At 49.2% G+C, this 57671-nt stretch carries 53 protein-coding genes and 1 tRNA gene (2 of these 54 cut by a window edge); 16 read left to right on the plus strand and 38 right to left on the minus strand.

Translation table 11 applies throughout. The annotated features are described in order from the left end of the window. A protein-coding gene (locus GEV47_RS06380; RefSeq protein WP_153233912.1) for a S41 family peptidase crosses the window boundary here: on the plus strand, positions 1–1238 show its 3' portion. The gene continues 265 nt to the left of window position 1, outside the view; 1238 of the gene's 1503 nt are visible here — the last part of the coding sequence; its start codon lies beyond the left edge, outside the window; the stop codon is at positions 1236–1238. A gap of 141 nt (positions 1239–1379) precedes the next feature. Next, positions 1380–2132, plus strand: a complete 753-nt coding sequence (locus tag GEV47_RS06385) for a HesA/MoeB/ThiF family protein (protein WP_153233913.1) — start codon at positions 1380–1382, stop codon at positions 2130–2132. Positions 2133–2165: 33 nt separating this feature from the next. Here GEV47_RS06385 and GEV47_RS06390 read toward each other — a convergent pair whose 3' ends face one another. Next, positions 2166–3068: a LysR family transcriptional regulator gene (locus tag GEV47_RS06390; protein WP_153233914.1), complete on the minus strand. Its 903-nt coding sequence runs from the start codon at positions 3066–3068 to the stop codon at positions 2166–2168. 162 nt (positions 3069–3230) lie between these two features. On the opposite strand from GEV47_RS06390, the gene GEV47_RS06395 reads away from it, so the two are divergent. After that, the gene (locus GEV47_RS06395; RefSeq protein WP_153233915.1) at positions 3231–4229 is read left to right on the plus strand and encodes an aldo/keto reductase; all 999 of its coding nucleotides are present in this window, start codon (positions 3231–3233) and stop codon (positions 4227–4229) included. 121 nt (positions 4230–4350) lie between these two features. Here the strand turns inward: GEV47_RS06395 and GEV47_RS06400 are convergent, their stop codons facing one another. Genes GEV47_RS06400 through GEV47_RS06410 form a run of 3 tightly spaced genes read right to left on the minus strand, consistent with a single transcriptional unit; the run spans position 4351 to position 6561 of the window. Further along, positions 4351–4767, minus strand: a complete 417-nt coding sequence (locus GEV47_RS06400; protein ID WP_153233916.1) for a (R)-mandelonitrile lyase — start codon at positions 4765–4767, stop codon at positions 4351–4353. A 34-nt stretch (positions 4768–4801) separates the two neighbouring features. After that, positions 4802–5548, minus strand: a complete 747-nt coding sequence (locus GEV47_RS06405; RefSeq protein ID WP_153233917.1) for an SDR family oxidoreductase — start codon at positions 5546–5548, stop codon at positions 4802–4804. A 29-nt stretch (positions 5549–5577) separates the two neighbouring features. Further along, positions 5578–6561, minus strand: a complete 984-nt coding sequence (locus GEV47_RS06410; RefSeq protein ID WP_153233918.1) for an aldo/keto reductase — start codon at positions 6559–6561, stop codon at positions 5578–5580. A 144-nt stretch (positions 6562–6705) separates the two neighbouring features. On the opposite strand from GEV47_RS06410, the gene GEV47_RS06415 reads away from it, so the two are divergent. After that, positions 6706–7599, plus strand: coding sequence for a LysR family transcriptional regulator (locus GEV47_RS06415; protein ID WP_153233919.1), 894 nt, complete (start codon positions 6706–6708; stop codon positions 7597–7599). A 69-nt stretch (positions 7600–7668) separates the two neighbouring features. Here the strand turns inward: GEV47_RS06415 and GEV47_RS06420 are convergent, their stop codons facing one another. Continuing rightward, positions 7669–9192, minus strand: coding sequence for a B12-binding domain-containing radical SAM protein (locus tag GEV47_RS06420; protein ID WP_153233920.1), 1524 nt, complete (start codon positions 9190–9192; stop codon positions 7669–7671). Between the two features lie 80 nt (positions 9193–9272). Next, positions 9273–10901, minus strand: coding sequence for an ABC transporter permease (locus GEV47_RS06425; protein ID WP_153233921.1), 1629 nt, complete (start codon positions 10899–10901; stop codon positions 9273–9275). A gap of 123 nt (positions 10902–11024) precedes the next feature. On the opposite strand from GEV47_RS06425, the gene GEV47_RS06430 reads away from it, so the two are divergent. Further along, complete coding sequence (locus tag GEV47_RS06430) at positions 11025–12086, plus strand: ABC transporter ATP-binding protein (RefSeq protein ID WP_153233922.1); 1062 nt, start codon at positions 11025–11027, stop codon at positions 12084–12086. Positions 12087–12252: 166 nt separating this feature from the next. Here GEV47_RS06430 and GEV47_RS06435 read toward each other — a convergent pair whose 3' ends face one another. After that, the gene (locus GEV47_RS06435) at positions 12253–13284 is read right to left on the minus strand and encodes an extracellular solute-binding protein (RefSeq protein WP_153233923.1); all 1032 of its coding nucleotides are present in this window, start codon (positions 13282–13284) and stop codon (positions 12253–12255) included. Positions 13285–13511: 227 nt separating this feature from the next. Here GEV47_RS06435 and GEV47_RS06440 point away from each other — a divergent pair, with 227 nt between their 5' ends. The 9 genes from GEV47_RS06440 to GEV47_RS06480 all read left to right on the plus strand — a co-directional run bounded on the left by GEV47_RS06440 (position 13512) and on the right by GEV47_RS06480 (position 24741). Continuing rightward, positions 13512–15182 (plus strand): acid phosphatase, encoded by a 1671-nt coding sequence (locus GEV47_RS06440; RefSeq protein ID WP_322741574.1) that lies wholly within the window; start codon positions 13512–13514, stop codon positions 15180–15182. Between the two features lie 94 nt (positions 15183–15276). Then, the gene (locus GEV47_RS06445; RefSeq protein WP_153233924.1) at positions 15277–16086 is read left to right on the plus strand and encodes a M15 family metallopeptidase; all 810 of its coding nucleotides are present in this window, start codon (positions 15277–15279) and stop codon (positions 16084–16086) included. A gap of 262 nt (positions 16087–16348) precedes the next feature. Next, on the plus strand, positions 16349–16912 hold the full coding sequence (gene phaP / locus GEV47_RS06450) for a TIGR01841 family phasin (RefSeq protein ID WP_153233925.1): 564 nt from the start codon (positions 16349–16351) through the stop codon (positions 16910–16912). A 264-nt stretch (positions 16913–17176) separates the two neighbouring features. Then, a complete protein-coding gene (locus GEV47_RS06455; protein ID WP_153233926.1) occupies positions 17177–17503 on the plus strand; it encodes a hypothetical protein in 327 nt (108 codons plus the stop codon). Positions 17504–17601: 98 nt separating this feature from the next. Next, positions 17602–18555, plus strand: a complete 954-nt coding sequence (locus tag GEV47_RS06460; protein ID WP_153233927.1) for a LysR substrate-binding domain-containing protein — start codon at positions 17602–17604, stop codon at positions 18553–18555. Between the two features lie 338 nt (positions 18556–18893). Further along, positions 18894–20318: an aldehyde dehydrogenase gene (gene aldA, locus GEV47_RS06465; protein WP_153233928.1), complete on the plus strand. Its 1425-nt coding sequence runs from the start codon at positions 18894–18896 to the stop codon at positions 20316–20318. A 236-nt stretch (positions 20319–20554) separates the two neighbouring features. Beyond that, positions 20555–21868: an MFS transporter gene (locus GEV47_RS06470; RefSeq protein ID WP_153233929.1), complete on the plus strand. Its 1314-nt coding sequence runs from the start codon at positions 20555–20557 to the stop codon at positions 21866–21868. A 9-nt stretch (positions 21869–21877) separates the two neighbouring features. Beyond that, the gene (locus tag GEV47_RS06475; protein ID WP_153233930.1) at positions 21878–23122 is read left to right on the plus strand and encodes a mandelate racemase/muconate lactonizing enzyme family protein; all 1245 of its coding nucleotides are present in this window, start codon (positions 21878–21880) and stop codon (positions 23120–23122) included. Then, positions 23119–24741: a GMC family oxidoreductase gene (locus tag GEV47_RS06480; RefSeq protein ID WP_153233931.1), complete on the plus strand. Its 1623-nt coding sequence runs from the start codon at positions 23119–23121 to the stop codon at positions 24739–24741. The genes GEV47_RS06475 and GEV47_RS06480 overlap by 4 nt, the downstream gene beginning before the upstream one ends. A gap of 99 nt (positions 24742–24840) precedes the next feature. Here GEV47_RS06480 and GEV47_RS06485 read toward each other — a convergent pair whose 3' ends face one another. The 8 genes from GEV47_RS06485 to petA form a co-directional block, all read right to left on the minus strand. Beyond that, on the minus strand, positions 24841–25320 hold the full coding sequence (locus GEV47_RS06485) for a helix-turn-helix domain-containing protein (RefSeq protein WP_153233932.1): 480 nt from the start codon (positions 25318–25320) through the stop codon (positions 24841–24843). Positions 25321–25449: 129 nt separating this feature from the next. Beyond that, the gene (locus GEV47_RS06490) at positions 25450–26001 is read right to left on the minus strand and encodes a DUF6622 family protein (protein WP_153233933.1); all 552 of its coding nucleotides are present in this window, start codon (positions 25999–26001) and stop codon (positions 25450–25452) included. Positions 26002–26483: 482 nt separating this feature from the next. Continuing rightward, positions 26484–26559 (minus strand) — tRNA-Thr (locus tag GEV47_RS06495). Positions 26560–26585: 26 nt separating this feature from the next. Continuing rightward, positions 26586–27125 carry a ClpXP protease specificity-enhancing factor gene (locus GEV47_RS06500; RefSeq protein WP_153233934.1) on the minus strand — a complete coding sequence of 180 codons (540 nt, stop codon included), beginning with the start codon at positions 27123–27125 and terminating at the stop codon, positions 26586–26588. Between the two features lie 184 nt (positions 27126–27309). Beyond that, positions 27310–27921: a glutathione S-transferase N-terminal domain-containing protein gene (locus tag GEV47_RS06505; RefSeq protein WP_153233935.1), complete on the minus strand. Its 612-nt coding sequence runs from the start codon at positions 27919–27921 to the stop codon at positions 27310–27312. A 159-nt stretch (positions 27922–28080) separates the two neighbouring features. After that, positions 28081–28845: a cytochrome c1 gene (locus GEV47_RS06510; RefSeq protein ID WP_153233936.1), complete on the minus strand. Its 765-nt coding sequence runs from the start codon at positions 28843–28845 to the stop codon at positions 28081–28083. A 16-nt stretch (positions 28846–28861) separates the two neighbouring features. Beyond that, positions 28862–30328: a cytochrome b gene (locus GEV47_RS06515; RefSeq protein WP_322741591.1), complete on the minus strand. Its 1467-nt coding sequence runs from the start codon at positions 30326–30328 to the stop codon at positions 28862–28864. Next, positions 30328–30954: a ubiquinol-cytochrome c reductase iron-sulfur subunit gene (gene petA, locus GEV47_RS06520; RefSeq protein WP_153233938.1), complete on the minus strand. Its 627-nt coding sequence runs from the start codon at positions 30952–30954 to the stop codon at positions 30328–30330. The genes GEV47_RS06515 and petA overlap by 1 nt, the downstream gene beginning before the upstream one ends. Before the next feature lie 427 nt (positions 30955–31381). On the opposite strand from petA, the gene mscL reads away from it, so the two are divergent. After that, positions 31382–31798 (plus strand): large conductance mechanosensitive channel protein MscL, encoded by a 417-nt coding sequence (mscL, locus tag GEV47_RS06525; RefSeq protein ID WP_153233939.1) that lies wholly within the window; start codon positions 31382–31384, stop codon positions 31796–31798. A 70-nt stretch (positions 31799–31868) separates the two neighbouring features. Here mscL and GEV47_RS06530 read toward each other — a convergent pair whose 3' ends face one another. From GEV47_RS06530 to GEV47_RS06625, 20 genes are all read right to left on the minus strand, one after another. Further along, positions 31869–33044, minus strand: coding sequence for a phospholipase D-like domain-containing protein (locus GEV47_RS06530; RefSeq protein WP_322741592.1), 1176 nt, complete (start codon positions 33042–33044; stop codon positions 31869–31871). Positions 33045–33132: 88 nt separating this feature from the next. Then, the gene (locus GEV47_RS06535; RefSeq protein WP_153233941.1) at positions 33133–33990 is read right to left on the minus strand and encodes an endonuclease/exonuclease/phosphatase family protein; all 858 of its coding nucleotides are present in this window, start codon (positions 33988–33990) and stop codon (positions 33133–33135) included. Between the two features lie 19 nt (positions 33991–34009). Further along, entirely contained in the window at positions 34010–34495 is a 486-nt protein-coding gene (nudB, locus tag GEV47_RS06540) for a dihydroneopterin triphosphate diphosphatase (RefSeq protein WP_153233942.1), read from the minus strand. Between the two features lie 119 nt (positions 34496–34614). Next, the gene (gene aspS, locus GEV47_RS06545; protein WP_153233943.1) at positions 34615–36420 is read right to left on the minus strand and encodes an aspartate--tRNA ligase; all 1806 of its coding nucleotides are present in this window, start codon (positions 36418–36420) and stop codon (positions 34615–34617) included. A 72-nt stretch (positions 36421–36492) separates the two neighbouring features. After that, complete coding sequence (locus tag GEV47_RS06550; protein ID WP_153233944.1) at positions 36493–37134, minus strand: DUF502 domain-containing protein; 642 nt, start codon at positions 37132–37134, stop codon at positions 36493–36495. A gap of 76 nt (positions 37135–37210) precedes the next feature. After that, positions 37211–37564, minus strand: a complete 354-nt coding sequence (locus tag GEV47_RS06555) for an FmdB family zinc ribbon protein (protein ID WP_153233945.1) — start codon at positions 37562–37564, stop codon at positions 37211–37213. A 94-nt stretch (positions 37565–37658) separates the two neighbouring features. Next, the gene (locus tag GEV47_RS06560) at positions 37659–38735 is read right to left on the minus strand and encodes an ABC transporter substrate-binding protein (protein ID WP_228124604.1); all 1077 of its coding nucleotides are present in this window, start codon (positions 38733–38735) and stop codon (positions 37659–37661) included. Positions 38736–38838: 103 nt separating this feature from the next. After that, positions 38839–39624: an ABC transporter permease gene (locus GEV47_RS06565; protein WP_153233946.1), complete on the minus strand. Its 786-nt coding sequence runs from the start codon at positions 39622–39624 to the stop codon at positions 38839–38841. Beyond that, entirely contained in the window at positions 39617–40528 is a 912-nt protein-coding gene (locus tag GEV47_RS06570; protein WP_153233947.1) for an ABC transporter permease, read from the minus strand. The genes GEV47_RS06565 and GEV47_RS06570 overlap by 8 nt, the downstream gene beginning before the upstream one ends. Continuing rightward, positions 40521–41654 carry an ABC transporter ATP-binding protein gene (locus tag GEV47_RS06575; RefSeq protein WP_153233948.1) on the minus strand — a complete coding sequence of 378 codons (1134 nt, stop codon included), beginning with the start codon at positions 41652–41654 and terminating at the stop codon, positions 40521–40523. The genes GEV47_RS06570 and GEV47_RS06575 overlap by 8 nt, the downstream gene beginning before the upstream one ends. Positions 41655–41769: 115 nt before the next feature. Continuing rightward, positions 41770–42372, minus strand: coding sequence for a methyltransferase domain-containing protein (locus GEV47_RS06580; RefSeq protein ID WP_322741575.1), 603 nt, complete (start codon positions 42370–42372; stop codon positions 41770–41772). Positions 42373–42417: 45 nt separating this feature from the next. Further along, positions 42418–43998 carry a ubiquinone biosynthesis regulatory protein kinase UbiB gene (ubiB, locus tag GEV47_RS06585; RefSeq protein ID WP_153233949.1) on the minus strand — a complete coding sequence of 527 codons (1581 nt, stop codon included), beginning with the start codon at positions 43996–43998 and terminating at the stop codon, positions 42418–42420. After that, positions 43995–44702 carry a ubiquinone biosynthesis accessory factor UbiJ gene (locus tag GEV47_RS06590; RefSeq protein WP_153233950.1) on the minus strand — a complete coding sequence of 236 codons (708 nt, stop codon included), beginning with the start codon at positions 44700–44702 and terminating at the stop codon, positions 43995–43997. Before GEV47_RS06590 ends, ubiB begins: the two co-directional genes overlap by 4 nt. Positions 44703–44797: 95 nt before the next feature. Beyond that, positions 44798–45739 carry a Tim44 domain-containing protein gene (locus GEV47_RS06595; protein ID WP_153233951.1) on the minus strand — a complete coding sequence of 314 codons (942 nt, stop codon included), beginning with the start codon at positions 45737–45739 and terminating at the stop codon, positions 44798–44800. Positions 45740–45785: 46 nt separating this feature from the next. Beyond that, complete coding sequence (ubiE, locus tag GEV47_RS06600; RefSeq protein WP_153234261.1) at positions 45786–46520, minus strand: bifunctional demethylmenaquinone methyltransferase/2-methoxy-6-polyprenyl-1,4-benzoquinol methylase UbiE; 735 nt, start codon at positions 46518–46520, stop codon at positions 45786–45788. A 133-nt stretch (positions 46521–46653) separates the two neighbouring features. Then, positions 46654–48042: an FAD-dependent oxidoreductase gene (locus GEV47_RS06605; protein WP_153233952.1), complete on the minus strand. Its 1389-nt coding sequence runs from the start codon at positions 48040–48042 to the stop codon at positions 46654–46656. Positions 48043–48098: 56 nt separating this feature from the next. Next, complete coding sequence (locus tag GEV47_RS06610) at positions 48099–48656, minus strand: phosphonate degradation HD-domain oxygenase (RefSeq protein WP_153233953.1); 558 nt, start codon at positions 48654–48656, stop codon at positions 48099–48101. After that, positions 48653–50119: a phosphonoacetaldehyde dehydrogenase gene (gene phnY / locus GEV47_RS06615; RefSeq protein ID WP_153233954.1), complete on the minus strand. Its 1467-nt coding sequence runs from the start codon at positions 50117–50119 to the stop codon at positions 48653–48655. Before phnY ends, GEV47_RS06610 begins: the two co-directional genes overlap by 4 nt. Before the next feature lie 76 nt (positions 50120–50195). Further along, complete coding sequence (phnA, locus tag GEV47_RS06620; RefSeq protein ID WP_153233955.1) at positions 50196–51419, minus strand: phosphonoacetate hydrolase; 1224 nt, start codon at positions 51417–51419, stop codon at positions 50196–50198. A 43-nt stretch (positions 51420–51462) separates the two neighbouring features. Continuing rightward, positions 51463–52209 carry a phosphonate utilization associated transcriptional regulator gene (locus GEV47_RS06625; RefSeq protein WP_153233956.1) on the minus strand — a complete coding sequence of 249 codons (747 nt, stop codon included), beginning with the start codon at positions 52207–52209 and terminating at the stop codon, positions 51463–51465. A 383-nt stretch (positions 52210–52592) separates the two neighbouring features. On the opposite strand from GEV47_RS06625, the gene GEV47_RS06630 reads away from it, so the two are divergent. Continuing rightward, positions 52593–53717 carry a 2-aminoethylphosphonate--pyruvate transaminase gene (locus GEV47_RS06630; protein ID WP_153233957.1) on the plus strand — a complete coding sequence of 375 codons (1125 nt, stop codon included), beginning with the start codon at positions 52593–52595 and terminating at the stop codon, positions 53715–53717. Between the two features lie 54 nt (positions 53718–53771). On the opposite strand, the gene GEV47_RS06635 is transcribed toward GEV47_RS06630, so the two are convergent. The 3 genes in view from GEV47_RS06635 to GEV47_RS06645 are tightly spaced (at most 13 nt apart) and all read right to left on the minus strand, a layout consistent with a single transcriptional unit that may run on beyond the window. Next, positions 53772–54203: a gamma-butyrobetaine hydroxylase-like domain-containing protein gene (locus tag GEV47_RS06635; protein ID WP_153233958.1), complete on the minus strand. Its 432-nt coding sequence runs from the start codon at positions 54201–54203 to the stop codon at positions 53772–53774. A gap of 13 nt (positions 54204–54216) precedes the next feature. Continuing rightward, a complete protein-coding gene (locus tag GEV47_RS06640; protein ID WP_153233959.1) occupies positions 54217–54648 on the minus strand; it encodes an HIT family protein in 432 nt (143 codons plus the stop codon). 4 nt (positions 54649–54652) lie between these two features. After that, positions 54653–57671, minus strand: partial view of a DUF3683 domain-containing protein gene (locus tag GEV47_RS06645; RefSeq protein WP_153233960.1) — the 3' portion only. It continues 1001 nt past the right edge of the window; the window shows 3019 of its 4020 coding nt (coding positions 1002–4020); its start codon lies beyond the right edge, outside the window — the gene reads right to left on this strand; it ends in the stop codon at positions 54653–54655.

The raw sequence follows: 57671 nt of genomic DNA on the forward strand, positions 1-57671 counted from the left end.
ACAAAGACTTGCAAGAAATGACGCAAGGTAAATTTGTCGGCGTCGGCATCGAAATCGGCATGGAAGATGGCTACGTCAAAGTCATTTCGCCAATCGAAGATTCGCCAGCTTACCGCGCTGGCATCAAAGCCGGCGATTTGATTACCCGCATTGACGCGACACCAGTCAAAGGCTTGACGTTGGATCAGGCCATGAAGCGTATGCGTGGTGAAGCCAATACCAAAATCAAATTAACTGTCGCCCGCAAGGATGAAGATAAGCCACTCATTTTCAACATCGTGCGCCAGGAAATTCGCGTGCAAAGTGTTAAAGCGAAAATGGTAGAGCCGGGTTATGGCTGGATTCGCATTACCCAGTTCCAAGAGCCAACCGTAGCCGACATGGCCAAGAAAATCGCCGCCATGTACGCTGAGAACCCTAACATGAAGGGATTGGTACTGGATTTACGCAACGATCCGGGTGGTGTATTGCCGGGTGCAATTGGTGTTTCTGCCGCGTTCTTGCCTAAAGACTCTGTCGTCGTTACGACCAATGGCCAAATCCCTAGCTCGAAAATGAGCTTCACCGCTAAACCGGAATTTTATGCCGTAGCGCCCGGCCAAGACCCACTGGCAAAATTGCCAGAAGCCTTGAAGAAAATCCCTATGGTGGTGCTGATCAATACCGGTTCGGCTTCGGCTTCTGAAATCGTCGCTGGTGCGTTACAGGATTACAAACGCGCCACGATCATGGGCACGCAATCTTTCGGCAAGGGCTCCGTACAATCCGTGATTGCACTGCCACCAGATCGCAAGACCGCAGTGAAGTTGACCACGGCACGTTATTACACGCCTAGTGGCCGTTCAATTCAAGCCAAAGGCATTACGCCAGACTTGGCAGTGGATGAATATGCAGATGGCGACATCCTCAAAAACTTGCGCATCCGCGAAGCTGACTTGACCAAGCATTTGACCAATGACAAGGACAAAGATGCCGAGCCTGCAGCGGCATCAAAAGTCGATGAGGAAGAAGAAGAGAAAAAAGCTGTTGCTCTGTCCAAAAAGCACAAGCCATACGAATACGGCTCCAAAGAAGACTTCCAGCTGACTCAAGCGTTGAATCATTTGAAAGGCTTGCCAGTGCAATTGGCGAAAGCCAAAGCGAAGGGCGATGTCGAAGCGGATAACGACGACAAAGACAGTAACAAGAAGGACGATGCGGATGATAAAAAAGACGACAAAACTGACGATAAAAAATAATCGTCGCTGATGTCTCGAATCGCGCTTCAAGCTACACTAAAGCCGCATCAAGTTTGATGCGGCTTTTTATTGCGTAAAGCAGGTCAAAAGGCGCTGTGTTTTTCCGACCTCCGTGCGGCTCTGCATTTGGATGTATAACTCATGAACGACCAACAACTACTCCGCTACTCTCGCCACATCTTGCTCGATGAAATCGACATTGCTGGTCAGGAAAAATTATTAGCTGCGCACGCCTTAATTATTGGTGCTGGCGGACTCGGTTCACCAGCGGCTTTATACATGGCATCGGCTGGTGTCGGCACTATCACGCTGGTCGATAACGACACGGTAGATCTCACCAATTTGCAGCGCCAGATACTGCACACGACCGAGCGCGTTGGACAGGCCAAAGTGGATTCGGCAAAAATCGCTCTCACACACATCAATCCGACGATCAACGTCATCGCCTTGGCTGAACGCGCAGATGATGGGCGATTAAGTGAACTGATTGGCGGTGCCGATGTGGTGCTCGATTGCAGCGATAATTTCAGCACGCGACACGCCGTCAATCACGCTTGCGTCACGCACCGTGTACCTTTGGTTTCCGGAGCGGCGATCAAATTCGATGGTCAGATCAGCGTCTTCGATCCGCGCAGCGCGACCTCACCGTGCTACGCCTGTTTATTCCCGCCAGATCGCGAATTCGAAGAAGTGCAATGCGCCACCATGGGTGTCTTCGCACCACTGGTTGGCATCATCGGTAGCATGCAAGCAGCGGAAGCGTTGAAGTTGATTATGGGAATTGGCACTTCGCTGGCGGGACAATTGTTAATGCTCGATGCACGTAACATGGAGTGGAATAGCATTCGTGTTGCTCGAGATGCCTGTTGCCTGGTCTGTAGTACTTCAAAATAAATCATTTCTACTTTTTCAAATACAGGCCGCAACTCAATTTTCTTCTTTAAGAAAATCGACAAAGGCCCGCAACGGCGCGGGCATATGAGTACGACTAGGATAGTAAAGAAATGGTCCGGAAAAACTCTGCCACCAGTCGGCAAGAACAGGGACCAATGCGCCGCTTTTAATCAGCGGTTGCAAATATTCCTCAAACATATAAATCAAGCCAAGACCAGCAACCGCAGCTTCAACTTCAAGTTCAACCACAGAAGCAATCAATGGCCCCTCCGGACTAATACGCACAGTTTTATTGCCGCACTCAAACTCCCAAGGAGCAACCACACCGCTCTGGAAGCGGTGGCGAATACCCGCATGTGTGAGCAAATCTTTAGGATGAGTCGGTACGCCATACCGGTCAAAATAAGTCGGCGCTCCAGCCAACACAAAGCGCTGCCTACGCGGCCCGATGGGCACTGCAATCATGTCGCGCTCTATCCTTTCCTCGTAACGAATACCCGCATCAAAACCCGCTGCGAGTACATCGATGAAAGTGTCACTCATCGTCACATCCAGCGTAATTTCAGGATATGCCGCCATAAAACGCATTGCAATCGACGGCAATATCTGACGAGCGACTACCGACGGTACATTAAGCCGCAACGTTCCTTTAGGGCTGGTACGAAAACTGTTGACGACATCTAATGCGCCTGCAATCTCGCCCAGTGCTGGCAATAGCCGCTCCAGCAAGCGCTGCCCAGCTTCAGTCGGTGTGACGCTGCGTGTAGTCCGATTAAGCAAACGCACGCCGAGCTGCGCTTCGAGCCGACGTAAAGCTTCACTCAGCGCGGATGCAGAAACGCCACGCAAGGCGGCGGCTCCGCGAAAGCTATGCGCTTGCGCGACGGCGACAAAAGCATCGAGATCGGCTAAATTAGACAAGTTAATATCATTCATTGTGCGTTATTCCGTACGATATGTGCATCATTATCAGGATTATCGCACGGCGTATCTTGCCGCATAATGCGTACAGCTTCTCTGCATTACCGCAGAGTTTGCATCACTTTTGATCAACCACGCCAGCACACTCGCCGTGCGGCGATGATAAGGAGTTTACACATGCAACAACGTCAACTAGGTACAAACGGCCCACAAGTCTCCGCTCTCGGCCTTGGCTGCATGGGCATGTCTGGCATGTATGGACCTGCCGACCGTGTGGAAAGTATCGCCACCATACATGCTGCACTGGACGCGGGTATCACGCTACTGGATACCGGTGACTTTTACGGCATGGGGCACAACGAAATGCTGATTGGAGAAGCGCTAAAAGGCAGCAAGCGTGACGGTGCATTGGTTAGCGTCAAATTCGGTGCATTGCGCGATCCGGCCAATGGCTGGTCGGGGTATGACGCAAGACCAGGGGCGGTTAAAAATTTCCTGGCCTATTCTCTACAGCGACTGGGATTAGACCACATCGACATCTATCGCCCTGCTCGCCTGGATCCTAACGTACCGATCGAAGAAACCATAGGCGCAATTGCCGACATGGTGAAAGCGGGCTATGTGCGCCACATCGGACTGTCCGAAGTCGGCTCGGAAACCATCAAACGCGCCGCCGCCGTGCATCCGATTTGCGATCTGCAAATTGAATACTCGCTGATATCACGTGGCATAGAGGATGGGATACTCGCCACCTGTCGCGAACTTGGTATCGGTATCACGGCTTACGGCGTGCTGTCACGCGGCCTGATCAGCGGACACTGGAAAAAGGAAAATGCCGGGGCCAAAGATTTCCGCACCTTCAGCCCGCGCTTTCAAGCTGAAAATATCGACAAAAATCTCGCACTGGTCGAAGCACTGCGCAAAATTGCCGACGCCAAAGGCGTCAGTGTCGCCCAGATCGCTATCGCCTGGGTGGCCGCGCAGGGAAAAGACATCGTCCCACTGATAGGCGCAAGGCAACGTGCCCGGTTAAGCGAAGCATTGGGAGCGCTGGATGTCGCCCTGACCGCAGCGGATTTGAGTGCGATTGCGAATGCCGTGCCTAAAGGTGCTGCGGCTGGCGAGCGTTATGCGGCCGTTGCGATGGCGCATTTGGATAGTGAAGGTAAACATTAAATATGTGGGGTGGGCTGAAAGGCCCAACCCACATACAGCTAAGCAGCCACATGTTTTTCGAATTGCTGTATCTTGCTCTCTCACATTTAGGTCATCTGGCTTAAATGTTTGAGAGTGTCGCTCAACTGGATTCAGCATCCATCCCAGCCATATATTGTTCGTCGCTGACATGTTCCAGCCAATCAACACCCTTGCCGTTGAGTTGCTCAACAATGGCGATATGCGTCATGGCTGTATCCTTGGTAGCACCGTGCCAATGCTTATGACCGGGTGGACACCAGATCACGTCGCCCTGCCGTATCACCTTGACCGGACCATCCCAGCATTGCGTCCAGCCGCATCCGGCAGTGACGATCAAGACTTGGCCCAGAGGATGGGTATGCCAGGCGGTTCTGGCACCGGGCTCGAAGGTAACATTGGCCCCCAGCATGCGTGCCGGCTCTGGCAAGTTAAAGAGAGGATCGATGCGGACATTACCAGTGAAATACTCTGCTGGCCCCTTGACCGAGGGCTGTGAGCCGCTGCGCTTGATTTCCATTGTCAGACTCCTTTATTTGTCGTGTCATTACGCATTAATAAACCTGCCGTGTGGGCCTGAACAAGATTTCGTTCACATCTATGTCCTCAGGTTGACTGATGGCGAAAGCAACTGCACGCGCGAACGAGTCCGCTGGAATAGCGACCTCTTCGTAAAGCTGGTGGACGCGTTCGGCGATTGCCGGATCGGTCACTGAATTGGGAAGTTCGGTGGCAACCGCGCCTGGAGAAATGACCGTCGTGCGAATGTTGTAGGGCTTTACCTCCTGACGCAGTCCTTCTGATAGAGCCAGCACCGCATGCTTGGTCGCCGAATAGACTGCGCCGCCTGGACCAACCTTGTGACCAGCCACGGAAGAAACATTGATGATGTGTCCGGACTTTCGATCTTTCATATAGGGCAGCGCCGCGGCAATACCATAGAGCACTCCTTTGATATTAACGTCGATCATGCGATCCCAATCATCAACCCTCAAGCTTTCGAGCAATGATTGTGGCATTAATCCGGCATTGTTGATCATGACGTCGACCCGTCCAAAAGTTTGCACAGCCGCATTAACCAATCGCTGTACCTGTTCACGATCCGTGACATCCGTTTCCACAGCAATCGCCGTACCACTGTTACCGGCCAGCTTTTGTGCCAGCGCATGAATACGATCTGCGCGCCGCGCACCAAGCACGAGATTTGCACCTTGCGAGGCAAGATAAAGAGCGGTCGCTTCACCCAGACCACTGCTTGCACCGGTAATTACGACGACTTTTCCTTCGATGTTATTGCGCATTTCTTACTCCAGATTGAATATTGTTTCGATCAGCGGCCAACTAGTTTTTGCCGGTCAGGTGAATAACGGTCCCCTTGCACCGTGATGTCGGACAGCGCACTGTTGATATGGGCAAGATCGCTCGGCGTCAGTTCAATTTCAGCGGCTTTGATGTTCTCTTCAAGACGATGCAGTTTCGTGGTTCCGGGAATAGGGACTATCCATGGCTTCTGGGCGAGTAGCCAGGCAAGCGCGATTTGTGCCGGTGTGGCCGTTTTTTCCGAAGCGATTTGACCAAGCATATCTACCAATGTCTGGTTTGCCTTGCGGGCTTCCGACGTAAAACGCGGAACGGTATTTCGAAAATCGCTGCTATCAAACCTGGTGTTCTCGTTGATTGCGCCCGTGAGAAAACCTTTACCCAGTGGGCTGAATGGAACGAAGCCAATCTGAAGTTCTTCAAGCATGGGCAAGATCTCCTTCTCCGGCTCGCGCCACCATAAGGAATACTCACTTTGAAGAGCAGTTACCGGCTGAACTGCATGAGCGCGACGTATCGTCTCTACGCCCGCTTCCGATAAACCGAAGTGCTTTACTTTACCCTCCTGTATCAAATCCTTGACGGTTCCCGCTACATCCTCGATCGGCACATCGGGATCGACACGATGCTGATAAAACAGATCTATGCTGTCGAATTTTAACCGTTTGAGCGACTGCTCGGCGACTTCTCTGATCCGTTCAGGCCGACTATCCAATCCGTCATTCACATTGCCATTTCGAAAACCGAATTTGGTCGCGACGGCGACTCTGCCGTGAAACGGCGCCAATGCTTCACCAACAACTTCTTCATTGGTGAACGGACCGTACGCTTCCGCCGTATCAAAGAAGGTTACGCCGCGTTCGACTGCCATCTGGATTAACTTAATTGCATCATGCTTATCTGTTGCAGGGCCGTAGCCATAGCTCAATCCCATGCAACCCAATCCAATGGCGGACACTTCCAAATTGCTGTTCCCAAGTTTACGTTTGTGCATTTCAATCTCCTGACATCAAAGTAGTGAACATCCGTAGACCACTAAGCGGTCTTTGCATGGCTGGTACTTTACGCGTAACGTCGGCATTTGATTAGACGCTATAATCAGCATGTACTTATTAATTTTTCTAATAAATACAAAAATATGCCAAAAGAAAACTTTAACGACCTGATTGCTTTTGTTGCCGTTGCCCGCGCAGGAAGCTTCACTCGTGCGGCGGCGCAACTTGGCGTCTCTCAGTCGGCATTGAGTCAGACCATACGTTCGCTAGAGGAAAGACTGGGCATAAGGTTGTTAACGCGCACCACGCGAAGCGTGTCACCGACCGAGACTGGCGAGCGGCTGTTACAGACGGTGGCTCCCCGGTTTGAAGAAATCGAAACGGAGCTCGCTGCCTTAAGCGAACTACGGGAGAAGCCCGCCGGCACTATACGGATCACCAGCTCTGATCATGCCGCCAACACGATCTTGATGCCAAAGCTGGCGAAACTGTTGCCGCTTTATCCTGATATCAAAGTTGAGATTAACTCGGACAATCGTCTGATCGACATTGTGGAACAACGGTATGACGCCGGTGTGCGGCTGGGCGAGCAGGTGGCAAAAGATATGATAGCGGTGCGCATCAGTCCGGATGTGCGAATGATAGTCGTCGGTGCTCCGTCCTACTTCGCGCGACGATCACCACCCAAAACGCCACAAGATCTGACCGACCATCTTTGTATCAATCTTCGCTTGCCAACGTTAGGGGGCTTGTATGCGTGGGAACTTAAGAAAGGTAAGCGTGAAATCAATGTGCGCGTGGACGGCCAGCTTATTGTCAACGGCATGCCTCAAATGCTCAATGCCGTTCTGGCGGGACTAGGCTTGGGTTTCATGCTGGAGGATGTAGTACAGGAGTATATCGACAAGGGCCTTCTGTTGCCCGTCCTCGAAGACTGGAGTCATACCTTTTCCGGATATCACCTGTATTACCCAAGCCGGCGTCAGGCCTCGCCAGCATTTGTATTGCTGGTCGAAGCACTGCGTTACCGAACATGATACTTATATCTGCAAAGATAGCTTATGTAGGTTGTCGGCCAGACTAAAAAGCCCACGCTGCTTGATGGATCAAGCCACCAAATGCCGAGCCTGCCGTTGCGGCGCAACCGATGGTGCATGTTCGTGTTTTTCAACCTTCTTAGGCGCACTCGGCAACTTCGGTGGCTGACCGGCATAATCGGTACTCAACACCGCATTCACCGTCGCATCGCTCAATCCTTGCAAGCGCAACCACTGACCGACTAATCCAGCCAGGCGATCCAAGGCGATGCGATGCGTGGCGTCGGTTTTGCTGTAGAGCCAATCCGAAAATGCCATGAAATTATTGAATGGTGTTGCTCCCAACAAGATCGGCAAGGTATGCGCAAAGCGTCCTGAATTAGCGACCAAATCCCAGTAACGGGAAAAGCGCACCAGGCGTTGCATGGTGGCGAAGTCGATGCGGTCTGTGGCAAGGATGGTGTAAGGCGGGTGCGGGTCGAAGACTAATCCGTAAGCTTCAGTATGGCGAATAATCGGCGTGCCCCGTAAGCGCTTTAAGATACCGAATTGGATTTCGTGCGGTTGCAAAGCGACCAGTTGATCGAAACCGCGAGCAAAGCTTTCCACATCTTCACCGGGTAATCCGGCGATTAAATCAACGTGTAAATGCGCGTGTGATTCTGTCATCAGCCAACGAATATTCTCCGCTGCTTTTTGATTGTTTTGTTTGCGACTGACCAAGGTTTGCACTTCGGGGTTGAAGCTTTGTATGCCAATTTCAAATTGCAACGTACCTGCCGGGAATTTGCTGATTCCTTCTTTCAATGCATCGGGCAAATGATCAGGGACTAATTCAAAATGCGCGAAGACGGGATCGTCGGGATTGGCGTCCAGTTTATCGAGGAAGAACTGCATAATCTTCAAGCTGGTTTTGATATTCAGATTGAATGTACGATCGACGAATTTAAACAGCCGTGCGCCACGCGCATGGAGCGATTCCAACTCTGCCAGAAAATTATCTAGTGCAAATGGCCACGCGGTTTTATCCAGCGCAGATAAACAAAATTCGCATTTGAACGGGCAACCACGCGAGGCTTCAACATACAGCGTGCGATGTTTGATGTCGTGGTCGCTATAGAGTGCGTAAGGCAGCGTAATGTCTTCCATCGGCGGCTGCTTGCCGATGTGGGTTTTCATCAGCGGTTTAGGGCCGTTCAAAATCTGCTGACATAATTCCGGGAAGGCAATGTCGCCCCACCCTGTCACCAGATAATCTGCCTGTTTGACGATCTGTTGTTGTTCAGATTCATACGACACTTCCGGTCCACCCAACACGATCACGATCTCTGGCGCGACGCATTTCAACATCGCGACGACTTTGGTGGTTTCTTCGATATTCCAGATATAAACGCCGAAACCGACGATGGTGGTGCCGCCGTCAGCGGCTTTGTTGGCTAATAGTTTTTCGACAATATCGGTGGTTTTGCTGCCAATGACGAATTCGTGCAAGTGCGTGTCGCCCTGCAAGTCGCCCATATTGGCTTGTAAATAACGCAAGCCTAGCGAAGCGTGAGAATAGCGGGCATTAAGAGTGGCGAGCAAAATAGTCATGGGAAGGCAATGTGCCGCAAAGTTCGAATAGCCGCCATTTTACGCGTCTATCGCTGCGTTATCGTTTCATTGTCATCTGATTACCGTCTATCCAACGCGCGTGTCACCAATAACACCGGAATCAAGCCTACCGCAACGATGGTCAAAGCCGGCAATGCCGCTTCACCCAAACGCTCATCGCGCGCCAGATTGTGGGCGATGACAGCCAACGTATCGGTGTTGAATGGACGCAGCAATAAGGTGGCCGGCAGTTCTTTCACCACGTCGACAAACACCATCAAGAAAGCGGTTGCCATCGAACGCCACAACAAAGGTGCATGCAACTGTTGGGCGATGTGCCAGCGACTAGTGCCGAGTGTACGTGCAGCTTCGTCGTAGCTGTAGGGTATCCGCGCATAACCTGCATCAATGGTCTGCACCGCTACCGCGCTAAAGCGCACCAGATAAGCGTACACAATGCCGAGTGAGGTTGCGGTGAACCACACGCCGACTGAACTATCGGGAAAGACAACTTGCAACCATGAGGCCGGTAACAAGATGCCAACCGCGATCACTGAACCAGGCACGGCGTAACCCATAGACGCAATGCGAGTGACGATGCGCAACAGCGCAGTGTTAAAGCGCGGTAAATCACGGGCGCGTTGTGCAAAACTGAGCGCCAGTGCCAGCAACACCGCCAATACTGCAGCAATCGCAGCAAAGCGGAAACTGTTCCATGCCCAGCCGAGGTAGCGAGAAAAATCGATGCTGGTTGTGTATTCGTCAGCTGAAGGTTGATGCCCCATCTCCCCCCACATTAGTTGCAGCAAGATCAGCACCGGCAAGACGAAGCCGAGAACGATAGGCAGCCCGCACACCAACCACGCGCACAGACGCTGGCCGCCGCGCAATGGCTGCAATCGTGTTTCAGATGCATCACTACGATTGCCGCGAGCGCTGGAAAAACGTATTTTCTGTTGCGCCTTGCGCTCCACCCACAACAGCAATGCCACCATGACCAGCAACACCGACGCCAATTGTGCCGCGGCGATACGATCGTCCATCACCATCCAGGCTTTATAAATTCCAGTGGTAAAAGTGGTCAATCCAAAATAAGCGCTGACACCATAATCGGCCAATGTTTCCATCAACGCCAATGCCGCGCCCGCCATCAATGCCGGCCGTGCCAATGGTAACGCGACGCGACGAATACGCTCGGCCAACGGTGTGCCAAGCAATCGTGCCGCTTCCATCAAATGCACTCCGCGCTCACTGAGCGCGCTGCGCGCGAGTAAATAGGTGTACGGATAAAGGGTAAAAACAAACAGGAAAATCGCGCCGGACAAACTACGAATTTCGGGCAATCGCAAAGCGGGAATCACGTGACGAAAACTGGTTTGCAAAATGCCGCTGTATTGCAGAAAATCGGTATACGCATATGCCGAAACATAGGCAGGCATCGCCATCGGCAGTAGCAGCGCCCATTTAAAAAAACGACGCCCACGGAATTCAAACAAACTCACCGTCACCGCCGTCGCTGCGCCAACCACGACGACACCGATGGTAACGGCGACGGCTAACCAGATTGAGGTTGCCAGATAACTTGGCAGAACGGTGTGCCATTGTTGCGTCAATACTTCGACCGCATGCGCGTCAATATTTAGCCATGCGGCGGCGATGCCGAGTATGGGTAATGCAATGAGCAAAGCGATTAAAGCGATTAGCGGCATGTGACTTGGTTGTAGTGGGTGAATGATGCGTTAAACTAGTGGTTGTTGCGAATAGCAATTGTTCTTAAAGCAAACTTTTGAGCGGAATTGTAACTTCTTCACGCATACTTTCTAAATTCCCACATGTTTCTTGACCTTCAAAACATCACTGTTCGCTATCCACAAACTTCATCACCGGCCGTCAACGCAGTCTCGTTGCAATTGGCGGCTGGCGAAATCGGCGTATTGATCGGCCCATCCGGCAGCGGAAAAACCACGCTGTTACGCTCTATTGCAGGTCTGGAACAGCCGCAAGTTGGCAACATTTTGCTGGATCAGACTTTGCTGGATGGCCCCAACGTTCGCATCGCAGCAGAACAACGACGCATCGGCATGGTGTTTCAAGACTTTGCGCTGTTCCCGCATTTGACGATAGAAGACAACATCGGCTTTGGCTTACGAGATCTTGCGCGGCCACAGAAAAAATTGCGCGTGGCAGAGATGCTTGAGCTGGTCGGACTGATAGGCTCACACGATAAATATCCGCATCAGCTATCCGGCGGCCAGCAACAGCGCGTTGCGCTGGCGCGTGCTTTGGCTCCGCAGCCACGCTTGCTGTTGCTGGACGAACCATTTTCGAGTCTGGACATTGAACTGCGCGAACGGCTGGCGTATGACGTGCGACAAATTCTGAAACAAGCCAACATTACCGCGCTGATGGTCACGCACGATCAATTGGAAGCATTTGCGATCGGCGATGTGGTCGGCGTGATGCACGCTGGACAACTGGAACAATGGGCAGCGCCCTATGCGCTTTATCATCGCCCGACTAGCCGCTTCGTTGCTGATTTTATCGGTCATGGTGTATTTGTACCGGGTAGATTGGTTAAAACTGCAAATGGCTTGATGGTGTCGACGGCACTGGGCGAATTGCATGACGTCAATGACACTCTGCCGGACTACAGCACACAATATTTTGATGTACTGCTACGCAGCGATGATATCGTGCATGATGACGAATCTCGCTTCAAAGCCACCGTCGTTCGCAAGACTTTCCGTGGTGCGGATTTTCTCTATACACTGCGATTAGAAGATGGCCCAGAAGTGTTGGCGCTGGTACCATCACATCACGATCACGCAATCGGTGAGGCCATCGGCATACGGCTTGATGTGAGTCACGTGGTGACTTTTCCTGCAACATCCTGATTTTTTGGAAAGATAAAAATGTTAGCTAATTACGTCGTAGTCGGAATCGAATTCAGTGTGGTGGCGATCATAGGATTGGCGATTTATTTGGTTGCCAAAAAATAAAATTGCTAAGCCTCGGTAGATCCCCGCTCCCGCAAGCGCGAGCGGGGATAAAACCTGGCTGTTATTTATACCCAACCTTATCCAACATCTGCAACACCTTCTGCTGATTGCGGCCAACCGCCGAGACATCAATCACTTCCGCTTTAAATGTTCCCAATGAATCCAGTGCGGCGTTATCAGTTTTGACGCTCTTTACTGCTGGCCATTCGTTATTACCTTCGGCAAAATAACGTTGCGCCTGATCGCTGGATAAATATTCCAGAAACTGAATTGCTTCGGCTTTGTGTGGCGCGTATTTGGCAACGCCGGCACCGGCGATGTTGACGTGCGCACCGAACGTTTTTTGATCTGGCCAGACTATCGCCACTTTTTTCATCAACGCGATATCTTCTGGCTTGGTTGATTTCATCAAGCGTGCGACGTAATAAGAGTTTGAAATCGTCACGCCACATTCACCAGAGGCCACCGCTTTGATTTGATCGGTATCGCCGCCAACCGGCTTGCGCGCCTGATTCGCGACATAGCCCTTGAGCAGCTGTTCAGTTTTCGCTTCGCCGTGATGTTCGAGTAAAGCACCGAATAAAGATACGTTGTACGGGTGCGCACCGCTGCGGGTGCACAGCTTGCCTTTATTTTTAGGCTCAGCCAACGCTTCGTAACTGTCGACATCTTCTGGTTTGATGTTTTGCTTGTTATAGACAATCACGCGCGCGCGCGTCGAAAAGCCAAACCATTGACCATCTTTATCGCGCAAATTCGCTGGGATACGTTCGTCTAATATCGGCGATTTGACAGGCTGGAACAAGCCCTCATTTTCAGCGCGCCATAAACGCGCCGCATCTACCAATAAAATCACATCGGCCGGACTAGATTTTCCTTCGCTTTTCAAGCGCGCAACCGTACCCGCATCGTCGCCATCCACCCGATTAATTTTGATACCGGTTGTTTTGGTGAAGTTGTTATACAGCGCTTCGTCAGTTTGATAATGACGTGCCGAATAGATATTCAAGACTTTTTCCTGCGCGGCGACTGTAAAACTGGCAACAGCGGTGCTGGCAAAAACGGCACTGGCGATGAGTGTACGCAAAGACATAGCTTCCTTTTTGAAAGATTCTAGAGCGGAAACTATAACGCAAATGAGAATTATTATCAATATTGCCACATACCAACCTCAATGACTTGTACACTCTCGAAGTGACAATAAGATGACATCCCGCCATTGATACCGTTTTGTGTACTTTGAATAAATTATGATTGACGACACATCAAGAATGTCTACACTCCCCTGTGTTTAGCATTTACGCGAAAAAGGGAAATAACGTGGACAAAAGCAACGACGCACAACAAACCAAGCAAGCAGACTCTCCTTCAGATCCATCTCGCAGACGCGTATTGCAAGCGGCTGTCGCAACTAGTATTGTCGGTGGCGTTCCGTTAATCGGCGAAGCGGCGAGCACCAAGTCAACCCACAAAATTGTCGCCGGCTCGCTCGACACAAAAATCAAAGCGCATATCAAACATGTTGTCGTAATTTATTTAGAAAATCGTAGCTTCAATAATTTATTTGCCAATTTCCCGGGCGTGCGCCAACCATTATCTGAAGTCCCTGGCGTCGTTTATGTGCAAAAAGACCGCGACGGAACGGTGTTGCCGAGCTTGCCAAAAATATGGGGTGGCCTGGTGCCACGCAGCCAAAGTGTGAACGGCAAAGATTATATGATCGCTGAGGAAAAAATCTCCGGCTTGCCGAATGCGCCCTTCACGCTGAAAGATGCTGAAGGCGCACCGTTACCAGAGTCGGTCGTTACACGCGATCTGTGGCATCTGTTTTATCAAAACCAAATGCAGATCAATAACGGCAAGAATGATCAGTTCGTTGCCTGGGCTAATTCCGGCGGTTTGGTGATGGGCTACTACGGCGCGACCGATAAAAATTTAGGACTGTGGAAAGTCGCACAGCAATATACCTTGTGCGACAATTTTTTCATGGCGGCATTTGGTGGCTCTTACTTAAACCATCAATTCTTGATTTCCGGCCGCACGCCGGAATACTTTGACGCGGCCAATACGCCTGCCAAACGCAAGATTGCCATAACGGAGGATGGCCCTACCGGTGTGCGTCTGGCATTAGACAAAAAGAATCCAGCTTCGGCGATCGAAGGCAAACCACGGTTTGAGAACGATGGCGCGATCACCCCTGATGGCTATGCGGTGAACACCATGGCACCGCCCTATCAACCTAGCTACATCAAGCCAGCCGCCGGCGGCGATAGCGCACTTGCCGATCCCGCCGATCCCAGCACTCTGCCACCACAAACCTATCACACCATCGGCGATCTGTTGTCGCAAAAAGGTGTAAGTTGGGCATGGTATGCGGGCGCCTGGCAAGCGGCATTGGAGCACAAGAGCGACGGCGACAAACCCAATTTTCAATATCACCATCAGCCATTCAATTACTTCAAACAATTTGCACCTGGCAGCACGGCACGAAAAGAACATTTACTTGATGGCGGCGTGGGCGATAGTCCAATGTCCAATAAATTCCTGGCCGATGTAGTGGCCGGAAAACTGCCAGCCGTCACTTTCTACAAGCCGCAGGGAAATTTGAATATGCATGCGGGCTATTCCGATGTGGAATCCGGCGATCAGCACGTGACCAATGTGTTGGAACATCTGAAAAAAAGTCCACAGTGGGAAAATATGCTGGTGGTGATCACCTTCGATGAGAATGGCGGCTGGTGGGATCATGTAGCACCACCTAAAGGTGATCGCTGGGGACCCGGCACGCGCATTCCTGCCATCATCGTTTCTCCTTACGCCAAGAAGGGTTACGTTGACCATAGTTTCTACGATACGACCTCTATCATGCGTTTCATCACACGCTTGCACGACCTGCCTTTATTGGAAGGCATCAAGACGCGCAATGCGGCATTTGAGGCGCGCGGCGCATTACCGCCTGGAGATCTGACCGGGGCTTTGCGCTTTGTTTGATTAACGTTAGTAACTGCAAATTCTGTAGGGGCGCAACTAGTCGCCCCTACAGAATCTATGGACGCGTAACATCAATTATTTAAGTTAGATACACATGCATAAAAACATTTCCGCAACATCCATCGGCAAGTTGATTTTGGGGGCTTGGACGGCAACGCATTTCTGTATTGCCGCCGCAGCGCCATTATCAAGCGCATTTGCCACGGATGCTGCCGCCTGCGCGCAACTGAAGAGCGACCATGTGATGCAAGCTGGTGCGCCCGTCACTTGTGAGCAATTGCAAACTGTACGTTTTTCGTTCATAGACTTCGATGGCAAATTGCATGACGACGGCGAAGTGATGGTAATGGCTGCAGTCGCCCCTCAAGTGCAAGCCATCTTTGAAGAGCTGCTAGCGCGCCGCTTACCGATCAAACAAGCACGTTTGATGGGGCACTACCATGGTGATGACGATGCCTCCATGGCAGATAACAATACATCCGCTTTCAATGACCGCGCCATGACGGGCGGCGGCGCATTGTCTTTACATGCTTACGGATTAGCGATTGACCTCAATCCATTGCAAAATCCGTATATAAATCGTAACAAACAAGGTGCACCAGAAGTGAGTCCTCCCGCCGGTCAACCTTACACTGCCCGCACGAAAATGCGCCCCGGAATGGTGAATCAGCAAATCGCGGATGTTTTCGCGCAACATGGTTTTTTCATTTGGGGCGGCAATTGGAAACAACCGATCGACTATCAGCATTTCCAGGTCAGCCGCAAAATGGCCGAACGTCTCGCGGCACTACCGTCAGATCAGGCACGCAAGGTATTTGAAAGCAGTATCATTGCGTATGGCCACTGCATGAAAAATGAGCAGAGCAATATGAAAGCGCGGGTGGCTTGTGTAAATGACAAATAGAAATGATGACTAATAAAATGTGTGGTGCAGCAGTCACATTTCCATGTGGAAAATGCAACAAAAAACAATTAAGTCCCCTATGAAATCAAGGCGCATGAGAATATTTCCACCGGGGGGGAAATGTTAATTATCACAAATGTTTATGTTGCACTGCACAATTCCCTTGACAGCGTATTTCGACTCTGTAAAATGCTTTCTTGTGCGGCGCACCATTTTGGTGACTAGCCGTAAATGCCTCACTCTTACAACCCAGGAGAAGAACATGTTTTCGTTCCAAGAGCAATTTTCAGCAGCTACCAAAGCCCATTTCGAAGCACAATTAGCATTACTCAATTCATTAACAACCACAGCGTTTGCTGGTGTTGAAAAAGTCATCGAATTAAATCTGAGTGCCGCCAAAGCATCACTGGAAGAAACCAGCGGTACTGCCAAGCAATTAATTGGCGCCAAAGACGCACAAGAATTTTTGTCGATCTCCGCCGCACAAGCTAAACCAAATGCAGACAAAGCCGCTGCTTATGGTCGTCACTTGGCTGGCATCGCTTCTGGCACACAAACAGAATTGACTAAAGCGGCAGAAGCACAAATCGCTGAAACTAGCCGTCGCATCAATGCACTGATCGACGAAGTCAGCAAAAATGCACCGGCTGGTTCAGAAAACGCGATCGCGATTTTGAAATCGGTTATCGGCAATGCAAACGCTGGTTACGAGCAACTGAACAAATCCGCTAAACAAGCAGTTGAAGCACTAGAAGCAAATTTGAACAATGCCGCAACCCAGTTCGCACAAACTACTGAAAAAGCAGCGCGCGCAACTAAGAAGTAATTACTGCGTTGGGTGAATTTTAATTCCCCACGGAATCACAAAAAAGCCGCACAGGAAACTGTGCGGCTTTTTTACGTCAGCTTTGCATTGACTCATACCCAAACAGTGATTTGGTGCGAGGTTGTTAAATAGATACACTAGACAAAAATATACAAAGTCTGTCGCAGGCGTCAATAACGGCGATTTATAATCAATCCCATTGTCGCCGCTTTAACATATTTATTCATCATACGATTAGCCGTAACGCTCATTTTTCGGAACACCATGTCTAGCTTTGCCACTTCGCTAATCACTTTCGTCTATATGTTGGTCGGACCTGCCATGTCATTAGCGTATATCCCGCAAGCACTTCGTGTCGCGCGTGATACTGCCGGAGCCAAATCCATTTCATTACCAACCTGGGGCATGTGGTCGTTTTCGACATTGGTGACTTCTTTATATAGCGGCTTTGTGGTGAAAGATATGTTGTGGTGCTTAAGTGCTTGCGGCAGCATGGTTGGTTGTTGGGCGGTGTTTAGTATTGCTTACTTCAAGCGCACAAAACATGCGCGCCTGACGGTGCAATCTAATCCGACATTACTCAAACCATAATCTCGTAACGGCGCAGCACAACATTTACACAAAACGGTCAGCCACATAGCTGGCCGTTTTTGTTTATCCTTGAGGCTTGTAAATCTGCAGGAGCAAACATGGATCGTCGTTGGTTACCACTAAACGCATTGCGGGCTTTTGAGGCCGCTGGCAAGCACTTAAGCGTGACGGCAGCGGCGAATAGTTTGTATGTATCGCAAAGCGCAGTCAGCCGGCATATTCTGACGCTGGAATCCTTACTCAACGTCAAGCTCTTTGAACGCAAGCATCAACACCTGGAACTCACCGAGGCTGGTCGCGCTTTGTTGCCGGCAGTAAATAAATCGTTCGACCGCATCGAGCATGTACTACAAGACATCTTGAAGGATGGCGCAATTGCGCACAGGGTATTGCACATACAAATGCCGGCAACATTCGCCCATAATTTGGCAGTGCCAATTCTGCGCGAGTTCAGAAGCGCATTCCCTCACGTGATGCTTGATTTGATGATTCCCAATAGCATCGGTATGCCAGAAAACAATTCGGACATCGCGGTGGTGTATTCCAAACCGGAAGTTAATGATTTAATTGCGGACTTACTATGGCGAGTGCGTTTAACACCACTGTGTCATCCTTCTTTATTGGAAAAATTACCTGCAGCAACACCACTCTCTTTGCAGGAGTTTGTGAGCAGCAATGAACTGGTTCACGTCCTGCTAGAGGGGCAAGCTCGCTATCGGCTTTGGCAGCATTTTGTACGCCAAACAGAATTGAGTAATATCAATACCGATCATGGCCTCGTCTTTGAGACCGCCAGTTTAGCGGCACAATATGTGATGAGCGGCAGCGGCATTGCCCTGCTTGATCCATTGTTGTTTCAGGAGGAGTTACGGGATGGCACTTTGGTACAACCGTTTGATACCTGGGTCGACGATGGTTATGGCTATTATCTCCTGACGCATCCCGATGACTTGCAGGACCCCGCGATCGCCTCGTTCCGTTCCTGGATCATTCGACACTATGCCGATTTGCCGGCAAAATTAAAAGCGCCGTCCCACGCACATAATCAATAGAAATATTCTGCTCATGCATCCCGCAATGCAATGACTTGCTACGAAATTGTCGTAGGTACGCCCCTCGCATCCATTTTTTAGATATCGCAATCTGTATTTGGCATTTGCCGAATATAGGGAATTTCTCATACGATACAAAAAATATAATAAATTGGAATGATGATCGCCTCCCAAATACGATCATACTTTGCCCATAAGAGACGAAAGCCTTCCTATGCTATCGACAACCAGATTGCACACAATTCTTATGTCGCATCTCCAATTTAGCTCTTCTCACTTAGCTTCAAATAAGTCCGTATAACTCTATTGTGTTGTGAGACTCATCTACGAAAGACGCTATGCAACACTACAAAAATTTCATCAATAATCAATTCGTTGCACCACAAAATAGCGAGACTATCGCTGTCTGTAACCCGGCTACTGATGAGATCGTCGCCCATGTTTCTCTTGCTACGGCACAAGAAGCAACGACCGCAACCAATGCCGCAGCCTCAGCGCAAAAAGCATGGGGAAAGCTACCCGGCGCTGAACGAGCAAAAGCCCTCCATCGTCTCGCCGATGCATTGGTGGCGCGTGCACCTGATATTGGCACAGCGTTAGCGCTGGAGTCTGGGAAAAGCCTTAGCGATGCCACCAATGAAGCCATCTATGCTGCCGAAATTTGTCGCTATCACGCCGAATGGGGGCGCCGTATTGAAGGTGAAATCATTCCTAGCGATAGTCCCTCTGAAAACTTGCTGTTGCAACGCGAACCTATCGGTGTTGCCGCTTGCCTGATCCCGTTCAATTACCCGGTTTATACGCTGCTGCGTAAAATTGCACCGGCACTGATTACCGGCAATACGGTGGTCGTGCGCCCCAGCAATAACACGCCATGTTCTGCTTTTGAAATTGCAAAAGCCGTGCTTGATGCGCAATTTCCTGATGGCGTTGTCAATATCCTGGCCATGGGCCATGCCACCGCCGAGGTTGTTTGCACTCACCCCAAAGTCGGCATCATTACGTTGACCGGCAGCGTCAATGCAGGACGCAAAGTACTGGAGTATTCGCAGGTAAATATTGCCAAGTCGTCTCTGGAACTGGGCGGGAAAACGCCGGTAATCGTTGCTGCTGATGCGGATCTGGAAAGTGCCGCAAATGGCATCGTTTCCTCTAAAACTACGCATTGCGGCCAGATTTGCACTGGCGTCGAACGCGTCTACGTCCATCGCGCGGTGTATCCCCAATTGCTGAAACTGCTTAAGGAAAAACTCAGCGCAGTACAAATCGGTGATCGCGCTGGCAATCCATCACATATGGGACCGTTAGTCAGCGCAACCGCGCGCACCAATATTCACGCGATGGTTGAACGTGCCGTGGCGGATGGCGCGACGATCGAAGTGGGTGGCTATATTCCAGAAGGCAAAGGAAATTTTTACCCGCCAACCATGTTAACTAACTGTCGTCAGGACATGGAAATCGTCCAGGAAGAAATTTTTGGCCCCGTATTCTGTGTACTGCAATACGAAACGACAGAAGAAGCATTGGCGCTAGCCAACGATCATCAGTTTGGTTTGTCTTCTGTGATTTATACAGAGAACTACCGCGACGCAATGTTCATCGCCAACAACATAGAGGCTGGCGAGTTGTACATCAACCGCATGCCGGCGGATCCATATCAGGGTTATCACTCTGGATGGAAACGCTCAGGCCTGGGCGGTGATGATGGTAAACATGGCATGCTCGAATTTACACAGACGCGTTTGGTTGTCATGAAATATTAAAAATAATGATGCTGTAAAACCAAAATCGTAAATTGGGCCGAAAGCCCAACAACAATGTTCAATCTGAAGATGGTCAGAGTGCGAAATCAGAAGTCGCATGCTCTGCAGCAGACTGCATCTTTATTTTTGAAAAGTTGCAACAAAGAGCCTATTGGAGCTCATTAAATAATGCGTCGCAGTGACTGATAGCAAAACAAATACAGCAACGCATTCAGCTTTAGAAAGTAAGCCGAGACATGATAGATATCGCAATTCAACCAAATAATAGTGCGAGCAACATCGCCGTCAGCGAGCGCTCTAAAAACTTAAACCGCTATTTCCAGTTCGCTTTATTGGTAGCCGCAGCAGGGGCAATTTATCCCCTGCTTTATCTACGCCAATACTATGAAAACAGCATACTTGCCGCCTTCAATATTACTTCCGCTGATTTAAATAGCATTTACGTTGTTTTGGGCTTTGTATTTGTCGCCACTTACATGCCCAGTGGCTGGTTAGCGGACAAATTCTCTCCAAAATTATTGATTAGCTTCTCACTCACGGTGGTCGGCGGCACGGGTTTTTGGTATGCGGCTTATCCACCGTTGTGGCAGCTGAAAATCATCTTTTTCTTTTGGGGTTTAGCCGCAGGATTGACGTTTTGGGCGGCTCTGGTAAAAAGTGTCAAGCTGCTGGCAAAATCCTCCGAACAAGGACGTTTTTTTGGCATCCTGGATGGCGGCCGCGGATTGGTTGAAGCCTTACTTGCCACGATTGGGTTAGCTATATTCGCTTATCTCATGGCCCAAAATCCTGCGCCACAACAGGCGCTACGCCCGATCATCTATATGTACTCCGTCATTTGCATCGCAATTGCGGTACTGATTTTTATTTTTCTTGATAGCGAAACCAAAAATACCGATGGCGACGTTCAAGAAGATAAAAAAATAAAAGGCAATCTGCTGCAAGACTTACGCACTGTAGCCGCCAATCCACGCTTATGGCTGATGGCATTCATCATCCTCACCGGTTACCAGTTATTTTGGGGAACCTATTCTTTCTCCTCTTACCTGCAAGAAGGTTACGGCATGACGGCGGTAGCTGCCGGCGTGATCACGGTCACCAAAGTCTGGATGCGCCCAATCAGTAGTGTTGCAGCGGGTTTTTTAGGGGATAAATTTTCGAATGAACTGATACTGCCGCTCAGCATGCTGTTGGCTTGCTGCGGCTATCTGGTTCTGGTCTTTTTCCCGCACGTAAACCATGCCTACTTCTTGCTGTTCATTGTCATTGGAATTGGCACCATGACCTATGCCATACGCGGCCTGTATTGGAGCATTCTGGATGGCTGCAAAGTGCCGCCACATGTGATTGGTTTGGCGATTGGCATCATTTCCATGATCGGCTATCTGCCCGATATTTTCCTGCCAATGATCAATCGTGCCATCTTAAATAATTACCCAGGTCCGCTCGGCTTCAGAATCTATTACAGCTATCTCGCTGGCGCCGGCTTATTAGGTGCAGTAGTCGCGTTTTACTTTAAATCGCTTGTCAATACACACAAAAACACATAAGGAGAAATCATGAAAATTGTTTCAATGCAGTCGCATATCGTTGCCGTTCCTCCACCTTACTTCGGCGGTATGTATTGGATATTTGTCACGATCAAAACCGATTGTGGAATTGAAGGCGTTGGAGAAATTTATGCGTCCACCTTCCATCCTAAAGCGATGGTACCTATGATTGAAGATGTGTTTGAGCGTCTTTTACAGGATCATGATCCGCATCATATTGAGCGTTTTTTCCGGCAAGCGTATTCGAGTGGATTTACGCAACGCCCGGATTTGAGCATGATGGGTATCGTCAGCGGATTTGAAATGGCATGCTGGGATATCATTGGCAAAGCTGCCAACAAACCCGTGTATGAACTCATCGGCGGCAAAGTCAATGAACGTCTGCGCACTTACACTTATCTTTATCCAAAAAACAGTAAAGGAGAATTCGATTACGATGATCCTGATCTCGCAGCAGAATGCGCTGCGGGTCTGATGAAGGAAGGCTTCACTGCAGTCAAATTTGATCCTGCAGGCCCTTACACCAGCTATTCCGGCCACCATTTGTCGTTGGAAGTGATGGATCAATGTGAAGAATTCTGCAGCAAAGTGCGCGCTGCCGTCGGCAATAAATGTGACATCCTATTCGGTACACATGGTCAAATGACTACCGCTTCCGCAGTACGCTTAGCCAAACGCTTAGAGAAATATGATCCTTTATGGTTTGAAGAACCTGTGCCGCCAGGATCATCCGACGCTATGGCGGGTGTCGCTGGCAAGACTAGTATTCCTATCGCTACCGGCGAACGCCTGACGACGAAATATGAATTTTATGATTTGCTAAAAAGCGGCGGCGCATCGATCTTGCAAATGAATCTGGGCCGTGTTGGCGGAATTTTGGAAGCCAAGAAAATTGCTGCAATTGCAGAAGTTTATTACGCGCAAATTGCACCGCATTTATATAACGGACCGGTTGGTGCTGCTGCCAGCATTCAGTTAGGCACTGCGACACCAAACTTTCTGATTCAAGAAAGTATCGGCCAATGGGACGGCTTCCACGGTGAAATTCTCAAGAAAAAAATCCAATGGGAAGATGGCTTTATCATTCCTTCGACTGAACCGGGTCTTGGCGTTGAGCTAAATATGGAGGTTGTCAAAGCCAATTCGCCCTACACCGGTAGCAAGATGCATATTTCTATGGACCCAAAGCCGTTTGACGTCAAAATGCAATCTTCCGATGCCTGGAAAAAGCGTTGGAGAGAAGAGTCGAAATGATAGCCAAACCTACCTACGACTTCATCATTGTTGGCGCCGGATCGGCCGGTTGCATTCTGGCCAATCGCTTAAGTGAATCTGGCCAGCACAGCGTCTTGCTATTGGAAGCCGGAGACAAGGACAATTCGTTCTGGCTCAAACTACCGGTTGGCTTCGCAAAAATGTATTACAACCCGCAATACAATTGGATGTATTACAGCGAGCCAGAAGAGCAAATGGCAGGCAGGAAATTGTATGCGCCTCGCGGTAAAGTCGTGGGCGGTTCCGGCAATATCAACGCCATGATTTATGTACGCGGTCAGCGCAGTGACTTCGATGACTGGGAAACTGCCGGCAATCCTGGCTGGGGCTACGACGACGTGCTGCCATATTTTAAAAAGCTGGAAACCCATCCGCTTGGCAACACCGAATATCACAACGCCAGTGGTCCAATTAATATCACGCCGATGAAGGATCAAGCGCATCCTATTTGTCAGGAATATCTGCAGGCATGCAGAGAAATGGGGTATTCCATTAATGAAGATTTCAACGGTGAACACTTTGAGGGTGCGGGTATTTATGACATCAATACCCGTAATGGAAAACGCGACTCCAGTGGATTTGCCTATCTGCATCCGGCATTACGTCGCCCTAATCTGACGCTGGAACATAACGCTTACGCTGAGCGGATTTTATTTGATGACGATAAGCGGGCAATCGGTGTCATTGTTAATCAAAATGGGACACGCCGTACCTTCATGGCAAACAAAGAAGTGGTGTTGTCTGCCGGTGCGGTCGACACACCCAAATTGCTGCAACTTTCTGGTGTTGCCGATACGACTCTGCTGGCGCAACATAACATCACGCCCGTGCACCACCTGCCAGCGGTCGGAAAAAATCTGCAAGATCATTTGTGCGCTTCTTTTTATTTCAAAGCAAATAAGAAAACCCTGAATGACGATCTGGGTTCTTTTTCCGGGCAAGTGAAAGCTGGCATTGAATACGTCTTCAAGCGAACCGGTCCTCTGGCATTGAGTGTCAATCAGGCGGGTGGTTTTTTTAAAGGCAGCGCCCAAGAGCAACATCCAAATATCCAGCTGTATTTCAATCCACTGTCGTACGAAATCCCGAAAAATCCAATGGCGAAATTGAAGCCAGATCCGTATTCCGGCTTCCTGTTATTTTTTAATACGTGCCGACCCACTAGTCGTGGGACGATTGAAATTGCCACGATCGATGCCACTGTTCCTGCCAAAATCAGGCCGAACTATCTGACTACGCAAAAAGATATTGATGAAGCGATTCAAGGTTGTAAATTAATTCGCAATCTGATCAAAGCACCGACTTTACAAAATCTGATTGCAGAAGAAGTCAAACCAGCGGCAAGTGTCACTGATGAAGCTAGCATGTTACATTTTTTTAGAGAGCAGGCTGGCTCGATTTATCATCTTTGCGGTTCGTGCGCGATGGGGCCAGATCCATCTACAGCGGTGGTATCAAACCAGCTCAAAGTGCATGGCCTGCAAGGTTTGCGCGTAATTGATGCATCGATTTTCCCGAATATCACATCGGGAAATATCAATGCTGCCACCATGATGGTGGCGGAAAAAGGCGCAGAAATGATACTGAAGGATTATTAATTTATTCCGGAAAACAAGCATAAAAAAAGCCTGGGGATTTTATATACCCAGGCTTTTTATTATTCACAATTCGCAAATGTTCTTGTGACAGGATCTGCCTTATAGCTTTCGTCCCAGTCTTTTCTCCACCTGCTTTTTTTCCCAGTCCGCACCAAAAAATGGAAAAAAATCGAATAGCGATGCAGCACGCAACAAAAGCCCAAGTCCCCATCCCAGCGCAGGCCATATCACCCAAAGTTGATGAGGTGAGCTCATATAGTTTACGACAGCCAGGAAACTGATGATCACGACATAAAGCAGTATGGACCGATAGAATTTTTTGAGCTGCCGTACGTGGTCAAGTGCAAGTGTTTCCTCGGCTGTTAAACCTTGGTTAAGATTGCTGTTCATTGTAGGCTCCGATTCGGAATACAAGGTTGAAAAGTCGACTTCAAAGACCGATGCCAGCGACCGCAGAGACTCCATACTCGCTCCCTGCCCCTGTTCGATTCTTTGAATAGTACGAACGCTGAGATCGCTTAACTCCGCAAGTTGTTGCTGCGACCATCCGCGCTGCAATCTCAGTTTTTGTATCAACATTTGAAACTCCTGTTATCACCCGGCCATCGTTTTTAGCATGCTTCACTTGCCCATCATGCCAGTTGCATGACATTAGCGTATCGACATGCAGAATACTAGCCCGGGCAGCAAGGAGCAAATATTTTATGCCTAAGAGTTCCATCTTGCAGCTCCCTCCGCAGCATGTGAAGATGTGGCCGCCGGTGCTGACGCTGCGCGCCAAGCCAGCAGAAATTGCGTCAACACGACTCCCCACAACAGGCCGCAAGATAACCCCACCAGTGCGCCATTGATTAGCACAAAGCGTGGATCGGCAACCAACGCCGCGTTGCGCGCCAAACTGATGGCCAGACTGAATTTGAGCAGAAATGAAAACAGGCTTACGATCAGCATCAGCCAGGTACCGGGCCGGTGGATTAATTGATTCTCGCGATCATAGTGAAAGCCCTCCATGCCAGCATACAGACGCCAACCCACAGTTGCGCCGAGCAGAAGCCCAGATGTGAGTGCGGTTAACATCGGCAGTGTGATTTCCGTCATGTGACTCAAACTGTAGGCAGTCCACAACGAGAATGCCAACGGCAGTAACAACAGACGCATAGTCGTCACTGTATTGGGATTGGTCGCCGCCAGTCCACGACTGACCAGCAAGGCCAGAATTCCCCAAACCCACAGCGGTGTTCCATGCAATATCGCGCTCATGATGCCACCTCGACCGCTTCAGTTGTTGTTACAGCATGGCCGTCGAAGACATAGCCCCACTTCGTGTTATCACTTAGGCTTACCAATCGTTGTTGCAAGCGCCGAGTCGACAATCTGAATTTTGCTATCTGCATTACAAGCTCCGGTTATGAGAAGAGGCTTGTAGTTTTGTGCAATACCCGCATTTTCGCCACGTCAAATGCACGACATTTGCACGACAGCACGTGCAAATCATGCGTCAACAAGGTGACAACCAGGGCTACGCTGGTGACAACACGATGTGATGTGTTAAAAATGACATGCTAAATGGAGATAAGCATTATCAAATAATGCATTTTTAAAATTGGCGTCCTTTCCGCATGCGCGAGAATGACGACGGTATTTTTCAAATCGATTATTCGAGATTACTTATAAAGGGCTAAAGAGATATAGACCAGAAATGGAAAAACCCTTCATAACTTTCGTTATGAAGGGTTTTGTATTGGTGCCCACTGCCGGAATCGAACTGGCCACCTGATGATTACAAGTCAACTGCTCTACCAAATGAGCTAAGTGGGCGTTACTGCGAAAGCCAGAATTATACTCTACTTAATTCTGGTTAGGGTAGGTTTTTTACCATTATTTTTTGGTGGTTCCGGATCTGTTTCAGAATCCGATGTATTTTCCTTCGTTTTCGGAACCGATGTCAGCGTTGGTACGACCGCAAAAACTGGTGTCGTGCTGTTTGAATTCGATTCATCTTTCTCAAACTGCAATTCTTTTTCCGAATCTTCATCTGACTCGGTTGATGCAATTGTCCCGGCTGATTTCGTTACTTCAAATGCCATTCCTTGACCATTCTCACGTGCATAGATGGCCATGACATTTTCTATCGGGACCGAAATCTCGCGAGAAACACCGCTAAAGCGCGCGTTGAAATTGACGAAATGATTATCCATTTTCAAGCCGCTAGTAGCGTCAAAACTAATATTCAGAACGATCTCGCCGTCCTTAACGAATTGTTGCGGAACGCGGGTATTCGCGTCGACTTGTGCCAACAGGTATGGCGTAAAGCCATTGTCTGTGCACCACTCGTAAATGGCGCGTAATAAATAGGGCTTGGTAGAGGCTATAGTTTCGGACATTATTGATATTTTACTTAGAACATAAGTAGATGTTGATGCTTGGAGCATATTTACTTCAATTAGTGTAGTCAAAAAAACTGTTTAGACTAGGCGTGATGACAACGCATAAACAGTTTTTTGACGACACTTAGCAAATATGCTTCAAGCGGCAATACAAAAGTGTATTGCCCCGATCGTTCGACAATTAACGACGCATCACTTTTTCAGACGGCGTCAACGCTTCGATGTAGGCTGGACGCGAGAAAATACGCTCTGCATATTTCATCAACGGCGCCGCTGTCTTCGACAGTTCGATACCGTAGTGATCCAAACGCCATAGCAGCGGTGCAATCGCTACATCCAACATCGAAAACTCATCGCCCAGCATATATTTGTTCTTCAAGAACAAAGGTGCCAAGGTAGTCAGACGATCACGAATTTCGTTGCGCGCATTTTGATGTGCTTTTTCTGCGCCCTTGTTCTTATCGTTCTCCAGAGTGTGAACGTGAATGAACAATTCTTTTTCAAAGTTGAACAACATCAAGCGAGCGCGAGCACGCATTAATGGATCAGCCGGCATTAACTGCGGATGTGGGAAACGCTCATCAATGTATTCATTGATAATGTTTGATTCGTACAAAATCAAATCGCGCTCAACCAAAATCGGCACTTGACCGTAGGGATTCATGGTCGAGATGTCTTCTGGTTTGTTAAACAGATCGACATCACGAATTTCGAAGTCCATGCCTTTTTCAAATAGAACCAGGCGGCAACGTTGAGAAAATGGACAGGTGGTACCTGAATAGAGAACCATCATTTTTATAGTTCCTTAAAAACAAAAGGGCGAGTACCAATATGGCTCACCCGAAAACGCATGTCGGCAGTGGTTAAACTGCGGACATGATTGAAAACAACTCCATGTCAGGATTGATGAGACTTGCCCTCACATGGCATGTTGACGAAGATTTTGAACCCTCTATTTTACATCTTTCCAGTACGACGCATTCAAACGCCATGCAAGAACGAAAAACAGACCGAGAAACAACAATACCCAAACGCCTAAACGCTTGCGGGTATTTTGGGCGGGTTCGCCCATCCACTCCAGATAAGAAACCAGATCCGCTACTGCAGTATCGTACTGAATAGCATTCATCGTTCCTGGAGTGATTTGCTGGAAACCAGCAAATTGATGTTCAATTTCGCCGCCTTCATGTGGATTTTTCACATCGACGAATTTGGCATCTTGAACACCTTGCAATTCCCACAACACGTGCGGCATACCGACGTTAGGGAATACCATATTATTCCATCCGGTTGGGCGGCTGTCATCCTTGTAGAATGTACGTAGATAGGTATATAACCAATCTCCGCCAGTACCCTGGTCCGACGACTTTGCGCGTGCAATCACAGATAAGTCCGGCGGCACTGTCCCGAACCATGCTTTGGCATCCTTCGGTGCCATCGCCACATGCATCAAATCGCCCACTTTATCGCTGGTAAACAACAAATTGGCTTTGATCTGATCGTCCGACAAGCCAATATCGCGTAGCCGGTTATAGCGCATGGCAGATGCCGAATGGCAATTCAGGCAGTAATTTACGAATAGTTTAGCGCCATTTTGCAAAGCCGACATGTCTTTGGTGCGGTCTGGCACTTTGTCGAGCGGAAAACCGCCTTCACTGGCAAAGGCCAACACCGGCAACAAAACTAGCGCCGCAATCAATTTTTTGAGTATTGTCATCTTATTTGTCCTCGGCTTAGTGCGGATGATAAGTAACGCGGTCGGGTACTTGCTTGAAAGTACCGGCCGCACTCCACCAAGGCATCAACAAGAAGAAACCAAAGTAAATAAAAGTACATACTTTCGAGATGATATTACCCACCGCTGATGGTGGCTGCACACCAAAATAGCCCAAGAACACGAAAGCAATCCCAAACAGGATATAAATGTATTTATGCCAGCTTGGACGATAGCGCATCGATTTGACTTTAGAGTGATCGAGCCATGGCAAACCTGCCAGTATCATTACTGATACGCCCATCATGACGACACCGAAGAACTTGGCGTCGAAACCGGCCAAAAACTTAGGGAATGTGACATTTAGATTCAGTAAGTTCGCAACCGATGGGAAAATTCCCATCGCAACTGAAATCAACACAGCGATGATTACGACAGCAAATTTAATCTTGTGCGACAGTCCTGTCTTAAACCAAATCAGCGCAGCATAAGCAAATATCCCCGCTATCAACCAAATCATGAAGTCTGCCGTCACAGCACGCAAAATCGAATAGTACGGTGTGAAATACCAGACCGGTGCAATATGCGGCGGCGTTTTCAGTGAGTCAGCAGGAATAAAATTGTTGTATTCAAGGAAATAACCGCCCATTTCCGGGCCAAAGAATACGACGGCGCTGAACACGATCAGGAACACTGCAACAGCCATGATGTCATGCACAGTGTAATAAGGATGGAAAGGAATACCGTCTAATGGCACGCCTTGCGCATCAACATTATCTTTGATTTCAATCCCGTCAGGATTATTCGAGCCCACTTCATGCAAGGCAATGATGTGCGCCACAACCAAACCGATCAACACCAGCGGAATCGCAATCACGTGGAAGGAGAAGAAGCGGTTCAAAGTCGCATCAGAAACCACATAATCACCACGTATCCACAATGACAGATCAGGACCAATGAAAGGAATCGCGCCAAACAGGTTGACGATCACTTGCGCGCCCCAATACGACATTTGGCCCCATGGCAGCAAATACCCCATGAACGCTTCGCCCATCAGACACAAGAAAATGCCGACACCGAATAACCAGACCAATTCACGCGGCTTGCGATACGAACCATATAACAGGCCGCGCACCATGTGCAAATACACCACAATGAAAAATGCCGATGCACCGGTCGAATGCATATAACGCACCAGCCAGCCCCAAGGCACATCGCGCATGATGTATTCAACCGATGCAAACGCTAAGGTCGCATCCGGTTTGTAATGCATCACGAGGAAAATCCCGGTCACGATCTGAATCACCAGCACTAATAGCGCCAACGAACCAAATGCGTACCAGAAGTTGAAATTTTTTGGAGCGTAGTACTCGGAAAGATGGGCTTTCCAAGTGGATGTTACGGGAAAGCGTGCGTCTACCCAATTCAGCGCTTTATCTGCAATCGGTGCATCTGCCGGCAGTTTTTTTTCTTGGAATGACATGATTACGCGTCGCCTTTCTCATCTTTACCAATAACTATCTTGGTATCAGATAAATACATATAGCGTGGTACATCGAGATTGTTTGGCGCTGGCTTGTTCTTAAATACACGACCGGCCAAATCAAATGTAGAACCGTGGCAAGGACATAAGAAACCGCCGTCCCAATTATCGGGCAAGGAAGGCTGTGGGCCCGGGGTAAATTTTTGCGATGGGGAACAGCCCAGATGCGGGCAAATCCCCACAACTACCAGATTTGCCTCATGGCCGGCATGACCGCGATTATTCGCTGCATTCTTGCAATAATCGGGCAAATCCATCGTGTAGGGCTTGAGCGACTCTGGGTCGGCGACTTCTGAGGCAGTTTCTTTAAGTGTAGCTAATTGCTCTGGTGTGCGTTTCAGTACCCATACTGGCTTACCACGCCACTCATAGACCTGCATCTCACCCGGTTTAATCCCGGAAATATCAATTTCCACCGGTGCCCCAGCGGCTTTTGCCCGCTCGGACGGCTGGAAAGTGGAAACAAACGCACCTGCTGTTGCTAACCCAGCGACTCCACCCACCGCGCATGTAGCGACGAGTAAACCGCGCCGAGCTGGATCGACCTGCTTTTCGATACTCTCACTCATACCCACCCCAATCAGTCAAAATTTGAAATGTTAGGACTCACTCACCCTTACACCAAGCAGCCCCGACCATTGTCTTGTCCATCCTGCACAAAAAAATTTCAAAGTTGACTATACATACCCAGGACTAGTAAACAAAAAAGGGCTATAACCGTCGCAGCTTTGTATTAATTTTAATTTGCACGGAACTTCTAGCAACCGTGGATTATAGCTAAGCTCACGCTTGATTTAAAGAAAATAGATACTTTGCCATATAAATGTGCTGAAAATATAATCTTTATAGAAGAAATTTAGCGCCAATTAAAATGTCGTAATGCAGCATTTTCTGCAATGCAAGGAAGCAGACAAGTCTCGCTATTTTTCTCTGAGTCAAGATAGAATGCACTTCTAGCCCTACCCAATCCCAATCTCAACTAAAAGAGGAAGCACCATGAGCATGCTGGAAGAATTTAAAACCTTTGCCGTCAAAGGAAATGTGGTTGATCTTGCTGTCGGTATCATTATTGGCGGCGCCTTTGGCAAAATTGTCGATTCCTTGGTGCAAGATTTGGTGATGCCATTGGTCAGCAAAGTTTTAGGCGGTCTCGACTTTTCGAGCTATTACCTGCCTTTGAATGGCCAAGCCACCGGACTAGCGTTGGCGGAAGCGAAAAAAGCTGGCGCAGTCTTTGCCTATGGTAATTTTTTAACCGTCGCACTCAATTTTATAATTTTGGCTTTCATTATTTTTCAAATGGTGCGCCTGGTTAACAAGGTGCGTGGAGAGGCTCCACCAGCTCCGCCAGCCGCCGATCCGGCTGATGTTGTACTGCTACGCGAAATTCGTGATGCGCTGAAAAACAAGTAATCTGAAATTTGTCCAAATAGATGCAGGATGGGTAAGCTTAACGATACCCATCCATCCATTTTTTCCTCGCTTACTTACGATTTCCCATCGTAATCACGCGCATCGCAAACCTGTAAATAAAAAAAGCCGCGCCGTAATACAAGCGCTGGCGCCACGGCGTATTGATAAATTTTTCTGGCTGTATCTCCACACCGTCATTGATTCCAGCTTCAATTCTTTGCCTCAGCACATTCGCAAATTCGGCATCGCGAATCACGACATTGGCTTCTTGATTCACCAGCAAACTCAAGCCATCATAATTACTTGATCCCACCGTCGCCCATTTTGCGTCAATGACTGCTACCTTCGCATGCAACGCGGTTTTACGATATTCCACAATCTTGATGCCGGCCTTTAGCAATTTCGGATAATACGATTTCGTCACCGCATCCTGCAAACTATAGTGCCCGACACCCAGCAACAACGTCACCTTCACGCCGCGCTGCGCTGCGGAGACCATGGCCTGACGTAATTTTCGTCCCGGCGCGAAATAGGGACTCGTCATCAAAGCACTATTACGCGCATGCCCCAACGCCTGCATGTATGCACGCTGTATTGTGCGGCGATTGCGGAAGTTATCGCGAATCACCAAACCGGCCAATACTGGTCCGCGACCAGTGCGCACGCGTGCCTTCGTGTGAGTCTGATAAGTATCCTTAAACACATGCCAGCGCGCGAGCAATTTAAATTTGCCCATACGCACCCATTGCGATTCCAGTTCCGTATGTATTCGTCCTACCAATGGTCCGCTAACGCGTACGCTGAAATCCCAGCGTGGCGCAATCAACGGCAATCGCTTCGCATCATCGGTAAACATATCGTCAATAATATTAATCCCGCCGACAAAAGCGATGGACTTGTCCACTACACATATCTTGCGATGGGTGCGCACTACGCCACGGATAAACCAGGGATTAAAAACACGATGCGAGATGGCGGTATTGTGAAACTCCTGCTTCAAAAATGCCGTATGTTCACGACCAGTGCCTAACCAATCAGTGATCACACGGACAGTAACACCGCGTGCTGCTGCACGCTTCAACGCTTGCAGCACTTGCATCGCAGTGGCGTCGGCTGCAAAAATATAGGTTTCCAAATAGACTTCGTCACTCGCCCCATCAATCGCCTCAATCAGTGCGGGGAAATACGCCGCCCCGCTTTGTAACAGGTCAATTTGATTATTTGCGATAAAGCTGACTGGACGCACCATAAGGATAGGCAGAGTGAATGAGGGTTAAACGACTGTGAGGCTGCACTTATGGTGCGCAGCCTGGCGGCGTAAAAACTGCAAGACTTCAAGACTTCAATTCCAACATCGCCACTATCGGTGCATGATCAGATAATTTTGCCCACGCAGGACCGTGTAAAACCTCTGCCGATTCTACCGTAAAGCCGCGCGTATAAATACGATCCAAGCGTAGCCACGGCAGCATCGCCGGAAAAGTTCGGGCTGGCTTGATACTCAACTTCAAACTCGCTTTGATATTCGCAGCCAATCCCGACAATACCCCAGGCACTGTACGTGACTCTGGATTGGTTATTGTATTCATATAATCGGCGATGCTCGGCTTGGATAAATTCTCGTCAAAAATCTCAGTAACGTGCAAGCGCGCGCACAACATCTCGCTGAGGCGATTTCCCCAGTCATTAAAATCACCGGCAATAATCACTGGCGCGTCAGGCGGCGCGGAACTACGTACAGCCTCAATCAAGGCCGCCGTTTGGCGCTTGCGCCCGCCGCCAAACAAACCCAGGTGAACCACATAACAATGGATATCACCTTTTGGTGTTTGCAATACACAGTGCAAAATGCCCCTGGCCTCATAGGCGTGATCAGAGACATCCTGATTACGCGACGAACCAATGGGGAAACGGCTCAATAAAGCATTCCCGTGATGGCCGTGATCGTACACTGCGTTCATGCCATAAGCAGCATGATGCGAATCTCCTGCAAGAAAGTCTTGTTGCGATTGCTCCGGCCAATGTGCCGTATGCCGCGCAGCATGCAGATCATGGCGCCCTTGCACCTCTTGCAAAAAAAAGACATCTGCCTCCATCTGCGTCAATGCCTGTTTTAACGCATGCACCCGCGGACGACTACCAAACGACGAGACGCCTTTATGGATGTTGTAGGTGGCAATGCGTATTTTCATGATGCGTATTTTCAATCATTTATGACTCTGGAGTTTTCACACTAACACCCGTCACACGCTGTGGCAATTGCAAAATAGCTTCCGCATTCGACGCCGAAAAACAAAGGTCAGCCGCCGCACGATAAGGCAACCAACGATATTGCACATGTTCACGCGGGGATAGAACGACAGGCGTATTCTGCGGCACTAACAAACTAAATACATGCTCCGTATTTTTGGTCACGCCCGGTGCGTAGCGATGACGCCAGACTGGATAAATGACATAGATATTTTCCAAATGCCAGTCGTCTAAGTTTGCGCATGGAACGGTGTCAGTGTCGCCAACAACAATGCCGGTCTCCTCGCTCACTTCGCGTATCGCAGTTTGCTGCAACGGTTCATCTAATGCATCTTTGGAACCTGTTACCGATTGCCAAAACCCCGGCTTATCGGCACGCTCTATCATCAACACTTGCAAGTCGCTGGTATGAATGATGACTAAAACGGATTCGGGAATTTTATACATGGTTTAACTGAGCAAGGTTCACTAAACAAAAACGACTTCCCAACTATACCGCGTCCAATAAAAAAGCGCGGCAAAACTGCGCCGCGCTTTTTATTTAAAGAACACCTTCTGACGATGTCTTACGAAACAACTTTCGCTTCAGGCAAACGCAAACGAATGTGCAATTCTTTCAATTGTTTTTCATCTACTTCTGATGGCGCTTGTGTCAACAGACATTGTGCACGTTGTGTTTTCGGGAAAGCGATCACGTCGCGTATTGACTCGGCACCCGCCATCATCGTTACGATACGATCCAGACCGAATGCCAAACCACCGTGCGGTGGCGCGCCGTACTGCAACGCATCCAGCAAGAAACCAAATTTCAATTGCGCTTCTTCTGCACCGATATTCAATGCACGGAACACTTTGCTTTGTACATCTGCCTTGTGAATACGAATCGAACCACCGCCCAATTCCCAACCATTCAATACCATGTCATAGGCTTTGGCGATGCACTTGCCTGGATCCGTTTCCAGATAGTCTTCATGACCATCTTTTGGCGCAGTGAACGGATGGTGGCAGGCATTCCAGCGGCCGCTCTCTTCATCATGTTCAAACATCGGGAAGTCAATTACCCATAGCGGACGCCATGTATCTTCGAACAGGCCTGCTTTTTTACCGAATTCACTATGACCAATCTTCACGCGCAATGCACCAATTGCGTCGTTGACGACCTTGGCTTTATCCGCACCAAAGAAAATCAAGTCGCCATCTTGTGCGCCAGTTTGCTCAAGAATTTTCGTCAATGCAGCGTCGTGCAAATTCTTGACGATAGGTGATTGCAAACCATCGCGGCCTTGCGCTTTTTCGTTCACCTTGATGTAGGCCAGACCACGCGCGCCATAGATTGCGACGAACTGGGTGTAAGCATCGATTTCCGAACGTGGCATCGCACCGCCACCTGGTACGCGCAAGCCGACTACGCGGCCATTTTCCATATTAGCGGCGCCAGAGAACACTTTAAAGTCGACATCTTTCATGACTTCGGTCAAATCGGTGAATTCCATTTTGACACGCATGTCTGGTTTGTCCGAACCATATAAAGCCATCGCATGCGCGTATTCCATCACTGGGAATGGATTTGGCAAGTCGACGCCCAGGGCATTTTTAAATACCAGACGTATCATGTCTTCAAACATGTCGCGAATTTCTTGCTCTGACAAGAACGAAGTTTCGCAATCGATCTGCGTAAATTCTGGCTGACGATCGGCACGCAAATCTTCATCACGGAAGCATTTAACGATTTGGTAGTAGCGGTCAAAGTTAGACACCATCAACAATTGTTTAAACAATTGTGGCGACTGTGGCAGCGCGAAGAATTGACCAGAGTTAACACGTGACGGCACCAGATAATCGCGCGCACCTTCAGGCGTTGATTTAGTCAACATCGGTGTTTCGATATCGATAAAGCCGAGTCCATCAAGATACTTACGCACTTCCATCGTTACCTTGTAACGCAAACGCAAATTGTTTTGCATTTGTGGGCGACGCAAATCCAGAACGCGATGTGTCAAACGCGTGGTTTCCGACAGATTGTCATCATCCAATTGGAACGGTGGTGTCACCGATGGATTCAACACTTCCAGTTCTTGCGCCAACACTTCAATCTTGCCTGAATTCAGATTGTTGTTGATCGTACCTTCTGGGCGACTACGCACCAAGCCTGTGATCCGCAAGCAAAATTCATTACGTACTGCCTCAGCATTTTTGAACACATCGACTTGATCAGGATCGCACACGATCTGAACCAAACCTTCACGGTCACGCAAGTCGATAAAAATCACGCCGCCATGATCACGACGACGATGTACCCAGCCGCACAGACTAACAGTTTGACCGAGTAGCGCCTCTGTGGTGAGGCCGCAATATTGAGTACGCATGGACATAATTATTTTCCGAATTTCAAGTTTAATAGCTAATTTTAATAGTTGAGTTTCAATACATTTGATGACGCATGATCATGCCTGGTCATGCTTCTTGGCGATACTCGCCATCAATTTTTTATCCATATGCTCGGGTGGCGCTACCACTCCCATCGACACAATATATTTCAGTGCTTCATCGACACTCATATTCAGTTCTATCGTATCGGCACGCGGCACCATCAGAAAAAAGCCCGATGTCGGATTCGGCGTAGTCGGCACATATAAGCTGACAAATTCACCTTGCAAATGATTCTTTACATCGCCACCAGGAATGCCGGTGAGAAACGCGATCGTCCATGAACCTTTACGAGGATACTCCACTAACAACGCTTTCCGAAATGCGTTCCCGGAAGACGAAAACAACGTATCCGACACTTGTTTCACGCTGGAGTAAATGGAATTAACCACCGGAATCCGCGTCAACACCGCTTCCCATACGTTCACCACCTGCCGGCCAATGAAATTGTGCGCGGCCAATCCAACCAGGAAAATGATCAACAGGGTCAAAATCGTGCCTAGACCAGGAATATCAAAGCCAATCAAGCTTTTTGGCCGCCAATGCTCCGGCAACAACAACAAAGACTGATCCATCGTGCCTATGATCAGATTAAGCACCCATAGCGTTATCGCCAAAGGAACCAACACCAATAAACCTGTGATGAAATATTTACGCATAGCTTACTTCTCGGTTGAACAAAATGCGTTAGCCAAATTCACGGCAGGATGCTTACCTATCAGCTCAGCAACCAGCTTAGATGGATGCTGTGGATGCTGTGGATGCTGCTGGTGCGCTGGTCGTGCTTGCGACAGGTTTAACGGCATCTGCCACAGGCGCTGAAACAGCCGGAGATGGCGCAGTTACTGCTGCACCAGCTACACTCGCAGCATCTGTCGATGGCGCAGCTGCTCCTGTTGCACCCGCACCATTACGGAAATCCGTCACATACCAACCGTTGCCTTTTAATTGAAAACCGGCTGCTGTAACCTGCTTTTTAAACGATTCTTGGTGGCATGAAGGGCATTCCGTCAATGGCGCATCCGACATCTTTTGCAGCGCATCTTTAGCGAAACCGCACGCTTCACAACGATAGGCATAAATTGGCATGAAAAACTCCGGAGAAAATCCTACAAAACCCTGAATTATAAAGGTTTTTTGGGTAGAGGCATCGCCGGGTTGCCAGCAACTGCCCCTTACTCTCTTACCGTGCCCGGATTTCTGTCCAAATGCGATTCATTGTACGACGCTGCTTGCTAGTCAAATCCTTCAGCATTTCCAATTTAGTAAGTTCTACTTTATCCGGGAAAATTGCTGCATTTTTGGCAATTTCCGGTTTAATGAAAGGCATCGCCGCAGCATTCGGGCTACCGGTTCCAGTTAAATTGGTCAGTTCGGCAGCATTTTTTCCATCCAGCATGAAATTCATGAACTTCAATGCCAAGTCCGGTCTCGGTGCATCTTTGTGTATCACCATGCTATCCAGTGCCAGTACGGCACCTTCTTTTGGCAAAGAAGCAAGAATATGGAATTTGCGACCAGCTTTTTGCGCATCGACATTCGCCTGGAAAATATCGCTGGAATATCCATGTACCACCCAGATATTCCCGATCGTTAGTTCTTTGATATAACTACTGCCATTAAATGCCGCCCAATAAGGTTTGGCCTTCAAAATAACAGCCTTCGCTTCTAACCAATGCTTTTCATCGGTGTCATTTGCGGAATAACCCAGATATTTCAGCGCTGCAGCCATCAACTCATTGGCAGAATCGAGTACCGTTACCTTGCCTTTGATCTTGGCCAGAATCGCGGGATCAAAAATAGTCGCCCAGCTATTGACGGGAATTCCCAGCTCTTTGATTTTTTGATCGTTATAACCAATCAGCGTGATGCTGTATGCGTACGGTACTGAATATTGATTACCTTTATCGAATTCGGTATTCAGATACGCAGGATTGACGTTTTTAAAGTTAGTCAATTGCGCCTTATCCAACGGCTTCAAAGCATTTTGTTTAATCAATGCATCCAACGCATTCCCGGTCGGCACAATGATGTCGTAACCTTTGGCGCCGGCGGCCAGCTTAGCCAGCATTTCTTCATTGTCGCCGTAATAGGTTTGTATCAATTTGCACTTACAGAATGCCTCGAAACGCTGCGCAGTTTCTGGAGCAAGGTAATTATTCCAGTTGTATAAATGCAGTTCATCTGCCGCCTGAACAGAAAAACTAGCAGCCAACGATGATGCCAATAGCAATGTAGCAGCGAAGATTTTTTTCATCATTTACCTTCAAAATTAATTAAGTATGTTCAAAAAGCTGCTTAGACTAGACGCATCGACGCAGACAGTACAACTGCAACAACGTATAAACAGTTTTTGGACATCCTTAAGAGGATCGAAATACGTTAGGGGCCAGCTTCGAAGCAACAATAATCAGGAACAACGTCAATCCCATCAACAAGGTCGACACCGCATTCACTTCCGGCGTCACCGCTATCTTGATCATCGAATAAATCTGTAACGGCAAGGTCGATGCATTCGCGCCTGCAGTAAAGAACGTGATCACAAAATCGTCAATCGACAAGGTGAACGCCATCAACGCACCCGCCAATACGCCCGGCATAATCAATGGCAAGGTCACCAGCCGAAACGCTTGCAGCGGCGTTGCGCCACAATCACGTGCCGCTTCGGTCAGACTTTCATCCATTCCTGCCAAACGCGAACGCACCACAATTGCGACAAAGCCAATGCAGAAAGCGATGTGCGCCAGCGCGATGGAAACCAGGCCTAAAGTGATGTTCAACATAATGAAGAAAATCAGCAAGGACACGCCAACCAGAATTTCCGGAATCGCAATCGGCGTCAACACCAGCAACGGCAACACTTTCAGTTTATAACGATGCATGGCAAAACCCGCCATCGTGCCTAACAAGGTAGCCGCCGTACTCGCCACCAAGGCGATCACCAACGAATTTCCTGCGGCTTGCAACATCTCGTCATCATTAAACAATTTGCGATACCAATCGAGTGTGAAGCCAACCCATTCCGCATTCAATTGTGAATTATTGAAAGAGTAAACCACCACCACAATTAATGGCACATATAAGAATGCGTAAACCGCCAGCGACACCGCCCACAGAGCGAGCGTGGTTTTCTTAAACGGCTTATTCATTAACGTCCCTCTTCGGCTTAGCCACTAACACCGCCAGACCAGCCACCAACAACGCTGCAATCGTCAATACGATAGATAACACGCTACCAAACGGCCAATCGCGGGTTTCCAAAAACTGCTGCTTGATCACATTTCCTATCATCACGCTACTGGTGCCGCCCAAAATATCGGATACTGCAAAAATCCCCAGCGCCGGGATAAACACCAGCGCCGCACCGGCATACACACCCGGTAATGACAGCGGAAAAGTAATACGCCAAAAGCGCTGCCAGGCAGGCGCACCTAAATCCTGTGCGGCATCCAGCAAAGCGGGATCGTGTTTCTCCAGATTCGCATACAGCGGCAAGACCATAAACGGCAGATGAACATAGACCAGGCCGACAATCACCGCAAAAGTGGAAAACAGCAAGGTAACGGGCTGCATGCCCATCATCCCCAGTACGTAATTAAGTGCCTTAGTTAAACCCGATTGCGGTCCCAAAATAATCATCCAGGCGTAAACCCGAATCAGGAAATTACTCCAAAACGGCAAGATCACTAACAGTATTAACAAGTCACGATATTTTTTCGAACTCCGCGCAATCAGCAGCGCCAACGGATAAGCCATCAGCAAACAACACAGCGTCGTCACCAGCGCATACGTCAACGATTTCAAAAAAATCGCTGTGTAAATAAAATCCGAAGCAAAGCGTGTGTAATTATCAAACGTCAGATCGAGTTTGCCGGTCTCATCAAACACCGGCGCTAAACCGCCGTAATCGCCGGCATTGCGGAACGATGCAAACACCATGATCAAACAGGGGATCGCAAAGAACACTAACAAATACAGTAACGGTGGCCCGCTGATCAGCCATTTGGCCAAACGGCCACGGCGAGTTTGCGAAAGTTGTGCCGAATTACTCATGCGCTAACTCTTGTCCCGGTTCTTGAGTCGGCTCTTGCGCCGACTCATACAAAAAATAGCCTGCATCAAACGTCCAGGCCACATCCACTGTATCGCCGACTTCAAAGAACTTGGCGCGCCCGGCAGCCGAATTGGCCAACAATGCTTCGATCAGTGTGCCGCCTTCCGTTTCAACGATGTAAACCGTCACATCACCCAAATACAGCAACTCTTTGACGTAACCTTTGAAATGATTCTCTGCGCTATAGGCCTGAACTTGCGCACTGATGGAAATTTTTTCTGGACGCAATGTCAGTGTTCCTTTGCGTCCCACACTGGCGCCCTGCGGCAATGCCGTGATGACCTGCCCCAAACCTGGCACATCTAGCTTCATGGTCTTTTCAGCAATGCTGGCAATTGCGCCATCAAACAAATTACAGGTGCCGATAAAGTCGGCTACAAAGCGCGTAGTCGGATAGCTGTAAATACGATCCGGCTCATCAAGCTGCTCCACTTTGCCGCGATTCATCACCGCAATCCGATGCGACAAGGCCAAGGCCTCACCTTGATCATGCGTGACATACACGAAAGTGATGCCTACTTCTTTTTGCAAATTGATCAATTCAATTTGCATCTGCTCACGCAGTTTGGCATCCATCGCCGACAACGGCTCGTCCAGCAACAGCAATTTGGGACGCGAAACCAGCGCCCGTGCCACTGCCACCCGTTGTCGCTGACCACCGGACAATTCGTGCGGATAGCGCGCACCAAAACCAGTCAAGCGAACGTCTTCCAACGCTTCGGCCACTTTTGCTTTAATGCTGGCAGGGGATTCTTTTGCCATCTTGAGCGGGAACGCAATATTCGCGGCCACCGTCATGTGAGGAAACAAGGCGTAATTCTGAAATACCGTACACACTGGCCGCTGCTCAGGCGGAATGCCGACTAAATCAACGCCGTCTAATAATATCTGCCCGGCATCGGGTAAATCGAAGCCAGCAATCATCCGCAACAGCGTCGTCTTGCCGCATCCAGAAGGGCCAAGCAGAGTAAAAAATTCACCAGCCTTGATCGACAGGCTAATATTATCAACAGCGGTAAAGTCACCGAAGCGGCGACTCACATCACGGATTTCGAGCAAGGCCATGTGGCGGGTCCTAGGAAATAACAAGCGGCAAAAACAAGGCGGCAATTGTAGCAAAAACCCTGTTTTACCATTTTCAATACTTGGCAATATCGGCGAATTTACAACAAAATATAGCCTAAGGTTTCCTACGCCATACCTGCCAACGCTCTTTTCCTGCGAAGACAGCAATTGAGTCACTCACTGGCTGATCTTCGATCAAGTCGAAATAGGGATGCAATAATTGTTCCAACTCGGGACGGGCAATGCCAAATGGCGGGCCTTTGGGATGGTCATCAAAAAAGAAAAATCCTGCCACCTGCCCACCGACAGGTAATAACTCAGCCCAGCGCTGAACAATTTGGGGCCGCATTTTGGGTGGTAATGCGCAAAAAAAGGCCCGCTCATAGATCAAATTCAATGGCGCCCGCGGTACAAACGTAAAAAAATCGGCCTGCACCACGCAGGGAGCCCACTTACATAATATGGTTTGTGCACAAGTGACCGCCGCCGCAGAGAAATCGATTGCCGTGACATTCCACCCTGCTTCTGCCAGATAAGCCACTTCATAACCGGCACCGCATCCGGGAATCAAGACGGTGGCCGGCGTAGTCCGGCGCACATAGTCCTGCAACGCCAGTGGCACGTCGCCTTTATCCCAGGGCATGAAAGCTTGCTCAAAACGCTCATTCCAGAATTCAGGTGAGGCGGGATCGCGGACAGAAAAAATTGGCGTGTTCACTTGATCATTAAAAATAGAAAAAAACAGATTGGAAAAGCGCCATCATTAACCGCCAAAAATCCAACGGCCAAAACGCATATAAATCAAAGCCAACAACAATCCGCTCAGCACGCCGCCGCCAAAATACACCACGATTCCCAACAGGTGGTTGGTGCGTCGCTGCTCGGCCAGCAGTTGCAAGTTCACCTCATTGTGTTGGTGAGTTGCGCCATCTATCGTTTTACTTAATGCCTGATGTATCAAGCGCGGTATTTGCGGCAACAGCTTGCTATAACGTGGCACTTCGATTTTCAAATGCTGCACCAAACCGCGCCAGCCTAACTGTTCGCTCATCCAATGCTCCAGGTACGGCTTGGCGGTTACCCACAAATCCAGATCAGGATCTAATTGCCGCCCCAAACCTTCGACATTGAGCAAGGTTTTTTGCAGTAGTACCAGTTGCGGCTGTACTTCGATATTGAAACGACGCGAGGTTTGGAACAAGCGCAGCAAGACCTGCCCGAACGAAATGTCTTTCAACGAGCGATCAAAAATTGGTTCGCAACAAGCGCGTACTGCGGACTCCAATTCATCGACTCGCGTCTCTTTCGGTGCCCAGCCAGATTCGATATGCGCTTCGGCAACACGTTTGTAATCGCGCTGAAAAAACGCCAGGAAATTTTGCGATAAATAATCTTTGTCAAAATCATTCAGTGTGCCGACGATGCCGAAATCAAGCGCGATATAGCGACCAAACGTCTCTGGTGCCACTGATACCAAAATATTCCCCGGGTGCATATCAGCGTGAAAAAAACCGTCGCGAAATACCTGCGTGAAAAATATCTCTACGCCATCACGCGACAACTTCGGTAAATCAATTCCGGCGGTGCGCAGTTTATCGGTTTGCGAAATCGGGATGCCGTGCATGCGCTCCATCACGATCACCGATGAAGAGCAAAAATCCCAAAACATTTCTGGCACCATCAACAGCTTGGAGTCGGCAAAGTTACGGCGCAACTGACTGCCATTGGCCGCTTCGCGCATCAAATCCAATTCATCATGAAGATATTTATCGAATTCGCCCACCACCTCACGCGCCTTGACGCGTTTGCCGTCAGTCCATAGTCTTTCCACCCATCCGGCCGCGAAATGCATCAGCGCGACATCTTCATCTATGGATTTTTTCATGCCGGGACGCAGCACTTTAACTGCCACATCACGGCCATCTTTCAACACGGCGAAATGCACTTGTGCAATCGATGCTGAAGCAACCGGTTCGCGCTCAAAGCTGGCGAACAATTCGTCTGGATGTGCCTTTAATGATTTTTCGATTTGCGCAATCGCCAGGTCAGAACTAAAGGGTGGCACTCTATCCTGCAAATTCGATAATTCGTCAACAATGTCACCGGGCACCAAGTCACGTCGCGTAGATAGCACCTGTCCGAATTTAATAAAGATCGGCCCCAGTTCCTCCAGTGCTTTGCGCAAACGCACACCACGTGGCGCCGATAAATCGCGCCAAAACATGATCGTATTGATCACTTTAGAAATGCGTGGCGCATCAAAGCCAGACATGGCAATATCATCCAGCCCATAACGCAGCGAGACACGCACGATTTTTACCACGCGAAGAAATTTCAATATCATTGTTGATCAGTCTTAGATTTACTGTGTTTTGTTAACGGCGTTATTTCCGCGCTGGTGCGCCGGGAATGCTCCGTGCGTTCCATCCGCTCTATACGTTTAGTCATGCGCTCGACATCATCCCGCAATTTCGTCACTTCGTCGGTCAAATCTGACACCATCTGAGGACGCACTAACAGTGGCTGCTCTTCCAAAAAATACTCAGCAAGATTTTCTGCAATTTTTTGATGCGTGCTGATACCCGTTGCAATAACCGATTTGGCAGCACCCACCAAGCGTACGGCGGCGATATCACCGACCAATTTGCTCAGATCATGTTCGGCATCCCAACGTAACGATTGCGCTACTTGCGAAATCGCGTTGGCCAGATCGGCATCACCGTCAATTTTCACATAAGAAAACGCACGCTCACGATTCTGCGCCATCAACGGCACATCGGTTAATTTGAGTCGGATGGTCACGTTGGGAGCAACGGCATCAGATTCGGTCGTTGCGTCGGCTGCTGACATTGCCGTTGCAGGTGACTGCAGCATACCGTCATCGGTAATTTCCCATGTCAGCACCAACGCACCTGCATCAATGCAAGCGATTTTTCCTGCATGCACGGCAAGCTGGCGCTGAGCCCAGGGCTCTTGTGCCAACAAGTGGTTGATAGTGGCGGTAATTGGAGTAAGAGTCGAAAGCATCAATGGCGTCAGAAAGTTCATTATTAAAACAAAACCGCCCGCGATGACTCACGGGCGGCCTAAGTTTAACAGGTAAGCAAAGTTCAACTAGCTGTCAAAATACTATCAGCTCACCGTCAACCAACTTGCTGTATCCCGGCCAAAGTCCAGCCACCCTGCCCTGATAAAGGTTTAGACAAATTCCACACCTCGGTAAAGGGTTCGGCTGAGGCCTCTGGTTTTTCTTTGATCAAGCCGCTGAATTTCACGCTGGCCAGATAATCGCTGCCTACCGTTTCTATTCCCAGCAACTCGGCATCAAGTTGCACCACGTCGGTATTGTTAGGATTAACACCGCGTTCCTGTATTTGCATACGCAATTCAGCAAACATTTCTGGTGTGGTGAATTCACGAATATCGTTGATGTCAGCTTTATCCCACGCAGCTTGCAGGCGAATAAAATAAGTTTTGGCACTGCGGACAAATCCTGGGACATCGAAATCAGCAGGAATCCCCCAAGGTGCGGCGCTATTTTGCGCTGTCGATGCGCCAAGCCCAGACAGACCACCCATCCCTGAGCCACTCAATCCTGAACCGATCTCTGGTGTATTGCTAACAAGATTATTATCAGCGTACGCATTTGGGTAGGCTGCGCCAGCAGGTGCGGCATTCGGAGCGGTTCCCCCACCAACACGACGCTTCAACATTCTCACTACGAAAAATGCGGCCAACGCTAATAAAATCAGGGTGAAGAAGGAACCACCACCTCCTCCGGCTCCGCCACCTAAGTGTGAGAACAGGCTACCTAACCCCAAACCCAACAATGCGCCGCCGAGTATCCCTTTCATCGGACTGGCTGGCGCTGGTGCAGCGGCTGGCGCAGGTTGGCGGACCTGGCTCGGTTGATTGGCGTAGGAATTTTGCGGAGCGCGACTAGGCATAGAGCGACTCACGCCAGAAGACTGCCGGCCAATTGAACCGCCGCTGCCCAAACGCGCTGCATCTGCATACGACATTGGCAACAAACTCATCGCCAAAGCACTAACGATCAAGGTCAATAATGCGAGTACTTTTTTCATAACACCTCCAAAAAGGATAGTTACTGCTTAGTTATAGCTTTATTAGTTATAGCTTTATTCCAGTGTGCAAAGCTGCCACACCAGCAGTCAGATTGAAATATTGCACTCGCGATAAACCTGCGTCTTGCAACATCTGCTTCAAAGTTTCCTGATCTGGGTGCATGCGAATAGATTCAGCAAGATAGCGATAACTTTCTGCATCGTTAGCTATTTTTTTGCCTAGCCAAGGTAGTACCGAGAAAGAATACACGTCGTACGGCTTTTTCAGCGCCTCAGTGACTTTGGAAAATTCCAGCACCAACAGTTTTCCGCCCGGCTTTAACACCCGACGCATTTCTGCCAGTGCCACATCTTTATGCGTCATGTTGCGCAGACCAAAAGCAACTGAAACCCGATCAAAATAGTTATCGGGGAATGGCAATTTTTCTGCGTCACACAGCATGGTGGGGATAGACAAGCCCTTATTCAAGACGCGGTCACGGCCGACACGCAACATGGATTCATTGATATCAGTCAGCCAGACCTCGCCGGTAGGCCCCGCGCTTTTCGCAAATGCTTTTGCGAGATCGCCGGTGCCGCCGGCGATATCGAGGACCTTAAACCCAGGCCGGATTCCCGCTTGCGCTATGGTGAAAATCTTCCAAACCCGGTGCAAACCGGCCGACATCAAATCGTTCATGACGTCGTATTTAGCCGCGACTGAGTGGAAAACTTCTGCGACTTTATGAACTTTGTCTTCTTCTGCGACGGTTTTGTAACCGAAGTGCGTGGTATTGGTCATGTTGGCAACTTTGTGAGAACAGAGTTGCATTATACAAGTGCTGAGCGTTGCGCTGCACATAGACAGAACTTACATAGGGGACTTATGCAAAACAGAGGCGGGTATCGTTTTTTTGCATAAGTGCCAACGCCGATTAAGCCTTATCCGCCTTCCCCGCTGCATTTGCCAATTTACTAAGCATTTGATCCAGCATCCACGGCTTTTGCTCTAAATCTTCAGCCCGCTCTTTACGACGAATCGCATTGCGAACGATGATAGAACCCAGATAACGAATCGGTTCTGGCGGAAACATGCCACGCGGACCATCAGTCAAAGGACTGCGACTCCATGGATTATCGCTACCTAAAACCAGCGACGATAAAATTTGGCCACCCATATAACTAGGACCGACACCATTGCCGGAATAACCAAAACCGTAAAAAATGTTCGGATGATCGTCGAGCCTGCCGAAGAAAGGAAAGCCGGTAACCGATCTATCGGACGGGCCGTTCCAACTGGCAGTAATGGGAACATCGCGCAACTCGGGAAAAAAGTCATGCAAACTTTGCGTCATCTGCGCCTCGTAGGGTGAACGCTGATCAAACACCGGCAGGATTTTGCCGCGCCATGCGAAAGTATTGCCGCCCTTGCCTAGCATCAGACGGCCATCTTCGGTGCTGCGATAGTAGTACACAAAGGTGCGTGAATCCAAAACCGAAACGCCATCTTTCAGGCCGATCTTTTGTAGTAGCTCAGGGCACTTTTCGGTAATCACCATATCACTGGATACCACGGCCAGAGTCCGCTCAAATTGCGGGAAGCGACTTGCCATCCAGGCATTAATTGCCAGCACCATTTTGCCAACTTGCAGTGTGCCGGCCGGTGTTTTGATTGTCACGCTGGAACCCGGTTCAAACGTCAACATCGGCGTTCTTTCGTAAATCCGTATTCCCATTTGCAACGCTACGCGGCGTAAGCCACGCACCAGTTTTCCAGGATGAACCGTCGCAGCCATCGGCGAAAACACTCCCGCCAGATTACGTGCTGACCCTGAACGTTGCTGCACCTCTGTCGCTGACAATGCATGAAATGAATTAATACCATGCCTATCGAGTTCTGTTAATACCGGATCCAGAATTCCCATCTGCGCCTGCGTGGTCGCAGTGTATAGCGTGCCATCTTGTCGGAACTCAGCGTCGATCTGATGCTCACGGCAAAAAGCGGCAATGTGCGCCACGGCAGCTTCTGATTCTTTTGCCAGGCGCACTGCTTCAGTTTCGCCGAACAAGCGCTGCAAAGTGAAAAATTTTGTCGTCCACGTCAAGACACATCCACCATTGCGGCCGCTGGCGCCAGCGCCGCATAAATCGCTTTCAATGATGGCAATATCTAACGCCGGATTTTTTTGTTTCAGTTGGATTGCTGTCCACAGTCCGGTGAAGCCACCGCCGACAATGCCGACGTCGGCGCGTTGCGCGCCTTGCAAAGCCGGGGCTAATTCACCATCTGTAAAAAGGGCTTGCTCTAACCAGAAAGGACGCATAAAAGAATCACTTAGAAATCAAAAAAGAACGGCAGGCCGGATCGCAGTTGCATAAATCATGTAGCGATATCCATCCTGCATGCGGCCATCAGCTCAGCAAAATGCGCCATGCCCGGCGTAGGCATCTCTGCATCTTTTGCCAAATCATCCCAAAGCCGTAACTGAACTGCTTCTGCAGCATAAGGCTGATTGATAAATGCCTTAGCTTCTTCTGCAGAAAATATTCCGCCCTGCAAAGTCAGACTACGCTTGGAATCTTCTGACAATTTAGCAAAATAAGCGCTATCAACGGCGCACAAATAGCGCTTGGCATCGACGTGCATGCGTATCGGTTCCAGCACCGCAGCGCTGAATAAACCACGCAAAAAGGGAATCGCGAAATATTGATGCGCATCGTCGATGCCGCGTGCAGAAGGCGTATCACCCTGTTGATTCAGCAGGTGGCCCAGATCGTGCAATAGTGCCGCACTGATCAATTCTGTTGACGCGCCCGCTTGTTCTGCCAGCGTTGCTGTTTGCAGCGCATGCTGCAATTGCGTCAATGGTTCACCAGAATACATTTGATGACCATGCGCTTCAAACAGCGCATTGATTTGGGGGATAGTAATCATCAACCTATCCAAGGTAAGGAATAAGTTTTGGTATTGCTGAAGCTTTTCATCGCCTCTTGCACACCTTCTTTATAGCCCAGACCGGAGTCTTTGATGCCACCGAATGGCGTCAATTCCAAACGATACCCAGGCACTTCGCGCACATTGACACTCCCGACTTCCAGCTCGCGAATAAAGCGCGTGATGTAATCCATGCGATTGGTGCAAACGGATGACGACAAGCCATATGGCGTCGAATTGGAAATCCGAATCGCGTCGTTGATATCGGTGCAACGTATCACCGGCGACACCGGGCCAAATGTTTCTTCAGCCACCAACTGACAATCAAAAGGGACATGATCTAACACCGTAGGCGCGTACAGCGCGCCGTTGCGTGTGTTACCAAACAACAGCTTGGCACCATGACTTTGCGCGTCATTGACTTTGGCCTGGAACTCCATCGCCGCACGCGCATCGATCACACTGCCCATATCGTTTTGCAGATTCATAGGATCGCCGAATTTCAGTGCACGTGTTTTGCTCACCAACAGATCAACAAACTCATCGGCGACAGCTTGATGCACAATCATCCGTTTAATCGCGGTGCAACGCTGTCCGGAATTTTTATACGAGCCAGACACGGCCAGTGTTGCGGCCTCTTCGATATCCGCATCCTCCATCACGATGATAGGATCATTGCCGCCCAATTCCAAGATCTGGCGTTTGTAGACGGCTTTTCCTGCAATGTATTTTCCGATTGGCACACCACCAGTGAAGGTGACCAAATCAACGTCTGCATTGGTCAGCATTTCGTCGGCAATTTCTTTAGGATCACCAGTAACGACAGAAAACATTTCTGGCGGCAGCCCCGCTTCATACAAAATATCCGCAAGCAGCAATGCCGAAAATGGTGTTTTCTCGGTTGGCTTGAGCACCATGCGATTATTCGTCGCAATGGATGGCGCGACTTTGTGCGCAACTTGATTCAGCGGATGATTAAACGGTGTGATAGCAGCAATCGCGCCCAGCAATGGCTCTTTCATCGTATAGACTTTGCGCTGCTTGCCGTGCGGCGTCAGATCGCATGAGAATACCTGACCATCATCAATCAACGCTTGATTAGCAGCGAACACAAACACATCGCAAGCGCGGCCAACTTCATACAACGTATCTTTTTTGCACAAGCCGGATTCGGCAGTGATCAAGTCAGAAATGGCGTCGGCATTTGCACGCAGCAAAGCAGATGCCTTCAGCATAATTTGCGAACGATCGTAGCGTGTTAATTGGGATTTGAATTGGCGGGCGCTGCGGAACGCATCTTGAATATCGCCGACAGTTGCCTTGGGAATTGTTCCGACCAGTGCGCCGCTGTAGGGATTAAACACTTCGATTAGTCGTTCGTTGCCAACCAACTTCCCTGCAATCCGCATCTTTTGATGGAGTGGCTCACCTTGCTTCAACTTGCTTAACTCGTTCAGCATCGACATCTTATTTCTCGATTTTTGATTAATACAGGGTTATTAATTCCTCTCCGCCGATTGCGGGCAGGAGGAAAACTACGTTTTAGATTGCGCTATTCATTGCCAGGTACATGACATCAAAATTACGTAAGCGATGGTCGCTTGGAATCGGTGCCAGTTTGCGATTAAAAATCAACGGAACACGCTGCTCTGAAATCCCGCCATGCGAGCGCAACGGCAATGTCAGTTCTGATAGATCGTGACGTGTAGCAGCAGTGCCGATCACCGTTAAGCGTTCGCTGACGACGACCAGATCGCCGATACGATCCGCTGGCAATTCGAACTTTTTCGCGGCTTCGTCGCGCGTTAATACCAATTCAATTCCGAATATCGCGTTGATTTTCGCCGCCACCTTATTTAGATCCGTACCGTCGTTTAGATACACCGTGGCATAAGAACCCAATGCTCCGTGATGTACAACATACGGATCCGTGATCGGTAAAATGACGCGCGTCGTGCCACTGCCACATTGTGCATCCAACACATCTTGCAAATAAATGACATTCGGTTTTCCGGCGCCGTCTGTCTTCGCATTCATGCCGTGATCTGCGGTTAATCCGATCACCGCACCCAATGCATCGAGCTGCGTCAGATAGTGATCCATCATGGCGTAGAACGCATTGGCACCCGGCGTTCCGGGAGCGTATTTATGCTGTATGTAATCGGTAGTCGATAGGTACATCAGATCTGGGCTTTGCTGCTCTAATATGCGGACACCTGCGGCGAACACAAATTCCGACAGCTCTGCGCTGTACACTGATGGCAACGGCATGCCAACCAACTCTAATACGTTCTCTATCCCGTTCTGCTCCAGCGTTACTTGATCGGCCTTCTCTGCAGAAAAACAAATGCCATGCATTTTATGACCAAGTAACCCGCGCAATTTGTCCTTGGCGGTTACGACCGCGACCTTCGCTCCGGCATCGGAAAAGGCGGCCAAGATCGTCCCGGCACGTAGATATTTTGCGTCATTCATCATGACTTCCTGATTCGCTTCACGATCCAGAAAATAGTTTCCGCAAATCCCGTGTACCGATGGCGGGACGCCAGTGACGATAGATAAATTGTTTGGATTGGTAAAACTCGGGACTACGCAATCTCCGCTGAGAATGGTGCCTTGTTCAACCATTTTTTTCAGAAACGGCGTAACACCGGCTTGTATCGCCTGATTGATATATTCCTGCTCGCAGCCGTCAACACAAACAATTACGACGGGTTGCTTCATCATTGGATAACGACGACCATTGACTTCTATAACGTTGGACATGCACTAGCCTTTTTATCTAAAAATAATTCGTATTGAAAGCCGATTACTGACGCGCTACAAGATCGCCAACTGGCTCTAAATGCAATTCGGCATCACTCTGTACTGCCAGTGCACGATGCATACGATCGCGCCCAGCTAGTGCATGTTCACGCATGATGCTGCCGGCGTCTTGCGCGTTACCTGTTGCAATCGCTTCGACTATCTTGTGATGTTCAGCGATCGAGGTTGGCAAGCTTCGGTTTCTGGCCAATTCCGCCAATGCTGAACGGCGAAATAAACTCAGTTCGTTGACCAGGCGACGGTAGGTATGAATGAGCTTTTGGTTATTGGTCATATTCAATAACAAATCATGAAACACCAGATTCATCGCCGAATAGCCGTCGACATCGTCGCTGGCGACCATGCCGTCCATACGACTAAGCAGCGTGTGCAACTCCTGGATTTGCGCTTCGGTGATAGTGGTTGCCAGTTTGCGGCCAATCAACTCATCCAATGCTGCACGGACTTCATAAATATCGTCCGCCTCTTCCGTTGAAATCTGCCGTACAAAAACGCCGCAATTTTTTTCCTGCTGAACCAGACCAACTTCTTCCAAGGCACGAAATGCTTCACGCACTGGGCCGCGTGAAACGCCTAGCATTTCCGCCAATGAAACTTCATTCAGCTTGTCGCCAGCAGCCAAGTCGCCTGCCAGAATCATGCGCTCCAGCTCTTGCTGGACCAAAGACGGTAAGGAGTTTTTCTGAAGCAGAGCAATGGTGCTCATTGTGCGGTTTGCGATATTCGTCATCTGGGAGCTATCTTTTTTCATTCACGATGATTGCATTCTAATGTAATTTTCTGTAGATTGTCTACAAAATACATAATGCAATTTGAAAATGACTAAAAATACCCCGCTGAAACAAGGCCTCCATTAGAACAATGTTTTATTACCGGATGATGAAGTGCGCCGTTTGATAAGCACATTCACCAACAACTGATCATTAAATAGCAATTAATTAAGCAAGAACAAATAATGAATTTGGAAATCGTCGTCATTCCCGCGAACGCGGGAATCCATCTTACGAAACTTGGATCTCCGCGTTCGCGAGGATGACGACGGCATTATTTAAATGGATTATTTGGTATTGCTTAACAAATTTAGAACCTACCCGCTTCACGAAAAGGAAAAACATGAGCTTAGTTAGCCGCGACCCCATTCTTCTCACGCCCGGTCCATTAACCACATCACTCGCGACCAAAACTGCGATGCTGCGTGACTGGGGTTCATGGGATGCGTCGTTCAACGCCATCACCATCGACATGCGCAAACACTTGCTGACTATCGCCAATGCGCATGACAACCATGTCTGCGTGCCCATGCAGGGCAGTGGCACGTTTTCGATTGAAGCCGCCATCAACACATTGTTACCGCGCGACAGTCATATGCTGGTGTTGATCAACGGTGCCTACGGTAAACGCATGGCAAAAATCATCAGCATGATGGGGCGTAAAGTATCGGTATTTGAGACAGCAGACGATGTCTCCGCTACCGCTGCTGATGTCGAGCGTTTATTGGAAAGCGATCGCAGCATCAGCCACGTCGGCGTGATTCATTGCGAAACCAGCACCGGTATTCTTAATCCGCTACGTGAAATCGCACAAATCGTCGCTCGCCATCAACGCAGCCTGATCATTGATGCGATGAGTTCTTTCGGTGCGCTAGAAATTGATGCGGCAAAGATTCCGTTCGATGCCCTGATCGCCGCCAGCGGCAAATGCATAGAAGGTCCGCCGGGAATGGGTTTTGTGTTGGTGCGCAAAAGCGTGCTGGAACAATCCGAAGGCAATTCCACTTCGCTGGCGCTGGATCTGTACGATCAGTGGTCTTATATGGAGAAAACCACGCAATGGCGCTTTACGCCGCCGACTCACATCGTGGCGGCATTTCATCAAGCCTTAATTCAGTTTGTTGCTGAAGGCAGCCAGGCCGCACGATTTGCGCGCTATCAAAAAAATTATGAAGCATTGATGGCGGGTATGGAAGAACTTGGCTTGAAGCCATTCCTTGATCCAAAAATCCAGGCGCCTATCATCGTGACGATGCATGCTCCCGACAGCAGCCACTACGATTTCAAACGCTTTTATAACAGCGTGCGCGATAAAGGATTTATTTTATATCCGGGAAAACTGACACAAGCAGAAACCTTCCGCATCGGCTGTATCGGCGCGATTGGCGCTGAAGAAATGCGGCAGGCTGTGCATGCGATTGGTGATGCGTTGCAGGAGATGGGAATTAAAACGAAGAATATTGAATAAAGTGATCTGACGCTGTCCACGAAAAACGATGTCTTTCGTGGACAGAAATCTTTGCTAAGCGCAGCCGTGCCCACCCGCCGTTTTGGCTGTCATCGGCAAGTCGCGCCCTGCTTCACGGCCATGACCAGCGTCATCCAGACGACGCAAATAATCTTCCCACAACGCGTCCTGCTCGCTGCCCAATTTATAGAGATAAGGCCAGGTGTAAATGCCACTGGCATGACCATCGGAAAAAGTTGGCTTCACCGCATAATTGCCAACAGGATCAAGCGCTGCCAGCGTCACATTGCGCTTGCCGGTTTGCAGCGTCTCTTGTCCTTCACCATGGCCTTGCACTTCAGCCGATGGTGAATACACACGCATCAATTCAAATGGCAATGAGAACGTTGCGCCATCATCAAACGTTACGTCCAGCACTTGTGACTTTTGGTGCGCTGTGAATGCTACCGGGATCGGCGTTGGTGCGGATTGTTTAGAACCTAGCATGATGTTTTCCGCTTTAGTTAAGACTGTTTTTAAAATCTGCCTGCATTGCAATTTTCAACGCTGGCAATACGGCACGACGCTGTGCCAATGCGGCCGGTTCTTCCTGATTGATTGCGCCCCACACCGGATTCGGGAAATGCACATCGTCCAGATAGCGTGGTATCACATGCCAATGCAAATGCGGCGTCATATTGCCAAAACAAGCCAGGTTGATTTTTTCTGGCTGCATCACACTACGAATTACCGTTTCGACTTGCCAGACTGCTTGCATAAAAATGTTTCGGTCAGCAGCCGACAAGTCGGTCATTTCTTTGACATGCGCATTCCAGATCACGCGACAAAATCCCGGGTACTGCGCATCATCAATCAAGACCACCCGGTATTTTTCGGTGCGATGAAGAACTTCTCCACCGTCACCACTACACAGTTCGCAAGGCTTTGTCATGGTTTTATACCAATACGCGTTCTATACCGCCACTGTTTGCACGACTGACATATTCAGGTAACCAGTTTTCACCAAGAATATGCTTCGCCATTTCAACCACGATGTAATCCGCAGTCGTGCCGGAATCATCGTTATAGCGCGTCAAACCCTGCAAACAGGATGGGCAAGAAGTCAGGATTTTGACATCCCCGGCAAAACCATCGGCGCGTACTTTATCTGCGCCTTTGATCATTTCTTCTTCTTTGCGGAAACGTACCTGGGTCGACACATCAGGGCGACTCACTCCGAATGTACCGGATTCGCCGCAGCAGCGCTCATTCTTTTCAATCTTCTGATTGTCGACTGTAGTAATTAGCGCATTCACCGTTTTCAGCGGGTCCTGCAATTTCATCGGGCTGTGGCAAGGATCGTGATACATGTAGCGCGTACCGCTGACGCCTTCCAGCTTCAGATTTTTTTCAAGCAGATATTCATGGATGTCCATGATGCGACAACCAGGGAAAATCTTCTCAAACTCATAACCTTGCAACTGATCGTAGCAAGTGCCGCACGATACGATGACGGTTTTAATGTCGAGATAATTGAGCGTATTCGCCATGCGATGGAACAGCACGCGATTGTCGGTAATAATTTTTTCAGCTTTGTCGTAATCACCCGAACCACGTTGCGGATAACCACAGCACAGATAACCCGGCGGCAAAACCGTTTGCACACCGACATGCCACAACATCGCTTGCGTAGCCAAACCGACTTGCGAGAATAAACGCTCAGAACCACAACCAGGGAAATAAAATACTGCCTCAGTTTCTGCTGATGTGGCTTGCGGATTACGGATAATAGGGACGACTTTGTCGTCTTCAATATCAAGCAATGCGCGCGCAGTTTTCTTCGGCAGATTGCCAGGCATTTTCTTATTGATGAAGTGAATCACCTGTTCTTTGATCGGCGCTTTACCTATCGTCGATGGCGGCGCTTTGGTCTGTTTTTTGGCAAACTTTTTCAGTACGTCATTACCCAACCGTTGCGCTTTGAAACCCCAATCTGTCATGACTTTGCGCGTCATATTAATCGTCGCCGGATCTTTGGCGTTGAGGAAAAACATCGCTGCCGTAGTACCGGGATTGAATGATTTTTTGTTCATCTTGCGCAACAAATTGCGCATGTTCATTGAGACATTACCGAAGTCGATATCGACCGGACATGGCGTCACGCACTTATGACAAACCGTGCAATGGTCAGCGACATCTTCAAACTCTTCCCAGTGTTTGATGGATATCCCGCGGCGCGTTTGTTCTTCATACAAAAACGCTTCGACCAGCAACGACGTCGCCAGAATTTTGTTACGTGGTGAGTACAACAAATTAGCGCGTGGCACATGTGTTGCGCACACTGGCTTACACTTACCGCAACGCAGACAATCTTTGACGCTGTTGGCAATATCACCGATATCGCTTTGCTGCATGATCAACGATTCATGCCCCATCAAACCGAATGATGGCGTATAGGCATTGCGCAAATCGGCGTCGAAACCGGGCAAATTCAACAACTTGCCTTTATTGAAGCGGCCTGTCGGATCGACACGTAATTTGTAATCGCGGAATTCGCTGATTTCCTCTTCATGCAAAAACTCCAGCTTGGTAATCCCAATCCCGTGCTCACCCGAAATCACACCATTCAGCGAACGCGCCAATTCCATGATGCGTGCGACGGCAGCATGCGCATCTTGCAGCATTTCGTAATGATCAGAATTGACCGGCAAATTGGTGTGGACATTGCCGTCACCAGCGTGCATGTGCAGCGCAACGAAGACGCGACCGCGCAAGACTTTTTTGTGGATCGCCGTGCATTCGTCCAGTATCAGCTTGAACGATGCGCCATTAAAGATTTGACGCAGTTGTGCGCGCACTTCCTGTTTCCACGAAATCTGAATAGTGCGGTCTTGCACTACATCAAACACGCGTGCCGTCGGTTGTTGAACCAGGCGTTGTTGAAACGTGACCTGCAGTTTTTCTAAACCTAGCTCTACCAATTTTTCTTTGGCATCTAATAATGGCAGATCCAAATTCGTTAACAAATATGTCCAACGCGCCTTGGCATTATTTAATAAATCTTCTGCCTGATGCACACGATCTTCAAGCAATTCTGCAGCGGGGATATCGTCGCCATCTGCATCTTCGCTCTTGCCTAAAGGCAGATTGCCTTTAGCGATAAATGCTTGCAAGCCGTCGATCAGTTGCAGTTTGTTGCGAATCGACAGTTCAATATTGATGCGCTCGATTCCATCGGTGTATTCGCCCATGCGATTGAGCGGAATCACCACGTCTTCGTTAATCTTGAACGCGTTGGTATGCTTAGAAATCGCCGCTGTACGCGCGCGGTCTAACCAGAATTTTTTACGCGCTTCCGGACTAACAGCAACGAAACCTTCGCCCACGCGATTGTTCGCCAGACGCACCACTTCCGATGCGGTATGCGCAACGGCATTCTCATCGTCACCAACGATATCGCCAAACAAGGCCATTTTTGGCAGCACGCCGCGTTTGGATTTAGTGCTGTAACCCACAGCACGTAAATAACGCTCGTCCAGATGCTCTAAACCGGCTAAACGGATAGACGAAAATGCAGGATCGCCATTTTTTGGCAAGCTGTCGAGATAGTCTTTAATCTCCACGATCGACGGAATCGCATCACGCGCCTGTCCGAAAAATTCCAGACAAACGGTGCGTGTGAATTTTGGCATCTTGTGCAAAATCCAGACGCCGGAAGTGATCAAACCATCGCAACCTTCTTTTTGAATCCCAGGCAAACCCGCCAGGAATTTATCGGTCACATCTTTCCCCAGACCTTCTTTGCGGAACTTGCGGCCTGGAATTTCCAGAATCTCGGTTTTAAATACCGCTTCGGCCGGATGACCTTTGGCGGCAGGATGGCGCCAATCCAGTTTAAAACGCGCCAATGGCGTGTCGTGTATCTTGCTCAGATTGTGATCAAGACGCGTTACTTCCAGCCAATCACCGTTCGGA

This window comes from Glaciimonas soli (assembly GCF_009497155.1).
Classification (GTDB): domain Bacteria; phylum Pseudomonadota; class Gammaproteobacteria; order Burkholderiales; family Burkholderiaceae_D; genus Glaciimonas; species Glaciimonas soli.

What these genes read in the sequence shown, in the direction of transcription:
- GEV47_RS06635 (WP_153233958.1), bottom strand. Translation starts at nt 54,203, where the DNA reads ATGCTAGGTTCTAAACAATCCGCACCAACGCCGATCCCGGTAGCATTC.
- GEV47_RS06400 (WP_153233916.1), bottom strand. Translation starts at nt 4,767, where the DNA reads ATGGAAATCAAGCGCAGCGGCTCACAGCCCTCGGTCAAGGGGCCAGCA.
- aspS (WP_153233943.1), bottom strand. Translation starts at nt 36,420, where the DNA reads ATGTCCATGCGTACTCAATATTGCGGCCTCACCACAGAGGCGCTACTC.
- GEV47_RS06460 (WP_153233927.1), top strand. Translation starts at nt 17,602, where the DNA reads ATGGATCGTCGTTGGTTACCACTAAACGCATTGCGGGCTTTTGAGGCC.
- aldA (WP_153233928.1), top strand. Translation starts at nt 18,894, where the DNA reads ATGCAACACTACAAAAATTTCATCAATAATCAATTCGTTGCACCACAA.
- GEV47_RS06420 (WP_153233920.1), bottom strand. Translation starts at nt 9,192, where the DNA reads ATGACTATTTTGCTCGCCACTCTTAATGCCCGCTATTCTCACGCTTCG.
- GEV47_RS06435 (WP_153233923.1), bottom strand. Translation starts at nt 13,284, where the DNA reads ATGTCTTTGCGTACACTCATCGCCAGTGCCGTTTTTGCCAGCACCGCT.
- ubiB (WP_153233949.1), bottom strand. Translation starts at nt 43,998, where the DNA reads ATGATATTGAAATTTCTTCGCGTGGTAAAAATCGTGCGTGTCTCGCTG.
- GEV47_RS06605 (WP_153233952.1), bottom strand. Translation starts at nt 48,042, where the DNA reads ATGCGTCCTTTCTGGTTAGAGCAAGCCCTTTTTACAGATGGTGAATTA.
- phnA (WP_153233955.1), bottom strand. Translation starts at nt 51,419, where the DNA reads ATGTCCAACGTTATAGAAGTCAATGGTCGTCGTTATCCAATGATGAAG.
- GEV47_RS06430 (WP_153233922.1), top strand. Translation starts at nt 11,025, where the DNA reads ATGTTTCTTGACCTTCAAAACATCACTGTTCGCTATCCACAAACTTCA.
- GEV47_RS06625 (WP_153233956.1), bottom strand. Translation starts at nt 52,209, where the DNA reads ATGACGAATATCGCAAACCGCACAATGAGCACCATTGCTCTGCTTCAG.
- GEV47_RS06410 (WP_153233918.1), bottom strand. Translation starts at nt 6,561, where the DNA reads ATGCACAAACGTAAACTTGGGAACAGCAATTTGGAAGTGTCCGCCATT.
- GEV47_RS06470 (WP_153233929.1), top strand. Translation starts at nt 20,555, where the DNA reads ATGATAGATATCGCAATTCAACCAAATAATAGTGCGAGCAACATCGCC.
- GEV47_RS06535 (WP_153233941.1), bottom strand. Translation starts at nt 33,990, where the DNA reads ATGAAAATACGCATTGCCACCTACAACATCCATAAAGGCGTCTCGTCG.
- GEV47_RS06445 (WP_153233924.1), top strand. Translation starts at nt 15,277, where the DNA reads ATGCATAAAAACATTTCCGCAACATCCATCGGCAAGTTGATTTTGGGG.
- GEV47_RS06560 (WP_228124604.1), bottom strand. Translation starts at nt 38,735, where the DNA reads ATGATGAAAAAAATCTTCGCTGCTACATTGCTATTGGCATCATCGTTG.
- GEV47_RS06405 (WP_153233917.1), bottom strand. Translation starts at nt 5,548, where the DNA reads ATGCGCAATAACATCGAAGGAAAAGTCGTCGTAATTACCGGTGCAAGC.
- GEV47_RS06480 (WP_153233931.1), top strand. Translation starts at nt 23,119, where the DNA reads ATGATAGCCAAACCTACCTACGACTTCATCATTGTTGGCGCCGGATCG.
- GEV47_RS06640 (WP_153233959.1), bottom strand. Translation starts at nt 54,648, where the DNA reads ATGACAAAGCCTTGCGAACTGTGTAGTGGTGACGGTGGAGAAGTTCTT.
- nudB (WP_153233942.1), bottom strand. Translation starts at nt 34,495, where the DNA reads ATGTATAAAATTCCCGAATCCGTTTTAGTCATCATTCATACCAGCGAC.
- GEV47_RS06570 (WP_153233947.1), bottom strand. Translation starts at nt 40,528, where the DNA reads ATGAGTAATTCGGCACAACTTTCGCAAACTCGCCGTGGCCGTTTGGCC.
- GEV47_RS06510 (WP_153233936.1), bottom strand. Translation starts at nt 28,845, where the DNA reads ATGACAATACTCAAAAAATTGATTGCGGCGCTAGTTTTGTTGCCGGTG.
- GEV47_RS06590 (WP_153233950.1), bottom strand. Translation starts at nt 44,702, where the DNA reads ATGAACTTTCTGACGCCATTGATGCTTTCGACTCTTACTCCAATTACC.
- GEV47_RS06425 (WP_153233921.1), bottom strand. Translation starts at nt 10,901, where the DNA reads ATGCCGCTAATCGCTTTAATCGCTTTGCTCATTGCATTACCCATACTC.
- GEV47_RS06505 (WP_153233935.1), bottom strand. Translation starts at nt 27,921, where the DNA reads ATGATGGTTCTCTATTCAGGTACCACCTGTCCATTTTCTCAACGTTGC.
- GEV47_RS06390 (WP_153233914.1), bottom strand. Translation starts at nt 3,068, where the DNA reads ATGAATGATATTAACTTGTCTAATTTAGCCGATCTCGATGCTTTTGTC.
- GEV47_RS06565 (WP_153233946.1), bottom strand. Translation starts at nt 39,624, where the DNA reads ATGAATAAGCCGTTTAAGAAAACCACGCTCGCTCTGTGGGCGGTGTCG.
- ubiE (WP_153234261.1), bottom strand. Translation starts at nt 46,520, where the DNA reads ATGACCAATACCACGCACTTCGGTTACAAAACCGTCGCAGAAGAAGAC.
- GEV47_RS06550 (WP_153233944.1), bottom strand. Translation starts at nt 37,134, where the DNA reads ATGCGTAAATATTTCATCACAGGTTTATTGGTGTTGGTTCCTTTGGCG.
- phnY (WP_153233954.1), bottom strand. Translation starts at nt 50,119, where the DNA reads ATGTCGATGCTGAACGAGTTAAGCAAGTTGAAGCAAGGTGAGCCACTC.
- GEV47_RS06415 (WP_153233919.1), top strand. Translation starts at nt 6,706, where the DNA reads ATGCCAAAAGAAAACTTTAACGACCTGATTGCTTTTGTTGCCGTTGCC.
- GEV47_RS06490 (WP_153233933.1), bottom strand. Translation starts at nt 26,001, where the DNA reads ATGAGCGCGATATTGCATGGAACACCGCTGTGGGTTTGGGGAATTCTG.
- phaP (WP_153233925.1), top strand. Translation starts at nt 16,349, where the DNA reads ATGTTTTCGTTCCAAGAGCAATTTTCAGCAGCTACCAAAGCCCATTTC.
- GEV47_RS06595 (WP_153233951.1), bottom strand. Translation starts at nt 45,739, where the DNA reads ATGAAAAAAGTACTCGCATTATTGACCTTGATCGTTAGTGCTTTGGCG.
- GEV47_RS06455 (WP_153233926.1), top strand. Translation starts at nt 17,177, where the DNA reads ATGTCTAGCTTTGCCACTTCGCTAATCACTTTCGTCTATATGTTGGTC.
- GEV47_RS06395 (WP_153233915.1), top strand. Translation starts at nt 3,231, where the DNA reads ATGCAACAACGTCAACTAGGTACAAACGGCCCACAAGTCTCCGCTCTC.
- GEV47_RS06385 (WP_153233913.1), top strand. Translation starts at nt 1,380, where the DNA reads ATGAACGACCAACAACTACTCCGCTACTCTCGCCACATCTTGCTCGAT.
- GEV47_RS06555 (WP_153233945.1), bottom strand. Translation starts at nt 37,564, where the DNA reads ATGCCAATTTATGCCTATCGTTGTGAAGCGTGCGGTTTCGCTAAAGAT.
- GEV47_RS06630 (WP_153233957.1), top strand. Translation starts at nt 52,593, where the DNA reads ATGAGCTTAGTTAGCCGCGACCCCATTCTTCTCACGCCCGGTCCATTA.
- GEV47_RS06500 (WP_153233934.1), bottom strand. Translation starts at nt 27,125, where the DNA reads ATGTCCGAAACTATAGCCTCTACCAAGCCCTATTTATTACGCGCCATT.
- petA (WP_153233938.1), bottom strand. Translation starts at nt 30,954, where the DNA reads ATGAGTGAGAGTATCGAAAAGCAGGTCGATCCAGCTCGGCGCGGTTTA.
- GEV47_RS06485 (WP_153233932.1), bottom strand. Translation starts at nt 25,320, where the DNA reads ATGTTGATACAAAAACTGAGATTGCAGCGCGGATGGTCGCAGCAACAA.
- GEV47_RS06475 (WP_153233930.1), top strand. Translation starts at nt 21,878, where the DNA reads ATGAAAATTGTTTCAATGCAGTCGCATATCGTTGCCGTTCCTCCACCT.
- GEV47_RS06575 (WP_153233948.1), bottom strand. Translation starts at nt 41,654, where the DNA reads ATGGCCTTGCTCGAAATCCGTGATGTGAGTCGCCGCTTCGGTGACTTT.
- mscL (WP_153233939.1), top strand. Translation starts at nt 31,382, where the DNA reads ATGAGCATGCTGGAAGAATTTAAAACCTTTGCCGTCAAAGGAAATGTG.